General features: G+C 68.8%; 52 protein-coding genes, 1 tRNA gene and 1 pseudogene (2 of these 54 running past the window's edge). 20 read left to right on the forward strand and 34 right to left on the reverse strand.

Going from position 1 to position 57551, the window contains the following annotated elements; translation table 11 throughout:
* The 5 genes from K340_RS36180 to K340_RS0126050 form a co-directional block, all read right to left on the reverse strand.
* Positions 1–331 carry the 5' end (the start) of a hypothetical protein gene (locus K340_RS36180; protein WP_154674494.1) on the reverse strand. It extends 1466 nt beyond the left edge of the window, so the window shows 331 of its 1797 coding nt (coding positions 1–331); it begins with the start codon at positions 329–331; the stop codon falls past the left edge of the window.
* Between the two features lie 119 nt (positions 332–450).
* Complete coding sequence (locus tag K340_RS0126035) at positions 451–1731, reverse strand: PhoH family protein (RefSeq protein WP_029138841.1); 1281 nt, start codon at positions 1729–1731, stop codon at positions 451–453.
* 466 nt (positions 1732–2197) lie between these two features.
* Positions 2198–3802: a sensor histidine kinase gene (locus K340_RS33540; protein WP_051267690.1), complete on the reverse strand. Its 1605-nt coding sequence runs from the start codon at positions 3800–3802 to the stop codon at positions 2198–2200.
* A gap of 10 nt (positions 3803–3812) precedes the next feature.
* The gene (locus K340_RS33545; RefSeq protein WP_051267691.1) at positions 3813–4547 is read right to left on the reverse strand and encodes a response regulator transcription factor; all 735 of its coding nucleotides are present in this window, start codon (positions 4545–4547) and stop codon (positions 3813–3815) included.
* 214 nt (positions 4548–4761) lie between these two features.
* Entirely contained in the window at positions 4762–5529 is a 768-nt protein-coding gene (locus K340_RS0126050; RefSeq protein WP_029138842.1) for an isoprenyl transferase, read from the reverse strand.
* 90 nt (positions 5530–5619) lie between these two features.
* On the opposite strand from K340_RS0126050, the gene trhA reads away from it, so the two are divergent.
* A complete protein-coding gene (trhA, locus tag K340_RS0126055; RefSeq protein ID WP_029138843.1) occupies positions 5620–6294 on the forward strand; it encodes a PAQR family membrane homeostasis protein TrhA in 675 nt (224 codons plus the stop codon).
* Between the two features lie 46 nt (positions 6295–6340).
* On the opposite strand, the pseudogene K340_RS37380 reads toward trhA, so the two are convergent.
* The 3 genes and pseudogenes from K340_RS37380 to mca form a co-directional block, all read right to left on the reverse strand.
* A pseudogene (locus K340_RS37380) lies at positions 6341–6895 on the reverse strand (hypothetical protein); the annotation flags it as partial.
* A 545-nt stretch (positions 6896–7440) separates the two neighbouring features.
* Entirely contained in the window at positions 7441–7833 is a 393-nt protein-coding gene (locus K340_RS33555) for a hypothetical protein (protein WP_051267692.1), read from the reverse strand.
* A complete protein-coding gene (mca, locus tag K340_RS0126070) occupies positions 7830–8759 on the reverse strand; it encodes a mycothiol conjugate amidase Mca (RefSeq protein ID WP_029138844.1) in 930 nt (309 codons plus the stop codon). The genes K340_RS33555 and mca overlap by 4 nt, the downstream gene beginning before the upstream one ends.
* A gap of 438 nt (positions 8760–9197) precedes the next feature.
* Here mca and greA point away from each other — a divergent pair, with 438 nt between their 5' ends.
* A complete protein-coding gene (gene greA, locus K340_RS0126075) occupies positions 9198–9692 on the forward strand; it encodes a transcription elongation factor GreA (protein ID WP_029138845.1) in 495 nt (164 codons plus the stop codon).
* 104 nt (positions 9693–9796) lie between these two features.
* Here greA and ilvA read toward each other — a convergent pair whose 3' ends face one another.
* From ilvA to K340_RS0126095, 4 genes are all read right to left on the reverse strand, one after another.
* Entirely contained in the window at positions 9797–11011 is a 1215-nt protein-coding gene (ilvA, locus tag K340_RS0126080) for a threonine ammonia-lyase (RefSeq protein WP_029138846.1), read from the reverse strand.
* An 80-nt stretch (positions 11012–11091) separates the two neighbouring features.
* Positions 11092–12261, reverse strand: a complete 1170-nt coding sequence (locus tag K340_RS0126085; RefSeq protein ID WP_161632194.1) for an ROK family protein — start codon at positions 12259–12261, stop codon at positions 11092–11094.
* 128 nt (positions 12262–12389) lie between these two features.
* Complete coding sequence (locus K340_RS0126090; RefSeq protein WP_051267694.1) at positions 12390–13565, reverse strand: cystathionine gamma-synthase; 1176 nt, start codon at positions 13563–13565, stop codon at positions 12390–12392.
* A 5-nt stretch (positions 13566–13570) separates the two neighbouring features.
* Positions 13571–14932 (reverse strand): cystathionine beta-synthase, encoded by a 1362-nt coding sequence (locus K340_RS0126095; RefSeq protein WP_029138849.1) that lies wholly within the window; start codon positions 14930–14932, stop codon positions 13571–13573.
* Between the two features lie 201 nt (positions 14933–15133).
* On the opposite strand from K340_RS0126095, the gene K340_RS33560 reads away from it, so the two are divergent.
* The gene (locus tag K340_RS33560) at positions 15134–16069 is read left to right on the forward strand and encodes an SGNH/GDSL hydrolase family protein (RefSeq protein ID WP_051267695.1); all 936 of its coding nucleotides are present in this window, start codon (positions 15134–15136) and stop codon (positions 16067–16069) included.
* Positions 16070–16143: 74 nt separating this feature from the next.
* Here K340_RS33560 and K340_RS0126105 read toward each other — a convergent pair whose 3' ends face one another.
* From K340_RS0126105 to K340_RS0126120, 3 genes are all read right to left on the reverse strand, one after another.
* Positions 16144–16437 (reverse strand): hypothetical protein, encoded by a 294-nt coding sequence (locus K340_RS0126105; RefSeq protein WP_029138850.1) that lies wholly within the window; start codon positions 16435–16437, stop codon positions 16144–16146.
* A gap of 2 nt (positions 16438–16439) precedes the next feature.
* On the reverse strand, positions 16440–17225 hold the full coding sequence (locus K340_RS0126110) for a Bax inhibitor-1/YccA family protein (protein WP_029138851.1): 786 nt from the start codon (positions 17223–17225) through the stop codon (positions 16440–16442).
* 207 nt (positions 17226–17432) lie between these two features.
* Positions 17433–18116, reverse strand: a complete 684-nt coding sequence (locus K340_RS0126120; protein WP_029138852.1) for an alpha/beta fold hydrolase — start codon at positions 18114–18116, stop codon at positions 17433–17435.
* Positions 18117–18239: 123 nt separating this feature from the next.
* Between K340_RS0126120 and K340_RS0126125 the strand changes: the two genes are divergently transcribed.
* The gene (locus K340_RS0126125) at positions 18240–18578 is read left to right on the forward strand and encodes a hypothetical protein (RefSeq protein WP_029138853.1); all 339 of its coding nucleotides are present in this window, start codon (positions 18240–18242) and stop codon (positions 18576–18578) included.
* Positions 18579–18630: 52 nt separating this feature from the next.
* Here the strand turns inward: K340_RS0126125 and K340_RS0126130 are convergent.
* Together K340_RS0126130 and K340_RS0126135 are read right to left on the reverse strand one after the other, a co-directional pair.
* Positions 18631–18707 (reverse strand) — tRNA-Leu (locus tag K340_RS0126130).
* Positions 18708–18761: 54 nt separating this feature from the next.
* Positions 18762–19511, reverse strand: coding sequence for a uracil-DNA glycosylase (locus K340_RS0126135; protein WP_029138854.1), 750 nt, complete (start codon positions 19509–19511; stop codon positions 18762–18764).
* A 293-nt stretch (positions 19512–19804) separates the two neighbouring features.
* On the opposite strand from K340_RS0126135, the gene K340_RS0126140 reads away from it, so the two are divergent.
* Positions 19805–22204: a bifunctional lysylphosphatidylglycerol flippase/synthetase MprF gene (locus K340_RS0126140; protein WP_161632195.1), complete on the forward strand. Its 2400-nt coding sequence runs from the start codon at positions 19805–19807 to the stop codon at positions 22202–22204.
* An 89-nt stretch (positions 22205–22293) separates the two neighbouring features.
* Here the strand turns inward: K340_RS0126140 and K340_RS0126145 are convergent, their stop codons facing one another.
* Both K340_RS0126145 and K340_RS0126150 read right to left on the reverse strand, forming a co-directional pair.
* Positions 22294–23271, reverse strand: coding sequence for a Ppx/GppA phosphatase family protein (locus K340_RS0126145; RefSeq protein WP_029138856.1), 978 nt, complete (start codon positions 23269–23271; stop codon positions 22294–22296).
* Positions 23271–23960, reverse strand: coding sequence for a FadR/GntR family transcriptional regulator (locus tag K340_RS0126150; RefSeq protein WP_029138857.1), 690 nt, complete (start codon positions 23958–23960; stop codon positions 23271–23273). The genes K340_RS0126145 and K340_RS0126150 overlap by 1 nt, the downstream gene beginning before the upstream one ends.
* Before the next feature lie 82 nt (positions 23961–24042).
* On the opposite strand from K340_RS0126150, the gene K340_RS0126155 reads away from it, so the two are divergent.
* The 4 genes from K340_RS0126155 (at position 24043) to K340_RS0126170 (ending at position 28949) form a co-directional block, all read left to right on the forward strand.
* Complete coding sequence (locus K340_RS0126155) at positions 24043–24714, forward strand: GOLPH3/VPS74 family protein (protein WP_029138858.1); 672 nt, start codon at positions 24043–24045, stop codon at positions 24712–24714.
* 47 nt (positions 24715–24761) lie between these two features.
* Complete coding sequence (locus K340_RS33565; protein WP_051267696.1) at positions 24762–25544, forward strand: (Fe-S)-binding protein; 783 nt, start codon at positions 24762–24764, stop codon at positions 25542–25544.
* Positions 25541–27814 (forward strand): LutB/LldF family L-lactate oxidation iron-sulfur protein, encoded by a 2274-nt coding sequence (locus K340_RS37200; RefSeq protein WP_084615047.1) that lies wholly within the window; start codon positions 25541–25543, stop codon positions 27812–27814. The genes K340_RS33565 and K340_RS37200 overlap by 4 nt, the downstream gene beginning before the upstream one ends.
* A 145-nt stretch (positions 27815–27959) precedes the next feature.
* Complete coding sequence (locus K340_RS0126170; RefSeq protein WP_029138859.1) at positions 27960–28949, forward strand: zinc-dependent alcohol dehydrogenase; 990 nt, start codon at positions 27960–27962, stop codon at positions 28947–28949.
* A 21-nt stretch (positions 28950–28970) separates the two neighbouring features.
* Here the strand turns inward: K340_RS0126170 and K340_RS0126175 are convergent, their stop codons facing one another.
* Positions 28971–29405, reverse strand: a complete 435-nt coding sequence (locus tag K340_RS0126175) for a MarR family winged helix-turn-helix transcriptional regulator (protein WP_029138860.1) — start codon at positions 29403–29405, stop codon at positions 28971–28973.
* Between the two features lie 64 nt (positions 29406–29469).
* Between K340_RS0126175 and K340_RS34880 the strand changes: the two genes are divergently transcribed.
* Entirely contained in the window at positions 29470–30102 is a 633-nt protein-coding gene (locus K340_RS34880) for a TIGR03086 family metal-binding protein (protein ID WP_051267697.1), read from the forward strand.
* Between the two features lie 153 nt (positions 30103–30255).
* Here the strand turns inward: K340_RS34880 and K340_RS0126185 are convergent, their stop codons facing one another.
* The 3 genes from K340_RS0126185 to K340_RS0126195 form a co-directional block, all read right to left on the reverse strand.
* Positions 30256–32070 (reverse strand): sialidase family protein, encoded by a 1815-nt coding sequence (locus tag K340_RS0126185; protein ID WP_084615050.1) that lies wholly within the window; start codon positions 32068–32070, stop codon positions 30256–30258.
* 117 nt (positions 32071–32187) lie between these two features.
* Positions 32188–33957 (reverse strand): sialidase family protein, encoded by a 1770-nt coding sequence (locus tag K340_RS0126190; RefSeq protein WP_029138862.1) that lies wholly within the window; start codon positions 33955–33957, stop codon positions 32188–32190.
* Positions 33958–34117: 160 nt separating this feature from the next.
* On the reverse strand, positions 34118–34588 hold the full coding sequence (locus K340_RS0126195) for a MarR family winged helix-turn-helix transcriptional regulator (protein ID WP_029138863.1): 471 nt from the start codon (positions 34586–34588) through the stop codon (positions 34118–34120).
* 99 nt (positions 34589–34687) lie between these two features.
* Here K340_RS0126195 and K340_RS0126200 point away from each other — a divergent pair, with 99 nt between their 5' ends.
* Genes K340_RS0126200 through K340_RS0126210 form a run of 3 tightly spaced genes read left to right on the forward strand, consistent with a single transcriptional unit; the run spans position 34688 to position 38058 of the window.
* On the forward strand, positions 34688–35215 hold the full coding sequence (locus tag K340_RS0126200) for a carboxymuconolactone decarboxylase family protein (RefSeq protein ID WP_029138864.1): 528 nt from the start codon (positions 34688–34690) through the stop codon (positions 35213–35215).
* Positions 35216–35251: 36 nt separating this feature from the next.
* A complete protein-coding gene (locus K340_RS0126205; protein ID WP_211229646.1) occupies positions 35252–36595 on the forward strand; it encodes a M20/M25/M40 family metallo-hydrolase in 1344 nt (447 codons plus the stop codon).
* Positions 36592–38058, forward strand: coding sequence for an MFS transporter (locus K340_RS0126210; RefSeq protein WP_029138866.1), 1467 nt, complete (start codon positions 36592–36594; stop codon positions 38056–38058). Before K340_RS0126205 ends, K340_RS0126210 begins: the two co-directional genes overlap by 4 nt.
* A gap of 85 nt (positions 38059–38143) precedes the next feature.
* Here the strand turns inward: K340_RS0126210 and K340_RS0126215 are convergent, their stop codons facing one another.
* The 3 genes from K340_RS0126215 to eno all read right to left on the reverse strand — a co-directional run bounded on the left by K340_RS0126215 (position 38144) and on the right by eno (position 40591).
* The gene (locus K340_RS0126215; RefSeq protein WP_037367037.1) at positions 38144–38626 is read right to left on the reverse strand and encodes a DUF501 domain-containing protein; all 483 of its coding nucleotides are present in this window, start codon (positions 38624–38626) and stop codon (positions 38144–38146) included.
* Between the two features lie 71 nt (positions 38627–38697).
* Entirely contained in the window at positions 38698–39306 is a 609-nt protein-coding gene (locus K340_RS33580) for an FtsB family cell division protein (RefSeq protein ID WP_051267698.1), read from the reverse strand.
* Position 39307: 1 nt separating this feature from the next.
* On the reverse strand, positions 39308–40591 hold the full coding sequence (eno, locus tag K340_RS0126225) for a phosphopyruvate hydratase (protein WP_029138868.1): 1284 nt from the start codon (positions 40589–40591) through the stop codon (positions 39308–39310).
* A 232-nt stretch (positions 40592–40823) separates the two neighbouring features.
* Here eno and K340_RS0126230 point away from each other — a divergent pair, with 232 nt between their 5' ends.
* Positions 40824–41543 carry a hypothetical protein gene (locus K340_RS0126230; RefSeq protein ID WP_029138869.1) on the forward strand — a complete coding sequence of 240 codons (720 nt, stop codon included), beginning with the start codon at positions 40824–40826 and terminating at the stop codon, positions 41541–41543.
* A 25-nt stretch (positions 41544–41568) separates the two neighbouring features.
* On the opposite strand, the gene K340_RS0126235 is transcribed toward K340_RS0126230, so the two are convergent.
* Positions 41569–42297 carry a phosphotransferase family protein gene (locus K340_RS0126235; protein ID WP_029138870.1) on the reverse strand — a complete coding sequence of 243 codons (729 nt, stop codon included), beginning with the start codon at positions 42295–42297 and terminating at the stop codon, positions 41569–41571.
* Positions 42298–42384: 87 nt separating this feature from the next.
* Between K340_RS0126235 and K340_RS33585 the strand changes: the two genes are divergently transcribed.
* The gene (locus tag K340_RS33585) at positions 42385–44508 is read left to right on the forward strand and encodes a TerD family protein (RefSeq protein ID WP_161632196.1); all 2124 of its coding nucleotides are present in this window, start codon (positions 42385–42387) and stop codon (positions 44506–44508) included.
* Between the two features lie 24 nt (positions 44509–44532).
* On the opposite strand, the gene K340_RS0126245 is transcribed toward K340_RS33585, so the two are convergent.
* Entirely contained in the window at positions 44533–45114 is a 582-nt protein-coding gene (locus tag K340_RS0126245; protein WP_029138871.1) for a dihydrofolate reductase family protein, read from the reverse strand.
* A gap of 229 nt (positions 45115–45343) precedes the next feature.
* Between K340_RS0126245 and K340_RS0126250 the strand changes: the two genes are divergently transcribed.
* Both K340_RS0126250 and K340_RS33590 read left to right on the forward strand, forming a co-directional pair.
* Complete coding sequence (locus tag K340_RS0126250; protein ID WP_029138872.1) at positions 45344–48559, forward strand: family 20 glycosylhydrolase; 3216 nt, start codon at positions 45344–45346, stop codon at positions 48557–48559.
* A 66-nt stretch (positions 48560–48625) separates the two neighbouring features.
* Positions 48626–49909, forward strand: a complete 1284-nt coding sequence (locus tag K340_RS33590) for an MFS transporter (RefSeq protein WP_084615054.1) — start codon at positions 48626–48628, stop codon at positions 49907–49909.
* 27 nt (positions 49910–49936) lie between these two features.
* Here K340_RS33590 and K340_RS0126260 read toward each other — a convergent pair whose 3' ends face one another.
* From K340_RS0126260 to fgd, 3 genes are all read right to left on the reverse strand, one after another.
* On the reverse strand, positions 49937–51139 hold the full coding sequence (locus K340_RS0126260; RefSeq protein WP_051267700.1) for a low temperature requirement protein A: 1203 nt from the start codon (positions 51137–51139) through the stop codon (positions 49937–49939).
* A gap of 88 nt (positions 51140–51227) precedes the next feature.
* Positions 51228–51686: a RidA family protein gene (locus tag K340_RS0126265; RefSeq protein ID WP_029138874.1), complete on the reverse strand. Its 459-nt coding sequence runs from the start codon at positions 51684–51686 to the stop codon at positions 51228–51230.
* Positions 51683–52699 (reverse strand): glucose-6-phosphate dehydrogenase (coenzyme-F420), encoded by a 1017-nt coding sequence (gene fgd / locus K340_RS0126270; protein ID WP_029138875.1) that lies wholly within the window; start codon positions 52697–52699, stop codon positions 51683–51685. Before fgd ends, K340_RS0126265 begins: the two co-directional genes overlap by 4 nt.
* A gap of 485 nt (positions 52700–53184) precedes the next feature.
* Here fgd and K340_RS35540 point away from each other — a divergent pair, with 485 nt between their 5' ends.
* Together K340_RS35540 and K340_RS0126280 are read left to right on the forward strand one after the other, a co-directional pair.
* Positions 53185–53736, forward strand: a complete 552-nt coding sequence (locus K340_RS35540; RefSeq protein ID WP_161632197.1) for an RNA polymerase sigma factor — start codon at positions 53185–53187, stop codon at positions 53734–53736.
* Positions 53733–54560, forward strand: a complete 828-nt coding sequence (locus K340_RS0126280) for a hypothetical protein (protein ID WP_029138876.1) — start codon at positions 53733–53735, stop codon at positions 54558–54560. The genes K340_RS35540 and K340_RS0126280 overlap by 4 nt, the downstream gene beginning before the upstream one ends.
* Positions 54561–54662: 102 nt before the next feature.
* Here the strand turns inward: K340_RS0126280 and K340_RS0126285 are convergent, their stop codons facing one another.
* Positions 54663–55355, reverse strand: coding sequence for an NADPH-dependent F420 reductase (locus tag K340_RS0126285; RefSeq protein WP_084615058.1), 693 nt, complete (start codon positions 55353–55355; stop codon positions 54663–54665).
* Positions 55356–55414: 59 nt separating this feature from the next.
* Here K340_RS0126285 and K340_RS0126290 point away from each other — a divergent pair, with 59 nt between their 5' ends.
* Positions 55415–55762, forward strand: coding sequence for a winged helix-turn-helix transcriptional regulator (locus K340_RS0126290; RefSeq protein ID WP_029138878.1), 348 nt, complete (start codon positions 55415–55417; stop codon positions 55760–55762).
* 14 nt (positions 55763–55776) lie between these two features.
* On the opposite strand, the gene K340_RS34885 is transcribed toward K340_RS0126290, so the two are convergent.
* Both K340_RS34885 and K340_RS0126300 read right to left on the reverse strand, forming a co-directional pair.
* Positions 55777–57003: a S1 family peptidase gene (locus K340_RS34885; RefSeq protein ID WP_154674496.1), complete on the reverse strand. Its 1227-nt coding sequence runs from the start codon at positions 57001–57003 to the stop codon at positions 55777–55779.
* A gap of 252 nt (positions 57004–57255) precedes the next feature.
* Positions 57256–57551, reverse strand: the end of a protein-coding gene (locus tag K340_RS0126300) for an Ig-like domain-containing alpha-2-macroglobulin family protein (protein ID WP_029138880.1). Its footprint extends 6025 nt past the window's final position; 296 of the gene's 6321 nt are visible here — the last part of the coding sequence; its start codon lies off the right edge, out of view — the gene reads right to left on this strand; its stop codon occupies positions 57256–57258.

Here is a 57551-nt window from a genome sequence, read left to right on the forward strand (position 1 = left end):
TGCCGTCGGCCTGGCAGATCGCCACCCACAGGTCCTCGGCGGTGTCGAAACCCTTACCGCTGACGTTGACTGCGGCCTCCGTCGCACCGATCGCCGTTGCCGGGTCGACGGTGACCGTCAGCTTCCCCTTCTGCACTGTGGTGGGCGCCAGCAGCAACGCCGCCGGCGCGGCCTCGGGCACGTACGCCGCCTGCGCCGCTGCCGCAGGTCGGGCGGCAGCCTCCGGCGCGTCGGCGCCGAAGGTGAGAGCACCGATCACCAGCCCGGTGAGCAGCAACGGAACACCGGCCACCGCCCATCGTCGCGGCATTCCGTGCTGGCGCGCGGGCATGGTGCCCCTCTCGGTCGAACTGTCGGTGGCCGGTGATCGCGGAACTCCCGGAGGGTTCCGCTACCGCCGGTGGCTCCGATCATTGTCCATGGCCGGGCCCGCCGGTCCCGGGAAGCCGCTCAGGTCATGTCCGGCAACTCCAGCATCTCGGTGACCAGCGCGGCGATCGGCGACCGCTCCGAGCGGGTCAGCGTGACGTGGGCGAACAGCGGGTGGCCCTTGAGCGCCTCGATCACCGCCGCCACCCCGTCGTGCCGGCCGACCCGCAGGTTGTCCCGCTGGGCCACGTCGTGGGTCAGCACTACCCGCGAATTGGTACCGAGCCGGGACAGCACGGTGAGCAGCACGTTGCGCTCCAGCGACTGCGCCTCGTCGACGATCACGAACGAGTCGTGCAGCGATCGGCCCCGGATGTGGGTCAGCGGTAGCACTTCGAGCATGCCGCGGGCGATCACCTCCTCGATCACCGGCGGCGAGGCGATCGCCGACAGCGTGTCGAACACGGCTTGCGCCCAGGGGCCCATCTTCTCCCCCTCGCTGCCCGGCAGGTAGCCGAGTTCCTGGCCGCCGACGGCATACAGCGGCCGGAACACCACCACCTTGCGGTGCGCGCGGCGCTCCATCACCAACTCGAGTCCGGCACACAGCGCCAGCGCGGACTTGCCGGTGCCGGCCCGGCCGCCGAGCGAGACGATGCCGACCTCGTCGTCCATCAGCAGGTCGAGCGCGATCCGCTGCTCGGCCGACCGGCCGCGCAGCCCGAACGCCTCTTTCTCGCCGCGGACCAGCCGCAACTGCTTGCCGGGCGTCACCCGTCCGAGGGCAGAACCGGTGGGCCCCACCAGCTTCACCCCGGTGTTGCACGGCAGCTCGCGGGCCGCGTCGAGATCGACCAGGCCGGCCGCATAGAGCGCGTCGACGTGCTCGCTGGTGGACTCCTCGATCGTCTCCATGCCGGTCCAGCCGGACGGCAGGATGTCCTGCGCCCGGTACTCGTCAGCGGCCAGTCCGACCGCGGATGCCTTGACCCGCAACGGCATGTCCTTGGAGACGAGGGTGACGTCGGCCCCCTCGGCCCGCAGGTTCAGCGAGCAGGCCAGGATCCGGGAATCGTTGGTGTCGTTGCGGAATCCCGCCGGCAGCACCGTCGGATCCGTGTGGTTCAGCTCGACATGAAGGGTGCCGCCGTGCTCGCCGACCGGCACCGGACTGTCCAGCCGTCCGTGCTCGATCCGCAGGTCATCCAGCAGCCGAAGTGCCTGCCGGGCAAAGTATCCGAGCTCGGGATGGTGCCTCTTCGCCTCCAGCTCACCGATCACCACGAGTGGAAGGACGACATCGTGTTCGGCGAACTTGCCGACCGCCCACGGGTCCGAGAGCAGTACCGAGGTGTCGATCACGTAGGTCTTGTGCCGAACGGCGTCCGGCTGGTCGGCGCCGGTGCCGGTGGTGCTACGGGTGGAGCGGCGGCGGGTGGTCGATGGATCCGAAGTGCCGCGGGTGCTGGGACGACGCGGGGTCTTGGTCGAGCTGTCGGTAGCGGCGAGGGCGGAGGTGTCGGCGGACGTGCGGCGTGTTGCCACGGTGGCTCCCTGGTGGGCGTGGGTACCGCACGCCCACATTCGGTGCTCGAGTCGGCCGGCGGACCAGGCGGACGGCTGCTCCGTGAACTACCGGCGCAACCGCCCGTGGGGGTCCGGAACCGGCCCCCTTCCGAACACAGCGCAGCGCGGCAGTTCCGCCGCCACGTTCCGCTCTGTCATCTCAAGGGCCTCCGCGCGGTCCGCTTCCCCACGTCCCGCGATTCGGACGGTACCGCCGGTCGGGGGTCGCGACGATGACGACACGCACCCCGAAAGGTGAAGATCAGGGGTTCCGGTCCAGGGCGGTGGCGTCAGCCCGGTCGGAGCCGTCCCCGCCGTTCTTGCCGGCGGACAGCTGACCGACCGGTGGCGTCTTGGTCAGCGAAGGGATCGGCCCGGTGGTCGGCGGTAGCGGCGTCGGCCCGGTCTTCGGGGCTGACGTGTCGACCACGCTGATCGTCGGTTGCGGCAACCACCTGGGCAGCACGATGACGGTGGTCAGCCCGCCACCGGGGGTGTGCGATGCCATGATCCGGCCGCGGTGACTGCGGACGATGGCCGCCACGATGGACAACCCGAGCCCGGTGCCGCCCTTCTCCCTGCTGCGCGAGGCGTCGACCCGGTAGAACCGGTCGAAGAGCTTCGGCAGGTCGGCATCGCTGACCCCGGGCCCGTTGTCGCTCACCGCGATCGCTACCTCGGACGCCGACAGCGAGAGCGAGACGGTGGCGACGGTCCCCGGTTCGGTGTGGGTACGGATGTTGGCCAGCAGATTGGCGAACAGCTGATGCAGCCGGAGCCGGTCGCCGTAGACCAGCGCCGTCACCCCGTCGGTCCCGACCAGCCGCCACTGCCGGGTCCGGTCGATCACCGCGGCGTCGTCCACCACCCCGGCCAGCAGCTCGGCCACGTTCACCGGCTCGTGCCGCTCGCCCTTCTCGGCGTCCGCCTGGATCAGCGTCAGCAGGTCACCGACCAGCGCGCCCATCCGGACCGCCTCGAAGCCCATCCGCTCCATCGCACGGGCGACCGCAGCCTCGTCGGGCAGGGCGCCGGCCTTGTACAGGTCGGTGTAGCCGCGCACCGCGGCGACCGGGGTACGCAGCTCGTGCGACGCGTCGGCCAGGAACTGCCGCAGCCGTTCCTCACTGCGCTCGCGTTCGGCGATCAGCTCGGAGATGCCGTCCAGCATGCCGTTGAAGGCCAGCCCGAGCCGACCGACCTCGGTTCCGGCGTCGCCCGGGTAGACCCGTCGATCCAGGTCACCGCCGGCGATGTCGTCGGCCGCGGTGGCCATCGCCTCCAGCGGTTTGAGTTCGCGCCGGATGATGACGCTGGACGTCGCGCCGAGCAGCAGCAGCAGGCCGGCGGTGATCAGCAGCTCGGTGAAGATCAGCTGGCCCATCGTCGAATCGACATCGGCCAACGGCGTCCACGCCACCAACCGAACACTGTCGCCGTTGAGGTCCTTGTACGGAATCGACGAGGCAAGGATCAGGTAACTGACGGACTCGTTGCTATTGTCCGCGACGGTCGCCGGCTCCGCGCTGGACGGCTTCGCCGGGATCGCCGGATTGGCGTCGGCGTCACTGAGCACCCTGACCACGACCAGGGTCTTGCCCTGGGCGTCGACCGAGGACCAGCCGATGTCGCCGCGCAGGGCACTGGACGCGCTGAGCTGTGAGAGTCCCTCGCTACTGGCGCGCGGACCCATCGAATCGATCGCCCGCTGCAGACCGGCCTTCTTCTCGTCCATCATCGATGAGCGCAGGTTCATCGGCAGCAGCACATCCACCGCGCCCAACGCCAGCGCGGCGACCGCGAGCACCAGGGCGATCAGCCTCGCCCGCAGGCTCCAGCGGCGGCGCTGTGGTTGGTACGTCGTCATTCGCGCCGCCTCAGCCACCCGGCTGATGGGTCGAACTCGCTGCGGCAGAAGACTTCCGGGGCGCCCGCAGCACGTAGCCGAATCCGCGGTGGGTGTGAATCAGCGGCTCGAGCCCGTCGAGGTCGATCTTGCGCCGCAGGTAGGAGATGTAGGTGGCGACCACCGAATCGTCGCCGACGAAGTCGACGCCCCAGACCGCATCCAGCAGCTGACGCCGCGACAGCACCACGCCGGAGTTGATCATCAGGTGGCGCAGCATCTTGTACTCGGTCGGTGCCAGGTCGATGTCCTCGCCGGCCCTGGTCACCTGGTAGGTCTCCGGGTCCAGCGTCAGGTCGGCCACCACCAGCGCATCGGTCACGTCGCCGGCCGGGCGGACCCGGCGCAACACTGCCGACACCCGGGCGGCCAGTTCCTCCAGGCCGAACGGCTTGGTCACGTAGTCGTCGCCGCCGGCGGTCAGGCCGGCGATCTTGTCGGCCGGGGTGTCCCTGGCGGACAGGAAGACGACGCCGGCGTCGACGCCGGCGGCGCGCACCCTGCGCATCACCTCGAGCCCATCGAAATCGGGCAGCATGACGTCCAGCACGATCAGGTCGGGTTGGGTCTCGACGGCCGCCCGGACCGCCTCCCGGCCGGTGGCCGCGACCGCGACCTCGTACCCGAGGAAACGCATCGAGGTGGCCACGATGTCCTGCAGTGACGGCTCGTCGTCGACCACCAATAAACGTCCACCGCTCGACATGATGCGTCCTCCTTCAGGCACGGCCAGATCGCCGCTTCGAGCGGCCAACACCACATGACCACACTAAACGGGCAACAGATTGGTCAGGGTGTGTGAACGACATGAGAACCGGACTCGCCTGCCGGTGCGCCTGGAAACCCGTCGCCAGTTGGCCAGATCCAGCCCGAAACGGCCGAATCTGCTCGACTGGGGACGGGTTTCCAGTTTCACTGACTCATTCGCCGAAGCGTCGGTGTCTGGCCGCGTAGTCGCGCAGTGCGCGCAGGAAGTCGACCCGGCGGAAATCGGGCCAGTAGGCCTCGCAGAACCAGTACTCGGAATGCGCGCTCTGCCACAGCAGGAATCCGGACAGCCGCTGCTCGCCGGAGGTGCGGATGAACAGGTCGGGGTCGGGCTGTCCCGAGGTGTACAGATGCCGACCGATGCCCTCCGTGGTGACGGACTCGATCAGCTCGGGCAGGTCGTCGCCGCGTTCGGCGCCCTCGGCCAGCAACGACCGGACGGCGTCGACGATCTCCTGGCGGCCGCCGTACCCGACGGCGATGTTGATCTGCAGCCCGGTGCGGTCGGCGGTCCGCATCTCGGCGGCCGCCAGCCGGGTGGCCACCGGCTGTGGCAGCACGTCCATCGAACCGACGATCCGCAGCCGCCACGGTTTGTCCGGGGCGGCGAGTTCGTCCGCAACGTCCGGGATGATCGCCAGCAACGCCTCGACCTCGTCATCCGAGCGCCGCAGGTTGTCGGTGGACAGCAACCACAGGGTGACGGTGCCGATGCCCGCCGCGGTGCACCATTCGAGCAGGTCGGCGATATGCCTTGCCCCCACCCGGTGACCGTCGGACACGTTCTCGAAACCGGCCTTGCGGGCCCAACGGCGGTTGCCGTCGAGCATCACGCCGACATGGTGCGGGATCTGGGCACCGACGAGTTCCCGGGTGAGCTTGCGTTCGTACAGTCGGTAGACGACGGCCGGGAGCCTCACGCGTCACACCCTACCCACGGTTGCTGCGGCCGGAGGAGATCACCACCGTTGCCCCTGGTGACTACGCCAATCGTGGGGAACTATGGAGGGATGACCGCCGCCCCCGTTGTTGCCGAGCAGGCGGGCCGTGTTCGCCCGCGGGCCCGCGGCTGGATCCATCTGTACTCCGCCTACATCGCATCGGTGGTCGGCACCGCGCTGGTGGTGATGGCCGCAACCACCGTCGGCATCAGCGCTGCGGTGGCATGCGCGGTCTACACCCTCACGGTGATCGGGCTGTTCACCATCAGTTCCACGTATCACCTGCACACCTGGCAGAACTCGAGGACCAGGACCTGGATGAAGCGCGCCGATCATTCGATGATCTTCGTGTTCATCGCCGGCACCTACACGCCGATCGCGGTGCTGGCCCTGCCGCTGGACAAACGGGTCTGGGTGCTGGCGATCGTCTGGGGCGGTGCGCTGGGCGGGGTGGCACTGAAGATGCTCTGGCCGCATGCACCGCGATGGGTGGGCGTGCCGTTCTACCTCGCGCTCGGCTGGGTCGCCGTCTTCCTGATCCCGGACATCCTGCACAACGGCGGAGTCGCCGCGCTGGTGCTGATCCTGGCCGGCGGGCTGCTGTACTCGGTGGGCGCCGTGTTCTACGCCACCCGCCGGCCGGATCCGTGGCCGAAGACGTTCGGCTACCACGAGTTCTTCCACGCCCTGGTGTCGCTGGCCGCGCTGTGTCACTGCGTGGCCATCTGGCTGCTGCTCTACTGAGCCGCCCGGCGGGCGAGCCGGCCCGGCGAGGATCGAGGTGGTCTTGTCACAGCTCGGGGCCCTCGGCGCGCAGCCGGTCGACCTCTTGCATGGCGTCGCGCAGCTGGCCGAGCCATTCGTCGGCGTGTTCGCCGACCAGCCGGACCGCCCAGGCGAGCGCGTCGGAGCGGGAACGGGCGACGCCGGCCGCGACCAGTGTGTCCAGCACCTGCCGCTCGTCCTGCCGCAGCCGGGTCATCACCGGCGCGGAGAGCGTGGTGAACAGCTCTTCGGTGTCGCCGATCCTTGCACCCCAGGACACCTGCCGGCCGTAGCGGTGTTCGGCCTGCCGGGCGACATCGATCCGCTCGGCCCTGGTTTCCTCCCGGAACCGGGAGATCCGACCGTTCTGGGCAGCGGCCAGCGCCGCCGCGTCGTCGAGTTCCTCGGTGAGCGCCGGCAGTGTGCCGACCACCAGGATCTCGTCGCGGTCGACCGTTACCTCGGGTGCGCCGGTGAACCAGCCCTCCGGCAGCCGTCCGGCGAACCAGCCGGCCGCGTCGGAGGCGTCCGGAGATTCCGGGACGCCGCGACCGCGCGGGCCACGCGGGCCCCATCCGCCGTGCGGGCCGCCCCGGCGTCCGCCACGTTCTCCGCGTCCGCCCCGCTCGCCGCGTTCACCGCGTTCACCGCGTTCGCCGCGTTCGCCGCCGCGGTGACCGCCTTCGCCACGCCCGCCGCCTCGTCCGCCGCGTCCGCGAGGGGTGACGTCATCCGCGTTGTCCGACCCGGCCGCGCTGTCGGCCGGTCCTTCCGGCCCGAAGCGTGCGCGCGGGCCGCGATGTGTGTTGTGGTCCCTCATCGGGAGCCTCCTTCATGTCTGTGGGTCGGTGTCTGTCACCAACCTCCGCAATGTTTGATTACAACATTACACATCTACACAACGCGCGGCTGGCGGATTTGTTCCCGACAGCGTCGGATTCACGGACGCCGGCCGCAGTCGCGCGTGACTATTTCTGGCCTCAACTCTTCCGAACCCGCAGGTCGACCTGCGGGTTTGCCCACGTTGAGGCCAGATCGGATCACCGCCCAGGTTCCGGTGCACAACGCCGAACGGCCCCGCCCGAAGATCCGGGAGGGGCCGTGCGACAGCGCCGAAGCATCAGGTCAGGGGCGATCGTCCGGATCATCGCCGGAGCGTTCCGAGTTGGGTTCGACCGAAGAGTCTGCGATGGCTGGGTCGGTGCTCGAGATCTCGCCGGACGCCCGCGACGTCGCTGCACCCCGACCGGCGGCCGCCATCTTCGCCGCAGCCGCCCGCTCGGCCTCGGCGACGGCGAGTTCCTCCGCCGCGGCGAGCTCCTCCGCCGCGGCGGCCTCCCTGACCTTGCGCAGGTGCTTGCTCATGTTGCGGAAGAGCAGCCACATGGCCACGCACAACAACAGGATCACCAGCAACCCGATCGGCGCCGCCTTCCCCCATTCCGGGCCTTTACCCGGCGGTGGCTCGGCCGGCGCCGCCAGCACGGCCGCTGCTCGCAGGCCATCAAGCAGCTTCACGACTGCACCCGCTCCCGCACACCGGCGAACAGATCGCTCTCCGGTATCGAGGTCTCGACCCGGCTCTGCGCCAGTTCGAAGTCGTCGGTGCCCCAGACCCGCGCCTCGATCTCCCGGGGGACGGCAAACCAGTGCGAGTCCGGATCGATCTGCGTCTCGTGTGCCAGCAGCGCCATGTCCCGCTTCTCGAAGTACTCCGAAACGGGGATCCGGGTGGTGATCCGGTCGGCCGGGTTGGGCCGAGGGTTGTCCGCGAACCGCTTGAGCCATTCGTCGAACGGGCCCTCGCCGGTGGCCTCCCGGACCGCCTCGTTGATCTTCGACATCCGGGTCGGCGAGAAGCCGACGTTGTAGTACAGCTTCAGCGGTTCCCAGGGGTCGCCCGCAGCTGGGTACGCGTCCGGGTCGCCGGCCGCCTCGAAGGCCGCCTTGGAGATCACGTGGCAGCGGATGTGATCCGGGTGCGGATAGCCGCCGTTCTCGTCATAGGTGGTCATCACGTGGGGGCGGAACTGCCGCACCACCCGGACCAACGTCTCCACCTCACCGTCGACGTCCAGATCGCCGAAGCACCCGGGCGGCAGCTCCCAGGTGGCCGGGTCGCCCTCGTGGTACCCCGAGTCCTCGTAGCCGAGCCAGAGGTGTGCGACGCCCAGAATTTCTGCCGCCCTTGCCATCTCACGCTGCCGGACGCTGGGCATGTCGATCTCGCCGACGGTGAACTTCGGGTTCAGGATGTCGCCGCGTTCGCCGCCGGTGCACGACACCACCAGCACGCCGGCGCCCTCGTCTGAGTACTTCGCCAGGGTCGCCGCACCCTTGCTCGACTCGTCGTCGGGATGGGCATGCACCGCCATCAGACGCAGGGGTGCGGCGGCGGCCTGCTCGTTCCGCCGCTGGGCGGCCTCGAGGATGGTCTCGGTCAACGCGTGTCCTTCCGGATGGCCCGCGCCGGTCACGGGCCCACTGCCTATTGTTGCGCTTGCACCGCCGGACCCGGGCATCGACTCCCTCCCACCACCGGCGTCCGGATCGGGCCCGCCACCAGCGCAGACAACCCCCGTCAGGCCCGAAAGCCGCTGTTGGAGCGCGTCCACGTGTTATCCTGGCAACAGAAGATGCGGCTTCCGGCGCTTGCAGACTGTGGCAGATGTCCGGCGGCCGCCTCGCTATATATCGGGCCGGGTGGGTCAGTACCGACACCACGACCCGAGTTCGCAGTTGATCTGTACGACCGTTGTCGCGGGCCGTGCGTCGAGCGAGCCCGCTCGTGTCGGCGCATATCCCGTCCCATCCACACCGGATCCCCGGTGTGCCCTATGGCTACGCCCTCCCCGGCGTGGCCGCCGCAGTGAGGAGTCGCCATGAGCGAGAGCGCAACCAGCACCTGGCTGACCCAGGAGGCCTACGACCGGCTGAAGGGCGAAATGGACGGCCTGATCGCCAACCGGCCCGTGATCGCCGCCGAGATCAATGCCCGGCGCGAAGAAGGCGACCTCAAGGAGAACGGCGGCTACCACGCTGCCCGCGAGGAGCAGGGCAAACAGGAGGCGAGGATCCGGCAGCTCCAGGAGCTGCTGAACCAGGCGCAGGTCGGGATCAGCCCCGCGGACGACGGCACGGTCGAGCCCGGCATGGTCGTCACCATTTCCTACGACGGGGATGACGACGATCGCGAGACCTTCCTGCTCGGCTCCCGTGAGGAGGGCGCGCACGGCGCCATGTCGGTCTACTCGCCGCAGTCCCCGCTCGGCTCCGCCATTCTCGGTGCCACCCCGGGCGAGGCCCGCGAGTACGAGCTGCCGAACGGCAAGACCCAGAAGGTCACCATCGTGGAGGCCAAGCCGTTCTCCGGCTGACCTCTCTTCGTGGTTCCGGCGGCCGCGTCACCCTCGGGTGTCGCGGCCGCTGTCTGCTGTCGACGCGCCTCCTGGACCGGGCCCGCCTCCTGGGTCGGGCCGGATCAGCTGTGGTCGAGAACCCGGTAGCCGGCGTCGGTCAGCGCCGTCAGTACTAGATCGTGATGGTCACTGCCGCGGCACTCGAGCCGGATCGCCGCCTCCACGTTGCCGAGCTCGATCCCACTGCCCAACCTGGACTGCTCCAGATCGACGACGCTGGCACCGAGCCGGCCGAACTCGGCCAACAGCTGGGCCAATGATCCCGGCCGGTCGCTGATCTCCACCCGCAACGACAGGAACCGGCCGGCGGCCACCAGGCCGTGCTCGACGACATGATTCATCAACAGCGGATCGATATTGCCACCCGACAGCACCACCACCGCCGGCGCCCGGAACCGCTCCGGCTGGTCCAGCACCGCAGCCACACCGGCGACGCCGGCCGCCTCGACCACCAGCTTGGCCCGTTCCAGGCAGAGCAGCATCGCGCGCGAGAGCTGGTCCTCCGAGACGGTGACGATCTCGTCCACCAGTTCCGACACGTGCGCGAAGGTGAGGGCCGTCGGCTCTCCCACCGCTATCCCATCGGCCAGCGTGGCCATCTGCCCGAGCCGGACCGGATGCCCCGCCCCCAGCGAATCCGGCCAGGCCGCCGCCTGTTCGGCCTGGACGCCGACGATCCGGACATCCGGCCGCTGGGCCTTGATCGCGACGGCGATCCCGGAGATCAGGCCGCCGCCGCCGAGTGCGACGATCACCGTCTTCACCTCGGGTACCTGCTCCAGGATCTCCAGGCCGGTGGTGCCCTGGCCGCGCAGGATGTCCGGGTGGTCGAACGGGTGCACCAACACCGCACCGGTCTCCTCGGCGTATTTGCGGGCCTCGATCAGCGAGTCGTCCAAGGTGGTGCCGAACAGGTGCACGTCGGCGCCGTAGGCCTTGGTGGCCTGCAGCTTGGCGATCGACGCCCCGACCGGCATATACACGGTGGAGCGGATGCCCAGCAGCGACGCGGCCAGTGCGACCCCCTGGGCGTGGTTGCCGGCACTGGCCGCCACCACCCCGGCGGCCTTCTCGTCATCGGACAGCCGGGCGATCCTGGTGTAGGCGCCGCGGATCTTGAAAGACCCTGTGCGCTGGAGATTCTCGCACTTGAGGTGGACGGCGCCGCCGAGCCGTTCGGACAGTGGCCGGGACGATTCCATCGGCGTTTCCCGGATGATCGGGCGGAGCAGTTCGCGCGCGGCACGGATTTCGTCGAGGGTCACCAGCGAGGTCATGTCGCGATCTTGCCATGTGGGTCGCGGCCTGCCGGCTCAGTGCGCCGAGAGTGCGCTCGATGCGCACTCCTGGTGCCATTTCAGGCGGACAACCCGGTCGGGTAGGCGTGCGCCTCAAGGACTGCGGCGGCGGCGCCGACCTGGGCACCCTCCCGGCCCAGCAATGCCGGCACCACCCGTGCCGGGGAGGCGTAGTTGAGTGCCGCGAACCGGGCGTAGCCGTCGGCGATCGGGTCGAACAGCACGCTGCCGGCGCCGGCCAGCGGCCCGCCGAGTACCACCACGTCCAGATCCAGCAGGGTGACGGCGCCGGCCACCGCCTGGCCGATCGCCTCGCCGGCGCGGCGCAGGGTGGCCAGCGCCACCGGATCCCCGCGCCGGGCCGCCTCCGTCACCGCCCGCGCATCGGCGGCCGGGTCGCTCCCGCCGTGCGTGCGGGCCCACTCGGCGATCGCCGCCCCGCCGGCCACCGCCTGCAGACAACCTCGCCCACCGCAGGCGCAGGGTGGGCCGTACGGGTCGACGCAGACGTGGCCGATGTGCCCGGCATTGCCGGTGGTGCCGACCATCATCCGGCCGTCGATCACCAGGGCGCCGTCGATACCGTGTCCGAGCACCACGCCCAGCATGTTCCGGCGGCCGCGGCCGGCGCCGCGCCAGTGTTCGCCGGCCGTCATGGCAGCGGCCGGTGACTGCAGGGTGACCGACAGCCCGTAGCGGTCGGAAAGTCGTTCGCGCAACGGGAACGATCGCCACCCGCTGCCGCGATAGGCCGTGGCCGGTGCAGCCACGTCCGTGCCGGCGGCCACCACCCCGATCCCGGCCAGCGTGTCCGCGTCCTCTGGCTCGATGCCGGCAGCGTGCAGCACGGCGGTCACCGATTCGGTGAGGGTGTCGAACGCCCTTTCCGGCTGCATGTCCGCGCCGACCGCCGGGATCCGTTGCGCGGAAACCAGTTCACCGCGCCGGGCGACCAGGGACACATCGATCCGGCCCGGCTCGACGGAGATGGTCAGCGCACAGTGCGCGGGGTCAAGTACCGGCTCGGAGACGTCCGGCCCGAGCGCATCCTCCGGATCGAAATCGGCGGCCGTCATCCGCGCCGTCGCTTCCGGATCCCCGGCCCGCAGCAACAGCGGATCGACTCCGCCCGACTCGTCCTCACCCCTGGCCGCGGCAGCCAACACCGCCGCCGACACCACCTGCGCATGCTCGGCGCCGCCGGACCCGCCACTCAGTTCCTCCCGCATGATCGCCATTCTTTCAATTCCACCCCGCTGACGGGGCAGGTTCGGACGAATCGGCAACCGCCGGCGCCGGCGGCGCGCAGGGTGACGGTCCCGTCACCCGGAGCGCCGCCGGTGCCACGACCCAACCACTAAGCCAGTGCGTCAGCCAGATCGGCGAGCAGGTCCTCGATGTCCTCGATGCCGACCGACAGCCGGATCAGGTCGTCGGGCACCTCGAGGCTGGAGCCGGCGACGCTCGCGTGCGTCATCAGGCCGGGGTGTTCGATCAGCGACTCGATGCCGCCGAGCGACTCGGCCAAGGTGAACAGCCTGGTCCGAGAGCAGATCTTCACCGCCTCCTCTTGGCCGCCGACCACCCGGAAGCTGACCATGCCACCGAACCGCAGCATCTGCCCGGCGGCAATGTCGTGTCCGGGATGCTCAGGGATGCCCGGGTAGTAGACCTTGCGCACCTTCTTCTGCGACAGCAGCATGTCGGCGACCGCTTCGGCGTTGTCGCAGTGCCGATCCATCCGCACCGCAAGGGTTTTCACTCCGCGCAGGGTCAGCCAGGAGTCGAACGGCCCGGCCACTCCGCCCATCGACTTGAGGTGGAACCCGAAGGCCTCGCCCAGCTCCTGGTCGGAGGTGATCAGCGCGCCGCCGATCACGTCCGAGTGCCCGCCGAGGTACTTGGTGGTCGAATGCAGTGCGACATCGGCGCCCAGTGCCAGCGGCTGCTGCAGGTACGGGCTGGCGAAAGTGTTGTCCACCACCAGCTTCGCGCCGCTCTGGTGGGCAATCTCGGCCAGACCGGCGATATCGGCGATGTTCAGCAGCGGGTTGGTCGGGGTCTCGGCCCAGATCAGCTTGGTCGCCGGGGTCATCGCGGCCTGAACCGCATCAAGGTCGGACAGCGGCACCGCGGTGTAGCTGATCCCCCACGGCACCAGGACCTTGTCGATCAGCCGGAAGGTACCGCCGTACGCGTCGTTCGGTATCACCAGATGCTCGCCAGGCTTGAGCATCGCCCGCAGCGCGGTGTCGGCGGCCGCCATCCCGGAGGAGAAAGCGTGGCCGAACCGGCCGCCCTCCAGCGCCGCCAGCGCGGTTTCCAGCGCGGTCCTGGTCGGGTTGCCGGCCCGCGAATAGTCGTAGCCGGCGCGCAGCACCCCGACCTGGTCCTGCGCGTAGGTGGAGGTCTGGTAGATCGGCACCGCCACCGATCCGGTCAGCGCCTCCGGGTCCTGGCCGGCGTGGATCGCCATGGTCGCGAAACCGTCATCGGCGTTCGAATCATTCTGGGCCGCAGGCACAGTCGTCATCGACGTCACCGGGCCGCGAACGCGAGCAGGTCTGCCCGGGTGACCACACCGGACGGCTTGCCGTCCTCCACCACCATCAATGCGTCGGACGATTCCAGCGCGTTCCGCGCATCCTCCACCGACTCGCCGCCGCCGATCAGCGGCAACGGTGCGTCCATGTGCGCCGACACCTGATCGGCCATCGCCGCTCTCCCGGTGAAAAGCGCATCCAGCAAGGCCTTCTCGGACACCGAGCCGACCACCTCGCCGGCCACCACCGGCGGCTCGGCGTTCACCACCGGCATCTGCGAGACCCCGTACTCGTGCAGGATCTCCACCGCGTCCCGCACCGTCTCGGCAGGGTGGGTGTGCACCAGGGCCGGAATGGATCCGCTCTTGGCGTGCAACAGGTCTCCGACGGTCGCGGCGTCGTCGCGGGTCAGGAAACCGTAGGAGGCCATCCAACTGTCGGAGAAGATCTTCGAGAGATAACCGCGGCCGCTGTCCGGCAGCAGCACCACCAGAACGTCGTCCTTGGTCAGGCCCTTCGCCACCTTGAGCGCCGCGGCCACCGCCATGCCGCACGAACCTCCGACCAGCAACCCTTCCTCCCGGGCCAGCCGGCGGGTCATCTCGAACGACTCGGCATCGCTCACCGCGACGATGTCGTCAGTCACCGTCTTGTCGTAGGCGGTCGGCCAGAAGTCCTCACCCACCCCCTCGACCAGGTACGGCCGGCCCGAACCGCCGGAGTACACGCTGCCCTCCGGGTCGGCGCCGATCACCTTGACCGCCGGCGACTGGTCCTTGAGGTAGCGGCCGGTGCCGGAGATGGTGCCGCCGGTGCCGACGCCGGCCACGAAGTGGGTGATCTTGCCGTCGGTGTCGGCCCAGATCTCCGGGCCGGTGGTCTCGTAGTGGCTGGCCGGGTTGTTCGGGTTCGAGTACTGGTCCGGCTTCCAGGCGTTGGGGGTCTCCCTGGCCAGCCGGTCGGAGACGTTGTAGTAGGAACCCGGATCCTCCGGCGGTACCGAGGTCGGGCAGACCACCACCTGTGCGCCGTACGCCCGCAACACGTTCCGCTTGTCCTCACTGACCTTGTCCGGGCAGACGAAGATGCACTGGTAGCCGCGCTGCTGCGCCACCAGGGCCAGGCCGACCCCGGTGTTGCCGCTGGTCGGTTCGACGATCGTGCCGCCGGGCTTGAGCGCACCGGACTCCTCCGCCGCGGTCACCATCTTCAGTGCGATCCGGTCCTTGACGCTGCCGCCCGGATTGACGTACTCCACCTTGGCCAGTACCAGCGCCTCGATGCCTTCGGTGACGGCGTTCAGTTTGACCAGCGGGGTGCCGCCGACCAGATCGATCACCGAATTCGCGTATCGCACGATGTCTCCTCTTTTGACGATCGGGGCGCGGCCGGGCCGGAACCGGCGCGCTGATGCTGCTGAGGTCAGGCTAGCGGCCCCCGGAGGGTTCGCCGCGCGCGGCAGATCTCACCGCGTCGGTGCGCCGGCGGGCGCCGGACCGGATCCGCCGGCCGCGGAATCCACCTGCGGTCGCCACCGGCCCTCGGGCAGAATGCGGGCGTGGCCCGCAGCGACGATCATCCCCACAACGGCCTCGGAGCGACCGCGGTCACCGCCGCCGCTACCGTCGGCGTCGCGCTGGTCGGATTGGGCGGGATCGGCTGGGCGGCGATGTCGGGTCAGGCCAGGGATGCGGCCCGCCGGATCGAGGACGCGGCGATCGACGCCGCTGTCGCCTCCGGCGCCATCCCGCCTGGCCGCACCCTCGCCGCCGGGGACATCAGGCCGCCGGACGGCGACGGGCTGTATCCGCCGGCCCGCACCGCGATGCCGCGGGCCGAGAATCCTGGTCCGGCTCCCGCCGGCGATGCCACTGCCGGTCTGACGCTCACCATGCTGGGTGATTCCACCTCGGTCGGGTTCGGCACCGATCGTGCCGACCAACTTCCCGGAGTGCTGCTGGCCCGCCGGTTGGCCACCGAGTTCGCGGTGCCGGTGCGGCTGTCCACCCACGGCCGGGTCGGTGCGGCATCCGCGGAGTTGGCCGACCAGGTCACCGCCGCGCTGGCCGAGCGACCCGACCTGGCGGTGATCGTCATCGGCGCCAACGACATCACCGAGCGGGTGCCACCGGGTCGGGCCGCCCGGCTGTTGGGTGCCGCGGTGGCCGGATTGCGCGCCGAGCGGGTGCAGGTGGTGGTGGCGACCTGTCCGGACTTCGGGGTGATCGCGCCGATCCCGCAGCCGCTGCGGACGCTCGTCACCCGCTGGTCGCAGCGGCTGGCGGCGCTGCAGGACCGGGCGGTCCGGGCCGCCGACGGCGTGCCGATCGCGATCGGCCGGTTGGTGTCGCCGGAGTTCCGCGGCCGGCCGGATCTGTTCTACGCCGATGGTTTCCATCCGTCGGCATCCGGCTACGCCAGGGCGGTGGACGTGATGACGCCCGAGGTGATCGAGGCCGCCCGGCGGGCCCTGGACGCCCGCGCCACCGGCTGACGGCCTTCACCCTGGGCAAGGGCGGTGATCCTCCGCGTCCACTTTCGGTGCACCCGGGACGGGTTGGCGAACCGTCAGCGGATTCCCAGGTCCGCAGCGAGCCGACCGAGGATGACGGCGACCTCGTCAGCCCCGCCTGCCTCGGCGGCGAGCACCGCGAGTTGATCGGCCAACGACATCGGGGACAGCTCCGGCACCGGCAGCGACGGACGCTGCTGCGCGGCGGCGGCCAGGTCGGCCAACTGCTGCAGGGCGATCCGGGTGCGCTCGATCCGGTCGCCGTGCTGCCACGACGACAACGGCCGGACCCGCAGCCGATGAACGAGGTCGTCGAGCTGCGGGTCCGGCCGGTGAAGCGGGTCGGTCACGGTCAGTCGGAACGCATGTAGCCGAGCAGCCGCAGGATCTCCAGGTACAGCCAGACCAGGGTCACCATCAAGCCGAAGGAGAAGTACCAGGCGGTCTTCGCCGGGGCGTTCTGCTTGATCGCCTGGTCGATGGCCTCGAAGTCCAGCATGAAGCTGAATGCGGCGATCGCGATGCAGACGATGGAGAAGATGATGGCCGTGGTGCTGCCGTCCCGCAGCCCCATGTTGATGCCGAACAGCCCGCCCAGCACCAGGTTGCCCACCATCAGGATGAGGACGCCGACCATGCCGCCGATCAGCATCTTGGTGAACTTCGGGGTCACCCGGATCACGCCGGTCTTGTAGACCACCAGCATGCCGACGAAGACACCGACGGTGGCCAGGATGGCCTGGATGGCGATGCCCGCCCACTGGTCCTCGAAGACCGCGGTGATCGCACCCAGCAGCACCCCCTCGACGATCGCGTAGGGCACGATCAACGCGGGGCTGGTGGACCGCTTGAAGATGACGATCATGGCCAGCACGAAACCCACGATGGCCGCCGGGATGGCCAGCGCATACGCCTGGAAGTAGGCGGTGATCGCGCCCGCGACGATTGCCGTGCCTAGCAGGGTGGCAGTCTTCGTGACCACGTCGTCCAACGTCAGCAGGCGCTCGGTCTGCACCGGCGGCTTCTGATACGCGGGCTGGTGGTACAGCTGGTCAAGGTACTCGGCGCTCGGCGCGGCCTGTTGCCCGTTGATCACCGCCTCCATGTTGCGGAAGGCAGGATTGCTGCTCGGCACGATGTCCTCCGAAAGAGATGTCGGGTCTTTCCTGTGACGCTACCGATCCCGGCACCCGGGCCGGGTGCGTCGCGGTGGCTCATCTGGATCAACGCTTCGACGACCCGGAGAGTTCCGCGCCGCCACCGGGGCGCCGCCCGACCACCTCGGCGGACTCGTCCGGCGACCGGATCCGACCCGCCGAATACAGCACCGGGAGGTCGACACTGGTCAGCCGGCTGCGGCCACGGTCAGCCGGTCGAGGATGTCGGCGAGCTCGCTCGGCCGCGACACGTGCGGGCAGTGTCCCGCGTCGATCTCGATGACCTCGGCGCCGAGGCGCTGCTCGGCGGCCCGCCGGCACCAGGTGGGTCGCAGTGTTCGATCTTGCGTGGCCAGGACGTAACTGGACGGGATGCTCGGAAGAAGGGTCACCGGGTCGGCGTAGAGCGCGGCCGGCGCGAACAACCGCAACGTGGTGAGCGCCCACTGCAGCGTCTCGAGATCGCAGTCGTGGAACAGGAAGTGGCCGGCCAGAACGGGATCTGCGGTCGGGTCCTTGCCCGGCCACTCGGGGTTGAAGATCTCGGTGGGCGCGGATCGGATCTCCTGGAGAAGTGGGCGTCGGCCATCCGGGACGATCGCGGCCAGCCAGACCTGTCGCTGCGCGCCGAGCAGCCCGGCCGCGGCCGGCAGCACGGGCCCGGTGCCCGAGTGTGCGACGACGATGGGCGCGTGCAGCTCAGCGGGCGCCTGCCGGCGGATCTCCTCGGCGTACCCGGTGATCGAGCGTTCGTCGCTACCGGCCAGGTCAACGGCCACCGCCCGATGGCCTCGCGAACGCAGCGCTTCCGTCAGCCGATCCCATCCCCGCGGCGTCTGCGTCGTCCCGTGGATCAGCACGAAATCCGCCATTGCCAGAAACTACGCCGGCCCGCACTCGATCAGCCGTCCGGTGCCGCCGCGGGCGGTCACTGCTCTGGGTGGCAGGCTCGTCCGGGCGGCACGACGGCAAGCGGACGGAGCAGAACCATGGCAATGGCCGACGCGATCATCAAGAACGCGCGCGAACACCTCGCCCCGGGCGAGGAGGTCCAGGGTGCGTTCGCCGGTCAGCAGACGATCCGCAATCGCCTCGGAGAGGGCGGTTATCGCGTTGTCGTCGCCACCGATCGCCGGTTCCTGGTGTTCCGGTCCGGGACGTTCTCGCAGACCGCGGTCAAGCGGCTGATCGAGGAATCGGCTCGTGGCCAGCGTCTCGGCGAGCCGACGGGCCTGTTCTATGACCTCACGGTCGGCGGCGAGAAGATGAAGGTCAATCGGCGCTACTTCGGCCAGATCCGAGCGATCGACGACGCACTCCCGAAAGACCGCTGAGCCGGAGCGTCCGGAGTTCCAGCTGACGGCCGGTCAGCACCGAGTGCTCCGGTGGTGCCCCCGGTGGGACTCGAACCCACACTGTGACCATTTTAAGTGGCCTGCCTCTGCCGATTGGGCTACGGGGGCGGATCGCGGCGCTCGAAAACCGGAATGACGGTTCGCGGACCGCGGTCTCGCGCATCAGGGTAAGCCGACCAGCGCCTTCGCCCGCCCGATCACCGCGTCCAGCATGTCCGGGGTGAGGGTTCCGGTGAAGGTGTTCTGCTGGCTGACGTGGTAGCAGCCGAGCAGGATCAGCTCGCTGCGTCCGCCGGTGTCCGGATCAACTCGGCTGACGACGGCCTCGGCGCCGTGGCCGAATTTCGGTCGCGGACGCGGAATGCTCCAGCCGGACGCGGCCAGTGACGCCAACAGTGCCTGCCAGCCGAAGGCACCCAGCACCATCGCCACCTGAGGGTGGACCAGTTCGAGTTCGCGCTGCAGGAACGGGGCGCAGGTGTCGCGCTCCCCCGGCGTCGGCTTGTTCGCCGGTGGCGCGCAGTGCACCGGCGCGGTGATCCTGATGCCGGACAGCGTCAGTCCGTCGTCAGCGGAGACGGCGTGCGGCTGGGAAGCCAGCCCGGCGCGGTGCAGGGCCGCGAACAACACATCACCGGAGCGGTCGCCGGTGAACATCCGGCCGGTGCGATTCGCGCCGTGCGCGGCCGGGGCCAGGCCCACCACCAGGATCCGGGCATCGGCCGGGCCGAAGCCGGGAACCGCTCTGCCCCAATAGGTCTGGCCGGCGAACGACGCACGTGGGTTCGCCGCAACCTCCTCCCGCCAGGCCACCAGCCGGGGGCAGGCCCGACAGCTGCCGACCAGCGCGTCCAGGTCACCGAGCGTGCCGGCGGACCGGGCGGCACTCGGCGCGCGGGTCGGGTCGGTCATCGATGCATCGTCCCATGACCGTGCCAGCGCCTTTGATGCCGTCAACTCCACCCCGGACGGTCGGCCTAGCCCCACCCCGAATCGGCCCCCTGAGGGGCTGGGGGCGCCGGATGAATCCTCATAGCGTTCCGAAGCATCAGATGGAGGCCGAACCGAGAGCAGGGTCGGCCCCGACCGAGGAGAAGTCAGGCATGGCCGTGAGCGCCGGAACCGATGAACGCCACCTGCGTCCCAAAGACGTGCCCACCGAACCTTCGTCCCGGCGACCCGCCGCAATCGGCAGCCTCGCCCGGATGACGACCGCCATCGGTTCCCGTTCGGTGGCTGCCCTGCGCGCGGTCCCCGGCCTGGTCCGCACCCTGCCGTTCACCACCGCCATGGTGCTGGCCATGCTGCTGGTGGGTGGCCTGATCCACGTCGTCATCGGCGGCAGCCCGGACGAACTGGGTGCGCGGATCGGGTACGGCCTGTCGGCCCTGCAGGACGGCCAGTTCTGGAAGTTCGGGGTCGGGGCCGTCGTGCTGCCGGACGCCACCATGTATCTGGTGATGTGTCCGCTGGTCGCCGTTGCGGTCGGCTACTACGAGCGGCAGGTCGGCGCCGCGCGGTCCGCCGTGGCACTGCTCGGTACCCATCTGATCGGCACGGTCGGAGTGGCGTTCGCGCTCGCCGGCGCCGGCCAGCTGAGCTGGCCGTGGGCACAACTGGTCGCCGGACAGACGGATCTGGGAATGTCCGCCGGAACAATCGGCCTGCTGGGTGCCGCCACCTGCCTGATGAGCGCCCCGATCCGACGCCGGGTGCGTTGGGTGGTGTCGGCCTATCTGCTGGTGATGGTGCTGCGCTCCGGGCTGCTCTGGGATGCCGAACATCTGGTGGGCTGGACGGCCGGACTGCTCGCCGGACCGGTGCTGGCCGGCCGCCGGTCGGCGGACGTCAGCGCCGGGAGGATCCCGCGGATCAAGCGGGTGCGGACCGCAATCGCCTGGGCGATGGTCGTTCTGGCCGTCTCCCGGCTGGTCACCGCGATCTATCCCGGCAACGGCGGCATCTTCGGCAACGGACTGACGGCCGACACCGGCCATCTGGGCGCGCTCGCTCCGGCGCTGATCTTCGTCGGCGTGGTACTGGTGGTGGCGAATGCACTGCGCCGCGGCCTACCGCTGGCCTGGTGGGCGGCGCTGGCCGTCGCCGCGCTGGCGGTGACCAGGGCAGCCGTCGCCCACCCCGGGCACGCCTCGGCGGACCTGCTGCTCTGGGGGCTGCTGCTGGCGGCACTGGTTGCCACCCGCGGCTACTGGCCGTGGCGACTGCCGACCGGCGCCCTGCGCCGGGCACTACCAAGGCTGCTGATCGCAGTCGGCGTGTTCATCGCCGGATCGAGCATGGTGCTGTGGGTGCTGCGCAGCCAGCTGGCCGGCGCCGACGAAGGCGTCCGGGCGCATCAGGTGGTCGCCCGCGCACTGTTCCAGGACGGCGGGTTCGCCGCGCATACCCGTACCGCCCACACCATTCTGCTGCTCACCACGTGGGCCTGGGCGATCGCGCTGATCTTCCTACTGGTGCCGCTGCTCTACGCGGCGGACGTACCCGGCCGGCTGGACCGGGGTCGTCGGGACGGCCGGCTCCCGGCGCGCGACCGGATGATCGCGATGATCCGCCGCAACGGCGGCGGCAATCTGGGCTGGCAGCGCAGCTGGCCGGCCTTCCGCGGCTGGTTCTGCGCCGCCGGTGACGTCGCAGTCGGGTACCGGGTGGTGTCCGGGGTCGCCATCGCCATCGGTGACCCGGTCGGACCGCGGCACCGGTGGAAGGCGGCGGCCGCCGAGTTCCAGCGGTTCTGCCTGCGCTCGGGCTGGACACCGGCCTGGTACTCGGTGACCGACAAGTTCCTGGCCGCCACCGGAAATGCCTGGCAGCACACCCAGATCGGTGAGGACGCGGTGATCGAACTGACCGAGCTGGCCTTCACCGGCAAGTCCTGGCAGGACGTGCGGACCGCGCGCAACCGCGCCGAGCGGGAGGGCATTCGCTTCCAGGTGGTCGATCAGGCCACCGCCGATCCGAATGTGCTGGCCGGCATCGACGAGGTGTCGCGGGCCTGGGCTGACGGAAAACCGTTGCCGGAGATGGGCTTCACCCTCGGCACGGTGGAACTGGCCCGGGACGGTGTGATGCGGACCCATGTCGCGGTCGGCGATGACGGGGTGGTGCACGGCGTCACCACCTGGATGCCGGTGCACGACGGCGGCCGGGTGGTGGGCTGGACGCTGGACGTGATGCGTCGTCGCACCGACGGGTTCCGCCCGGTGATGGAATTCCTGATCGCCGAGAGCGCCTTGGCCTTCCAACGCGAGGGCTATGACTTCGTCAGCCTGTCGGTGGCACCACTGGCCCGGCCGGTCGGCGATTCCGGTTCGGTGCCGATGGACCGGTTGGCCCGCGGGCTGGACCGGATGGGCGAGATGCTCGAGCCTGCCTACGGTTTCCGGTCGTTGCTCGCCTACAAGACCAAGTTCCACCCGCGGTTCGAGCCGGTGCACCTGGCCTACGGGTTCCAGGCCGATCTGGCCGAGATCGCCGTCGCGATCGGCCGCGCCTACCTGCCGAACCTCTCGGCGGGCCAGGCGCTGGCGGTGGCCAAGGTGCTGCGGCCGGGCCGGCGGGAACCGCTGGCAGCGGCCGCTGCCTGAGCCGTCCCCCGGGTTCGCAGGTCAAGCGGTCGTGATGACCGGACAAGTCGGGCGGATAACCACAGTACGACCCGCGAAGGCGGGCGGGTTCAGCCGAGCTGCGGCACCAGCGAGAGCGCCAGCCCGTCCAGGATGTCGTGCTGCGACACGGTGATGCTGTCGATGCCGATCCGCTCGGCGAGCTGTTCGGTGATGGTGCGCAGGATCAGCGCGCCGCCACCGATCACATCCACCCGGCCGGCCGGCACGTAGCGCAGGGCCGCCCGATGCGCCCGGTTGGCGCCGAGCAGAAGCTTTGTCGCCCGGTCGATCTCGGCAATCGGGACGGTCGCCAGGTGCAGCGCGGCCGGGTCGAGGTCGACATGCCGGAGCGCGGCGGCCGCCACCGTCAACGCCGTGCCGGCCACCGCCACCACCTGCCGGACACCGCGCAGCGGCAGCCGGTCGAGGGCCGGCCCGGTCAGCCGGCTCACCCACCCGGTCGCCTCGGCGAGCTGCGGCGCCGACGGCGGATCGCCGCGCAGGATGCGCTCGGTGATCCGTACCGCGCCGACATCGATGCTCACCGACGCATCCGGCGCCGCCCCATCGGCGCCGGCCGGCCGGCCGACCACCAACTCGGTCGATCCCCCACCGATGTCCACCACCAACACCTTGCCGCCCAACGGGTCCAGCTCGCGGGTGGTGCCGACGAAACCGATCTCCGCTTCCTGACTGCCGGTCAGCACCTCCGGCTCGCGGTGAATGGTCGAGCGGACCACCTCGACGAACTCGGCGGCGTTGCCGGCATCCCTGGCCGCCGAGGTGGCTGCCATCCTGATGTCCAGTACCCCGGCGGCCCGGATCAACGCCGCGTAGTCGGCCAGCGCCCGCCAGGCCCGGTCGATCGCCTGCGATGCCAGCATTCCGGTCCCGTCGACCCCCTCACCCAGGCGGACAAGGCGCTCCTCCCGGTGCACGTCGACCAGCCGCGGCCGGCCGCCGTCGGAGATCACATCGGCGATCAGCAGCCGGATGGCGTTGGTACCGCAGTCGATCGCGGCCACCCGCAACGGCGGGCCGGTCATCAGCCGACCCCGGTGTCGGCATAGAACCCGTTGATGTGCGCGGTCACCGCGCGCCCGGCGGCCGGCCCGTCGCCGTCGACGACGGCGGCCAGCACCTGGGCATGCTCGGCGCGCAGCCGCTCGGCCATCGCCGGCCAGTCGGTCAGTGCGGACACCGCCTCGGTGACGTAGGCCTGGATGCCGTGCCGCATGGCCTGCATGATCGCGGTGATCACCCCGTTGCCTGCCGCCTCGGCCAGCGCCACGTGGAACTGGGTGTCGAGCTCCAGGAATTGCTCGGCCGTCAGCCCAGGGTTCTCCATGGCCCGCAACAATTCCGTCGCTCCCGCCAGCTGCTCGGCGCCGGCGTTCCCGGCGGCGGCCTGCACCGCCCACGACTCGATCAGCACCCGGGTGCCGACCAGGTCGGCGACCGGCAGGTGACGGCTGGCCAGGTGCCAGCGCAGCGCGGATCCGATCGGCGCCGCGGGATCGGCGATGACCACCGCACCGGCGCCCGGACCCGATCCGACGTTGGTCCGGATCACCCCCATCGCCTCCAGCACCTTGATCGCCTCCCGGACGCTGGCCCGGGACACGCCGTAACGCAGCGCCAACTCGCGTTCGGGCGGCAGCCGTCCCCCGACGTCGATCCGGCCGGTGAGCAGGTCCTGCTCGATCCTGGCCAGCACTTCCTGGTAGGCGCGCACACCTGAAGTCTAGGGAAGCGCCCCGGTGCAACCCCGCGGCGAACCTCTGCCTCGACCCGGCCACGTGAGTACCGTTGCCGCTATGGACCTACTCGCCGAGGACATGCTGCTGCTCCTGTTGGAGGAGAGGTCCGGCCGGCCGCTGGTCGATGCCACCCAGTTGAACGCTGCACTGGCCGGCGCCCTGGTCCTGGAATTGGCGATGGCCGGTGCGATCGTCCCCGACGGGCCGGCCCGCTCCGGGGGCCCGAAGATCAGTGCGGTGGGTGGGCGCCCCACCGATCCGACGCTGGCGGTGGCCTGGGACGCCTGCGCCGACCGGCCGCGCCGGGCCGGTGAGGTGATCAAGAAGATCGCCGGCAAGGTGCGCCAGCCGCTGCTCGAACGGATCGCCGACAAGGGCTGGGTGTCCAAGGAGCAGACCAAGGTGCTCGGCGTGTTCACCAGGACCAGCTGGCCGGAGATCGACGGTCGGCATGAGGCCGATCTGCGCAACCGGCTGCAGTTCGCCCTGCTGCAGAACGCCCGGCCCGATTCGCCGCACACCGCGGCGCTGATCTCCCTGCTGGCGGCCTGCCAGGCGCTGCCGAAGCTCTTCCCCGACGCGGACAAGAAGAGCCTGAAGGCGCGCGCCGCCGAACTGAGCGAGGGCGAGTGGGCCGGCGCCGCGGTCAAGAAGGCGATCGCCGATGTCCAGGCGGCGGTGATGGTCGCGGTGATGGTGCCGACCATCGTCACCTCCAGCGGCACCTGAGGTGCGTTAGTGTGGTCAGACCACACGATGTCTAGCCGAGGAGTGCCATGCGGATCGCGCTGATGGCCACCTGCCTGGCCGACGCGATGTTCCCGAACGTCGCCAAGGCCACCGTCGCGTTGCTGGAGCGGCTCGGGCACGAGGTGGTATTCCCGGCCGGGCAGACCTGCTGCGGCCAGATGCACGTCAACACCGGGTATCTGGACGAGGCACTGCCGATCGTTCGCAACTACGTCGAGGTGTTCTCCGCCGAACAGTGGGACGTCGCCGTCGCGCCGTCCGGCTCGTGCGTGGGCTCGGTGCGACACCAACACGCGATGGTGGCCAACCGCGGGGGTGACGCCGCCCTCGCGCAGCGGGCCACCGAGCTGGCCGGTCGCACTTACGAACTCAGCGAGTTGCTGGTCGACGTACTCGGGCTGACGGACGTCGGCGCATACTTCCCGCACCGGGTCACCTATCACCCGACCTGTCACTCGCTGCGCATGCTGCGGGTCGGCGAGAAGCCACTGCAGTTGCTGCGCGCGGTACAGGGCATCGACCTGGTCGACCTGCCGGATGCTGACGTCTGCTGCGGCTTCGGCGGCACCTTCGCGCTGAAGAATCCGGACGTGTCGACCGCGATGCTGGCCGACAAGATGGCCAACGTGCAGGCCACCAAGGCCGAGGTGTGCAGCGCCGGCGACTCGTCGTGTCTGATGCACATCGGCGGGGGCCTCAGCCGGTTGCGGACCGGCGTCCGCACCGTGCACCTGGCCGAGATCCTGGCCTCCACCAAGGATTCCCCGGTCGCGGTGGAGTTCGTCGATGCGATCGGAGACTCCCGGTGACCACCTTCCTCGGCATCCCCCGGCGGGCCGCGCCTGACGAATCCCCGTTACGCGGTACCGAGTCGTTCCCGCAGGCCGCCAAACACGAGGTGGCCAACACCCAGCTACGCCGCAACCTCGGCAACGCCACCGCCACCATCAGGGCCAAGCGGGCTGCCGTGGTCGGCGAGCTGCCCGACTGGGAGGCGTTGCGGGACGCCGGATCCGCCGTCAAACAGCAGGTGATGAAGGATCTGCCCGCGCTGCTGGAGCAGCTGGAGGCGGCGGTCACCGCCCGCGGCGGCGTTGTGCACTGGGCGACCGACGCCGAGGAGGCGAACCGGATCGTCACCGAACTCGTCAAGGCCAAGGGGGCCGACGAGGTGGTCAAGGTGAAATCCATGGCCACCCAGGAGATCGGGCTCAACGAGTACCTCGAGGAACAGGGCATCGCTGCCTTCGAGACCGACCTGGCCGAACTGATCGTCCAACTCGGCCACGACAAGCCATCGCACATCCTGGTGCCGGCCATCCACCGCAACCGCAGCGAGATCCGGGAGATCTTCCTGCGCGAGATGCCCGATGCCCCAGCGGATCTCACCGACGAGCCGCGCCGGCTGGCGATGGCCGCCCGCGAGCACCTGCGGAAGAAGTTCCTTTCCGCCAAGGTGGCCATTTCCGGGGCGAACTTCGCCATCGCCGACACCGGAACGCTGGCCGTCGTCGAATCCGAGGGCAACGGGCGGATGTGCTTGACCCTGCCGGAAACGCTGATCACCGTGATGGGCATCGAGAAGCTGCTGCCGACCTTCTCCGATCTGGAGGTGTTCCTGCAGCTGCTCCCCCGCTCGTCCACCGGCGAGCGGATGAATCCCTACACGTCGCTGTGGACGGGCGTCAGCCCCGGCGACGGACCACAGGAGTTCCATCTCGTACTGCTGGACAACGGTCGCACCAACGCCCTGGCCGACGAGGTCGGACGCGCTGCGCTGCACTGCATCCGCTGCTCGGCCTGCCTGAACGTCTGCCCGGTGTACGAACGGGCCGGCGGGCACGCCTACGGCTCGGTGTACCCCGGTCCGATCGGCGCCATCCTCACCCCGCAGCTCACCGGGATCAGCGGCCACGACGACCCCAGCGCGTCGCTGCCGTTCGCCTCGTCGCTCTGCGGCGCCTGCTTCGACGCCTGCCCGGTCAAGATCGACATCCCGACCATCCTGGTCGAACTCCGCGGCCGTGCCGTCGACGCCGATCGCGACCGGAAGATCCCCGGCGGCTGGGACGCCGCAATGAAGACCGCATCCTGGGTGATGAGCAGCGAGAAGCGTTTCGCCACAGCGGAGAAGGGCCTCAAGGTCGGTCGGTTGCTGGCCGGCAAGAAGGGCAGGATCAGCTCGCTGCCCTGGCCGCTCAGCGCCTGGACCGGCTCCCGCGACCTGCCCGATCCGCCGAAGCAGACGTTCCGCGATTGGTGGGCCTCCGAACACCAGGCGCCACCGCCCCCTCGTTCGCAGGAACAGCAAAGTGAAGACACGAAGCCGGAGACGAAGCAGCCACCCTCGTCCGCCGGCACAGCGACGCGAGGACACCGAAACGGCGACGAAGGGGCCGGATCTGTGCCCGCAGCCGAGCGCGGCCGGCGAACCGGACGACACAGCACCCGCGACGTCATCCTCGACCGGATCCTGTCGGCCATCGCCGATGCTCCGACTCCCGAGCCGGTTCCGCGGGAGTACCGGACGTCCGGCACCATGGCACCGGGTTCGACCGAGGCGATCGAGCTGCTGGTGGACCGCCTCGAGGACTATAAGGCAGGCGTCCGGGTGATCGCCGAGAACGAATTGGCCGACGCGGTGTCCCGGGCACTGGATCCGGTGCGCTCGTTGGTGATCGGTCCCGGGCTGGAGCAGCGGGTGGTCGACGCCGCGCGCGGCAACGGCCGCGCGGTGACGGTCGACGGTGAGCCGAACACGTTGTCGTCAGCGGAGTTGGACGGCATCGACGCGGTGGTCACCCAGGCGAGGGTGGCGATCGCGGTGACCGGCACCATCATCCTGGACGCCGGACCCGGCCAGGGCCGGCGGGCGATCAGCCTGGTGCCGGACCGGCACCTGGTGGTGCTGTGGGCCGACCAGATCGTCGAGTCGGTGCCCGAGGGCATCGCCCGGCTGACGCCGACCGCTCCGCTGACGATGATCTCCGGCCCGTCGGCCACCAGCGATATCGAATTGTCCCGGGTCGAGGGTGTGCACGGACCGCGCACCCTGGACGTGCTGATCATCCGGCCGTAGCGGGTTGTCCCGCGCCACGCGCGGCAGGGTCGGCCCGCTCGGAGCCGGCGCCGGGCGGTCGACCGACGACTCACCGACAGCCGTTGACGGCAGCTGCGGCGGTGGATACGGTTCCTAAAACGTCATTCCATTTCTAGGAGCCGATGTGCCCGCCTTCCGCCTCACCGGTCCACGAGCAACCGAGCTGGTCGAACAACCCGTTCCCCCGATCGGCGCCGGCCAGTTGCTGGTCAGGGCGAGGTACACCGCGGTGAGCGCAGGAACCGAGGTCCGGATGTACCGGGGCGAGGAGCACGTCCCGCAGAATCCGCAGGAGTATCCGATGGCCAGCGGCTACAGCATGGTCGGCACTGTTGAGCAGGTCGGCCGGGACGTCGTCGGATTCGATCCCGGCGATCGCGTGTTCGTCCTCGAACCGCACCAGTCCTGGGCCGTGGTCGATGCGGGTAACGCCTTCCGGCTACCGACCGGGGCCGACGACCAACGGTTCGCCTACGCATTGGTGGCCGAGATAGCCCTGCATGCGCTGCGGCGCTGCAGCCCGACGTTCGGCGAGAGCGCCGCGGTCTTCGGGCAGGGCGTGGTCGGACTGGCCGGCATCGCGGTGGCTCGCGCCTGGGGGTTGCGGACGATCGCGCTGGACCTCGCTGCAGACCGGCTCGAGCTGTCCACCAGGATCGGTGCAGACCTGGCCGTCCTGGCCGACTCCGCTGACGTCGCTGCCGCGGTGAACGATTTCGCCGGGCCGGCCGGTGTCGACCTCGCGCTGGAGAGCGCGTCATCCTGGCAGGCGGTCCGGCAGGCCTACCAACTCCTGCGACGCGGCGGCCGGCTGTGCGTGGTGTCCCGACACACGTCGGTTGCCGGTATCAACCTGTTGGAGGGTGACCTGATGACCAAGGAGATCACCCTCACCTCCGGGTACGCCCATCCGGTGACCGACGTGCCGCTGGACCTGGCTCGATGGACCCGACCCCGCAATCTCGCCCTGATCATCGACCGGATCGCCGCCGGCCGACTGTCCCTCGATGAGATGGTCACCCACCGGATCCGGCCGGATCAACTGCCCGACATCTACGCCAGGCTCGACCGTGGCGATACCTCGATCTCCGGCGTCATCGTCGATTGGACCTGACCGGCCGGGTCGGGCCGGAGGTCAGCGACGCACCAGTTCACCGATCAGCCGGACCGTCCGGTCGAAGTCCCGGCGGTCGTCCGGGGTCAGGTCGGCCAACAGCTCGTCCTCCCGGCGATGGATCTCGGCCCGCACCTGCTGCATCACCGCGACCCCACGGCGCGTCGCCTCCAGCACATTCGCCCGGCGGTCGGAGCCGGGTCGGCGGATCAGCAGCCCCTCCTTCTCCAGATGGTCGAGGTCAGCGATGATCCGGTTCCGGCTGTAGTCCATCCGGTCGGCGGCCTCGCGTTGGCTCAACCCCGGAACCTTGGCCACCAGGGCGAGAGCCGCGTATTGCCACATGCTCACCCCGTGCCCGGCAGCGGCGGCGTCCTCGATCTTGCGCAGCGCCCTGGCGATCGGCAGTAACGAAGCGAGTAGGTCGCGACGTTCATCCAGCAGCCGTTGTTCCATCGACACAGTCTAGAGGTCGTCACCCACTAGCGATCGTCACAATATTGTGATGAAATGGGGAGTCATGAGCACAGTTGACCAGCGGGTTCTGCATCGCAAGGCGATCTCCATCGCCAACACTTACGTCGATCCGATCGTGGTCGCCGAGCGGGAACTACCGACGCCGTGCGCCGAATGGAACCTCGGCGAGCTGCTGGCCCACATGGTCGGGCAGCACTTCGGCTTCGCCCAGGCGGTCCGTGAGGGCAATGCCCCGAAGTCCGCCTACCGACCGGTGCCGTTCAGCCCGCGGGTCTGGCGGCAATCGACCCAGGAGTTGCTGGATGCCTTCGCCGGCGCCGACCTGGAGGACTCGGCACTGGAGGTGGAGCTGCATCCCACCCAGCCGTTGCCGTTGCCGATGATCATCGGTGCGCAACTGTTGGACACGGTCGTGCACACCTGGGACGTGGCGCGCTCGCTGGGCCAGCCATTCGAGCCGGGCGAGGATCTGGCGGCGGCGGTGTTCGCGATCGCCCAGCCGATCCCGGACGACGAACGCCGGGACCAGCCGGGCGCCGCGTTCGGCCACGCGCTGCCGGCCACCGGGTCGCCGTGGCAGCAGACGCTTCGCCTGCTCGGCCGCGACCCGCTGGTCTTCCCGATCCGCCGCCCCGCGCCGGTGCTCACGCCTCCGGCGATCGAGCACACGGCGTAAACCCTCGGGGCTGACGGACCGCGCTGCTGACGGCCCGCGCGGCCGACGGACCGCGCGGCCGACGGACCGCCCGGCCGACGGGCTGACAACCGCTGCCGCTCTGCCCCGGCTGCCGGGGCAGAGCGGCAGCGCCGCACACCGCGGGTCAGTGGATCATCGTCCGGGCCGGCGCGGCCCGCCGATCGCCGTCACCGTGCGATTCCATACGCCGAACTCGACCGGGCTCTGCCAAGGTGCCCCGCCGAGCTCGCCGGCCGCGCCGCGGTCCCCGAACACCATCACCGATGTGCCACCCATCGCCAACAGGTAGCCATTGGCCGAGTTGGTGTAGTCGACCCAGGTCGGGTCACTCCAGGTCTCGCCGTTGTCGAAAGATCGCAGCAGGGACAGACCCGGACGACCGACCATCAGCAGCAGGGACCCGTCACCGAGCCGTTCCAGTGAAGGGAAGACACTGGACACCGGTTGTCCGGTCACCGTTTTCATCTTCTGTGGCGTCGTCCAGGTTCTCCCGTCGTCATCGGATCTGACGCTGTACATCGGCTGGTACGAACCGGTTCGCATCACGGCCAGGAAGCTGTGTGGCCCGGTCCGGACGAATACTCCCTCGCATGGTCCCGCATACGCGGGATCGCTCGACAGCGTCGGGTCGAACGCGACCGTCGCCCGCACGGACCAGTCCAGCCCACCGTCGTGGCTGATCAGCATCAACTGGCGGTACTTGGTGTCGCCGTCGTACTTGCCGTACGCGGACTGATACAGGGTGCCATCGGGATCCTCGATCACGTTGTGCACCTGGACGAACGCGGTACAGCCGGACGGCCGCTCGCAGTCGTAAGGGGCAAGATCGGCCGGCGCCGTCAGCAGACCCTCACGGTTGGTCCAACTGGCTCCGTTGTCCGTCGAGACCGCGCTTTCGATCACCGACTGCCTCGAGTTCCCGTTCGCGTAACCGTGATAGTTGATCGCATACAGACTGCCGTCGTGCAGCCTGGTGAGATAGAACGATGGCGCATCCGGGAGCGGGTTGTGCGTCTGGTAGTCGGTCCAGGTCTTGCCTCCGTCGTCGGAGTAGACGAATTGGTTGCCCGCAGTGTCGCCGACGTCGGTGTGTGCCGGGTAGCTGGCCAGGATGCGCTCGCGGCCATGCCCCAGAGGTACCCTGGCGGCGGTGTTGGGCATCTGCGTCGTCGTCGTGGTCGAGGCAACGATCGTCGTCGGATCGCCGATCTGATACTGCCGTTTCACTGCTGCGGGACGGGATCTCAACGCCGAGCCGTAGCTCACGTCATCGAAGAAAACCCGATCCCCGCTGCCCGGCGTGCCGAAACCGGCGAGCTGGAACCCGGTCACCGACGTCACCGGGTTCACCCCCCACGGCCCAGCGGACCCGACCGCGCGACCGTTGATCCAGACATAGGCCATGTCCTGGTCGCCGGTCGTTCCGACGGCGACCGTACTCCAGGTCTGCTGCGGCATGGTGCCGGCCGGGGCGACCGGCAGCCAACGGCTGCCGTCGGTCCAACCGACGCTGCCGTCGGCCCGGAACTGCAGCTCGAACACCACCCCGCTACCGATCGCGGTGCTACCGGTGAGGTCGACGACGAATCCATTCGCGGCGCCGGCCGGGTTCGCCCGAAAGCTCAGGGCAGCGCCCTGCTGCGCGGGTTCGGCGCAGCCGATCATCGGCAGTGACGACGCGGAACTATCGTTGAGCTCCAGGGATTTCCGGCTCCGGTAGGCCCGCTCGTCGGTGACGGCGAACGGCGTCGTGCCGGCCGGAGTCGTGCAGCCGGTCGGTAGCTCGCCGACCCGGTCCCGCTCGAAGGTCCACTGCACCGGCGCCTTCGGATGCCCGCTGGTCACCGCCGCCGCCGGTCCGGCGAGCGGCACGGCCAGCGCCGCGGCGACGGCTAGCGGTACAACGCAGCGCAATACCTTGCGGTGCAGCGTCTTTCTGGGTCGCATTCATGTCCTCCGTCATTAGATGAGATAGCCGTACACACTCAGCCGAGATTGCGGCACCGGGCACCGATCACTCCGTCGGAGGACCGGTGCCCGGCTGCCAGGTAGGGTCAGCGGCACTCAGTGCCGGCCCACCGCCGTCACCGACCGGTTCCACACCCCGTACTGCAACGGGCGCTGCCAGTTCGCACCGCGGTCGCCGAACAGCATCACCGACTGCCCACCCATCGCCAACATGTAGCCGTTGGCCGAGTTCGTGTAGTCGGCCCAGGTCGGGTCGGACCAGCTGGCGCCGTCGTCGAACGAACGCAGCAGGGCAAGGCCCGGGCGACCGACCATCAACAGCAGCGAGCCGTCGCCGAGTCGTTCCATCGCCGGGAACACGCTCGAAACCGGTTGTCCGGACACAGTTCTCAGCTGCTGCAGCGCCGTCCAGGTCTTGCCGTCATCGTTCGAGCGGGCGGAGTGCATCGGCAGGTACGAACCGGTGCGCATCACGGCCAGCAGGCTGTGCGGCCCGGTCCGGACAAACACACCCTCGCACGGGCCCTCGTACGCCCCGCTGCTGGACAGGGTCGGATCCACCGCGACGGTCGCCTGCACGTCCCAGTTGAGCCCGCCGTCATGACTGACCAGCAGCAGCTGACGGTACTTCGGATCACCGGCGTACTTGCCATAGGCGGACTGGTACAGGGTGCCGTCCGGATCCTCGATCACGTTGTGTACCTGGACGATCGCCGTACAGCCGGACGGCCGCTCACACCCGTACGGGGCCAGGTCGGCCGGCGCGTTCAGCACGCCCTCCCGGTTCGTCCAGCTGACGCCGTTGTCGGTGGAGACCGCACTCTCGATGACCGACTGCCGGACGTTCCCGTTCGCGTAGCCGTGGTAGTTGATCGCGTACAGGCTGCCGTCGTTCAGCCGGGTGATGAAGAACGACGGGGCATCCGGCATCGGGTTGTGCGCCTGGTAGTCGACCCAGGTATGCCCGCCGTCGTCGGAATAGACCATCTTGTTGCCGGCCGTCTGCGCGGCATCGGTGTGCGCCGGGTAGGTGGCGATGATCCGCTCACGGTGATGGCCCAACGGAACCCGCACCGCGGTGTTCGGCATCTGGGTCGGGGTGTCCGAGGCGGTGATGGTGTGCAGATCGCCGATCCTGAACTGCCGCTTGACCTCTGCCGGCCTCGATGGCAGCGCGGAGCCGAAGCTCACGTCGTCGAAGTAGACCGTGTCGCCGACGCTCGCAGTGCCGTAGCCGGCGAACTGGAATCCGCTGATCGAGGTCACCGGATTGACGCCCAACGGCCCGCCGGACCCGACGGTATGTCCGTTGACCGACACGTAGACCATGTCCTGGTCGGCGGTGGAGCCGATGCCGACCGTGCTCCAGACCCGCTGCGGCAGCGTGCCGGCCGGTGCGACCGGAAGCCAGCGAGCTCCGTCGTACCAGTTGACGGCGCCGTCAGCCTTGAACAACAGGTGAAAGGCCGGGCCGCTACCGGCAGTGGTGGTGCCGGTGAGGTCGATCATGAAACCGTTCGCGACGTCGGCCGGGTCCACCTGCAACGTCAGTTCCGCGCCCTGCTGCGCCGGCCGGGCGCAGGCGATGGTCGGTAGTGAGGTCGCCGAGTCGTCGTCCAGCTCCAGCGACCGGTCGCTGTGGTACCCGAGCCGGTCGGTAACCGTCACCGCCGCCTTGCCCGCTGGGGTGCTGCACCCGGCGGGGACCGACCCGACCGGGTCGGTTTCGTATGTCCAGGTCGTCGGATGGCCGGGGCGGGTGCCGGCGCTGGCCGGGGAAACCAGCGGCAACGCCAGCGCGACGGCAGCGGCTGCCGCGATAGCGCATCGCAACGCGGATCGTCCGAGCTTGGTTCGGTTCTGCATGCATTCCTCCGTCTGGAGTCTTCTGAAACGCTATTCCACAACGGCTCATGCAACGCCGCTCGGCGGGTCTGGTCAATCCCTGTCCACCCCGTGCGCCCGGATTCACCCGACCGGCATCGATCGACTACTCAGCGCAGGCATCGCCCCGTCCGCGTCGAACTCAGGGCGTTCCGAACCACCCGGCACTGTCCAATCGAAGTGCGGCCGGCCCAACGACTTCCCGCAGAGATCGCTCCAACTCGGGCAACCGCGTCCCGCCGAGCTGCCGCTGCCAGCGCGACCGGAGGTCGTCGAAGACCTCGGCGGAGCGACGCAACATGTCCCACCCGGCGTCGGTGAGCACCGCCGTCCGGCGTCGGGCATCGGCGTCGTCCGCGGTTCTGCTGAGGTAACCGATCGACTCCAGCCGCTCGATCGTCTTACCGGCGGCCTGTTTGGACACTCCCATGGCGCGACCCAGTTCGGCGGCGGTCGAGGCGCCGGCGGCGACCGCCTGCAGGGCGAAGCCGTGTACCGGTCGGGCCTCCGGATGACCCTGCCGGGCGAGTTCGGCGTGCAGATCGTCGATCAGCGAACGGAACCCGGCCAGCAGCAGAATCGGCAGCTCGAAGCCGGCAGTCGGCTGGTTCATCTGACACTCCGTTGTCCTCGTCGGAAAACTAGTAGACAACCCGGTTGTCGGTATGGTCAACTTGGTTGTCCACTTCCGATGATCCCACGAGGAGCGACGATGACCACCACGACGCACCCGCACTTCCCCGAACTCACCCCCGACACCGCACCCGAGTCGATCCGGCCGACCCTGCAGCAACTGCAAGGCCAGTTCGGCGGCACCGTGCCGCCTGCCGCGGCCCGACTGGCCAACTCCCCCGAGCTACTCAGCACCTTCCTGGCCGCGAGCGCGGCATTCGAGGGGTGCTCGCTGGCCCCGCTGGCGCGCGAAACCCTGATCATGACGGTGGCCGTCCGCAACGGCTGCCGGGTCTGCATCCAGCTGCACACCGGGATCCTGCGCACGCTGCAGGCCGACCCGCAGCTGATTGAGTCACTTCGGGCCGGCAGTGCCCTCGCCGATCCAGAACTCGCTGCGCTGCAACGCTTCACCCATCAAGTGATGGACAATGCCGGCGCCGTCACCGACGAGCAGCTGGTCGAGTTCGCCGCTCACGGATTCGGGTCGGTACAGGCTCTCGAGGTAGTGCTCGGAGTCGGTGCGTACACCTTGTCCACGTTCGGCAACCGGATGGTCGGAGCCTGATCCGGAGCTGACCAATAACCCGCCTAAGCTCTGCAGATGATGTCCATCGACCAGCTGTCGTCCGATGACCAGCGAGCCGTCGAAGCCCTGCAGTCCGCGATCCGCATCCGGACCGTCTCGCACCGCGACCCGGTCCAGGTCGACCGGGAGGCGTTCGACGACTTCATCGAGCTGCTCCAGGGCCGGTTTCCGCTGCTGCACCAGGCCTGCACGGTGACCAGGCTGGCCGGTGACGCCCTGTTGCTGCGCTGGGCAGGCACCGGTGATGCCGACCCGGTGGTGCTGATGGCGCACATCGATGTGGTACCGATCAATCCGGACGACCACTGGACGCACCCGCCTTTCGACGCGGTGATCGACGACGGAATGATCTGGGGCCGTGGCACCCTGGACTGCAAGGGCTCGCTGATCGCGCTGTGTGTCGCCGCGGAGCGCCTGCTGGCCAAGGGATTCACCCCGTCCCGGGACATCTGGTTCTCCTTCGGGTGTGACGAAGAGGTGGCCGGCCCGGCCGCCACCGCCGCGGTCGAGGAACTCGCCGGGCTGGGCGTCAGCCCCTGGTTCGTGCTGGACGAGGGCGGCGCGGTCGCGCTCGGCGGCTTCCCGGGAGTGAAGCGTCCGCTGGCCGTGATCGGCATCGCCGAGAAGGGTTTGGTCGACGTCCAGCTCCGCACCACCGACGAGGGCGGGCACGCGTCGACGCCGGCCCGGGGCGGGGCCACCGCTCGGCTGGCCAGGGCGATCGTCCGACTCGACCGCGACCCGTTCCCGATCAACCTGCCCGATGCCACCGTGCAGATGCTGCGGACCGCCGCCGCCCACGCTCCGGCACCGATCCGCCTGGCCGTCACCACCGCTGCCCGTTCGCCGAAGCTGCTGGCCCGGCTCCTGCAGAAGCTGGGTCCGGAGACTGCGGCGATGACCAGGACCACCGACGTGGTGACCCAGTTGTCCGGCGCGCCGGGCGCCAACGTGATCGCCGCCAACGCCACCGCCGTGGTCAACGTTCGGGTGATGGTCGGCGAAACCGTTGCGGCGGCAGTGGAACGAATCCGCCGGACGGTGAAGGACAGGTCCGTCGAGATCTCGGTGATATCGGCCAGCGAGCCGAGCCCGGTATCGCCGACCGACGAGGCGTTCGAACTACTCACCGAGGTGATCCGGCAGACCATCCCGGACGCCGTGCCGGTGCCATACATCGTGATGGCGGCGACCGACGGCCGGTACTTCCACCGCCGCTGGCCGCGGGTCTACCGGTTCAACCCGTTCCGGATGACCAGGCAGCAGCGCGGCACCCTGCACAACGTCGACGAGCGGATCGGCGTGTCCGACTTCCTGGAGGGCGTCGGCTGGTACACCCGGCTGATGGAGTCCGTATGACGCCGTCAGCCCCGTCGTCCCGGCCGCCCGCCGCGCGCGCCGGTGCCACGTCCGCGCTCACTCCGATCGCGGCCGTCGTCGGCTTCCTGGTCTGCGTCGAACTGGCCAGCGGGGTGCTGCAGGGCTACTACACACCGATCTACACCGACATCGCCAGGCACCTGTCGATCCATGACGCCGACGTCAACTGGTTCGAGGCGGCGCAGTTGCTGGTCTCCGCGCTGGTGGTGCCGGTGCTCGCCCGCTTGGGCGATCAGATCGGCCACCGGCGGGTGCTGCTGCTGTCCACCGCCGTCACCGCGGTGGCGTCCTGGGCGCTGGCCTTCGCCCCGAACTTTCCGACCTTCCTGATCGCCTGGGCGCTGCAAGGTTTCTATGTCGTCTGGCTACCACTGGAGGTGGCCATCATCCACCGCCGCACCACCGCTGACGAACGCCGGACCCGCAGCGCCGCAGGGGTTCTGGTCGGGGCGCTGGAGTTGGGCGTGATCGTCGCGGCGCTGGCCAGCGGCGCGCTGGTGGACTCCATCCCGATGACGGTGTTGCTGGCCATTCCGGCGGTCGCGGTGACCGGCGCGTTGATCGCGATCTGGTTCGGCGTGAAAGAGACCGCGACGCCGGCCGGCGGCCGGATCGATGGGGCCGGCTTCGGCCTGATCAGCGTGGCACTGGGCCTGCTGATGGCCGGGCTGGTGATCCTGCGGCTCACCGGGCCGGCCGATCCACGTCCGTGGCTGGTGATCATCGCCGGCCTGGCGGCATTCATCCCGTTCGCCCGGGTGGAGCTACGGGCGCCGACACCGTTGGTCGACCTGCGCATTCTGCGCGGCCGCGGACAATGGCCGATCCAGCTCACCGCCCTGCTGTTCGGCGCCTCGGTGCTCGGCGCCCAGATCCCGCTGTCCACCTTCGTCCGCACCGATCCGGCCGTCACCGGCTACGGTCTGGGCGCGGACGCGTCGACGCTGTCGTTGCTGATCGGCGTCTACGTGCTGTCGCTGGCCGGTGGTGCCCTGACATATCCGTTGCTGGCCAGGCGAATCGGCACCCGGCCGGCGATGGTGATCGGCGGCGGCGCGGTAGCGCTGGGCTACCTGCTGTTTCTGCCGCTGCACGATTCGATGCTGCAACTCACCGTCAACATGGTGATCGCCGGCCTCGGTTCGGGGGCGTTGGTGGCGGCCCTCCCGGCGGCCGCGGCGGCGCAGGCGCCGCCCACCGACACCGGATTCGTCACCGGGATGACGAACACCACCAAGACCATCGGCGGTGCGATCGCCAGCAGCGTGTTCGCCATCGCGCTGTCGGCGACCGGATCGCTGGACACCGAGGGCGCGGCCGAGTCGGCTCATCCCTCGCTCGGCGGCTACCTGGTGGTCTGGACGGTCTGTGGCGTCACCGCATTGATCGCCGCAATCGTCCTTGCCGTCCACACCCCCGGTAGCGGAAAGTTGGCCAGCTAGCGCGTGTCTCGCAGCGTGTCCTGGCAAGTTTGCGCTACCTGCCGGCTGGGCGCAGCACTCCCAACCACCACCGAGCGCAGGGCGATCAGACGAGCCGGGCGCAGGGCCGATCGCCACGGAAGTACTCGCCGAGCGCCTCGACCGCTTCGTCACCCAGCGGATTCACCCCACGGCCGACGGCCAGCGAATGGGCGACCAGCACGTGCAGGCACTTCACCCGGTCCGGCATCCCGCCGGCGGTCACGCCGATTCCCAGATCCCCCAACGCATTCCGGGTCGCCAGGTAGCTCTCGTGGGCACGTCGGTAGCCGGCGGCCAGCTCTTCGTCCTCGGCCAGCCGCTGCGTCATCACGGCCATCACGCCGTCGGACTCCATCCGGCTCACGGCCGAATTCAGCACCGAGCAGCACAGGTAGTACATGGTGGGGAACGGCGTGCCGTCCTCCAGCCTCGGCGCGGTCTGCACCACGGCGGGGACGCCGTGGTCGCAGCGGTAGGCGACGCCGATCACCCCGCGCGGCGGCCGGCCGATCTCCCGGGTGAACAGTTCCCGATCCGTATCGCTCATCGCGACGATCTGCAGCGGTGCCCCGAAGGTGGCCGGTGAGGTGTTCGCTGGGGAGTCCGGTGAATCAGCGTTCACTTCTTCGGCACGTCCTCGGTCAACGTGTCCCACATCTGCCCGTACCAGGGCTCGGCCGCGCCGGCCGGCGCATCGGTCGCGGCAGCAGCCGGATCCGTCGGCTCGGCCGCCGGCGGTGCCACGATCCGGTACACCGTCTCGCCCGGCGAGACGTACTGCAGCCGTCGGCGGGCCTCCGCCTTGATGTAGTTCGGGTCCTGCAATGCGGCCTTGCGTTCCTTCAGATCGGCTACCTGTTGCTCCAGCGACTGCTGTTCGGCCAGTGCCTTCGCCAGCTCGTCCCGCTGATGCAGGTAGCCGCGTAACGGCACCGCGATGGCCAGCGCGACCGCAACCAGCACCACGCCGAGCACCGCGAACTGTCGCCAGATGCCGGGACGTCGTTCCCGCTGACCGGCCGGTGCCGCATGCTTGGCCCGCGGCCGGCCGCCGGGAGCAGCAGCGGTGCCGGTCGCCGGGCCGGTCGAGGCATCGGGCCGACTGCCGGGACGATCGCTGCGGGCGGCCGGCCCGCGCCGCTTGGCCCCGGCAGCGCGCGCGGCGCCGCCCGGTCCGGTCGACCGGGCGCTGCGGGTCCGGCGGGGACCGGAGGCTGACGAACTCATCTCACCCAGCAGTGAATCGCGGGAACGCGAATTCGCCGTGGTAACGCGCCGCGTCGCCCAGATTCTCCTCGATCCGCAGCAGCTGGTTGTACTTCGCGACCCGCTCGGAGCGTGCCGGCGCACCGGTCTTGATCTGGCCGCAGCCGGTCGCCACCGCCAGGTCCGCAATGGTGGTGTCCTCGGTCTCACCGGACCGGTGACTCATCATGCAGCGGTAGCCGGAGGAATGCGCCAACGACACCGCGTCCAGCGTCTCCGACAGGGTGCCGATCTGATTCACCTTGACCAGCAGGGCATTTGCCGCGCCGCGGGTGATGCCATCCTCCAGCCGGTCGGGATTGGTGACGAACAGGTCGTCACCGACGATCTGCACCTTGTCGCCGAGCTGACCGGTCATCGCGACCCAGCCGTCCCAGTCGTCCTCGCTCAGCGGGTCCTCGATAGAGACGATCGGGTAGGCGGCGGCCAGCTCGCTGTAGTAGGCGATCAGTTCGTCCGACGACTTCCTCTTGCCCTCGAAGGTGTAGGCGCCCTCGGAGTAGAACTCGGTGGCGGCAACGTCCATCGCCAGGGCGATGTCGGTGCCCAGTTTGAAGCCGGTGGTGGCGACCGCCTCGGCGATCAGGTCCAGCGCCGCCCGATTGGAATCCAACGAGGGCGCGAACCCGCCCTCGTCGCCGAGCCCGGTGGACAGGCCCCTCTTCTTCAGCACCGCCTTGAGGGCGTGGTAGGTCTCGGCGCCCCAGCGCAGGGCCTCCTTGAAGGTCGGCGCCCCGATCGGCGCAATCATGAACTCCTGCACGTCCACGGCGGTGTCGGCGTGCGCGCCACCGTTGAGGATGTTCATCATCGGCACCGGCAGGATGTGCGCGTTCGGACCGCCCAGGTAGCGGAACAGCTCCAGGTCCGAGGAATCCGCGGCCGCCTTCGCCACCGCGAGCGAGACGCCGAGGATGGCGTTCGCGCCGATCCGGGACTTGTCCGGGGTGCCGTCCAGATCGATGAGCATCTGGTCGATCACCCGCTGCTCGGTCGCGTCGTACCCGATCAACTCGGGGCCGATCTCGTCGAGCACGGCCTCGACGGCCTTCTGCACGCCCTTGCCGTTGTAGCGATCGGAGTCGCCATCGCGCAGCTCAACGGCCTCGTGTTCGCCGGTCGAGGCACCGGACGGGACCGCGGCGCGGGCCAGCGACCCGTCGTCAAGGGCGACCTCCACCTCCACCGTGGGGTTACCCCGGGAGTCGAGGATCTCGCGTGCTCCGATGAGTTCGATGGCCGCCATGGGCACATCCCTTCTGAATCGATTCGGTGCGTGGGTCAGGTGTCATTGTCGATGATGAGCTGCGCTGCCGCATCCGACCGCGTCAGCCTATCTGTCCGATCGATCCGGCTCGCCGGGACGTCGCGTCACCCCGGCCACCCGCCCGAGACCCGACCCGCCCGCACCGTTTGTCGGGAACAGGCGCAAACTCCTGTTCGTCGGACTACCATCCGGAACAGAGGAACCACTGGTCATGGGAGCTGCGATGAACCCGGGCAACAATCCGTTGGACGGGCTCCTGGGCACTGCACGAAACCTCGGCCGGCACGCGCATGTGCCGATCCCGCAGGTGGCCGTGCCGCACTCGCCGCAACAAGCGGCGAGGCTGGCAGGTTCTTTCCTCCAACCACAGGCACCCGAGGCCGGCGCCGGCCAGCCGCCGACCCAGCAACTCCCGCCGACCCAGCAAGCACCGCAGTTCTGGCAAGAGTCGCAGCCCCAACAACCTCACGTCTGGGTCGAGCCGCCCGCCGCGATGAGGCAGCAGAAGATCCGGCTGTTGGTCACCGGCCTGTTGCAGGTTCTCGCCGGGCTGATCATCGTGGGATCGGCATTCCTGCCGTGGATCACGGTGACGGTTGGGCCGGCGGCAACCATCACCGTGCACGGAACGTCCGCTGGTCTCCGCTGGTACTTCTCCGGGTGGCCCACCTTCGGCGCCGGCATCGCCATGGCAATTCTCGGTGCGATCGCCGCCTCGGTGAGTCGGGCGAGCTGGGCCTTCATCGTCGGACTGGCTGCGGCCATCGTCGCAGGCGGCTTCGCCATCTCCGACATGATCCAGCAGAAGGACGCTTTCGGCCAGATGGCCACCGGCCACATCGGAGTCGGGCCCTGGCTCACCCTGTTCGGGGCGGGCCTGGGCATCATCGCCGGCATCGCCGGCCTGGTCGCCGGATCTCGCCGCAGCTGACCGACCCCGACCGGACGCCGCGGTCTCACAGTTGGGAGCTGAGCACACCGATCTCCGGGGACGGGTCGAAGCCGTGCTCGATCAGCCACCTGATCCCCCGCAGGCTCCGCAACGACCACCACCCGCGGATCACCTCGAGGTCGACGTCGGTGCCATAGCCGGCCACGAGGTCGCAGAGGTGCTGCTGATGTCCGAGTGTCAGGGTGGCGAGGTCGTACAGGGCATCGCCCGGCCCCGCCTCCGACCAGTCGACAACGCCGATGACCTGGTCACCCTCGACGAACACGTGGTCGACCTGCAGGTCGCCGTGCGTGAACACCGGCGTCCAGGCTCGCAGCGCCGTCTCGGCGACCAGGCGGTTTCGGTTGATCACGTCGGCGGGAACCACGCTGTTCGCGACGAGCCACCCACATTCGGCGTCCAGGTGCGCAGCCACCTCTTCCTGGCTCTTGCCGGGCCATGGCGGCAGTGACGTCTCGTGCAGCCTCCGGACGGCGGCACCCGCCGCGGCCCACGCCGCGGGCGGCGCGACCGATGGCTCGCCGAGGCGCCCGAGCGGCGTCCCTGGGAGTGCGGCAAGCGCCAGCACGGGTGGCTGCCGCCACAGGATCTCGGGAGTGGGGATCGGCACCATCGCCATCGCCGCTACCTCGACGTCGGTGCGCGCCTGATCGGCGTCGATCTTCAGGAACACATCACCGACGCGCACGGTCGCGCGCTCGCGATGGGCAACAACGACCTCGACCTCGTTCATCTCAGCCATTGTGGTTGGGCTGTCCAGCAACATCGCCGGTCCCGCCACCGGCGCGCGCGAATGGGACACTCCGTGCAATCCTCAAGCATGACGATCAACGGGGATGCGTTGCCGATCGAGCTCGCCAAGGGGAACAATGTCGCATTGCGCGACCTCGACGAAGAACTTGGCTCAGTCACTGCGGTACTTGAGACGACCGGAACTGACGGGCAGCCGATCGACGCGGACGTCAGTGTCTTGCTGCTCAACGCGGAGGGCAAAGTCAGATCCAACGACGACTTCGTTTTTTACAATCAGCCCGTTGCGCTGTCCGGTGCCATCCATCTCCGCGACAAGATCCGCTCCGATGACGACGACCAACCCGTCTCGACCGACATGGTCACCGTCGAGCTCGACGGTGTTCCGGATGACATCCAGCGGATCGTTCTCTGCGCCAGTCTCGACCAGTCGCTGAGTCAAACCTTCGGCGACGCCGCGGCGGTGCGGTTGAAGATCCGAAAGTCCGATGATGCTACTGAACTGTTGGTATTCACTGCCAGCGACGCATCTTCGGAGACAGGATGGATCTTCGGTGAGTTCTACCGCCGACAGGAGGAATGGAAGTTCAGAGCGGTAGGCCAAGGATTCGACGACGGGCTCGCCCAGTTGGCACTCGAATTCGGCGTCGAAATCGATCAACCCGATGGGGCGTTGACGGCGGATGACGCCCAGGGTCCAACTGTGGAAACCTCCGGACCTGGCGAATTCATCGACGAGCAAGTTGATGACTCGACCTCCCCCGCCCCGGCGGGGCGAGGATCGCAGCCGGCCGGAACGACCATGAGCAGCACCGACTCGCCTGCCACGAATCCCGGGTTTGATTCAACGGACGAAAGCACCACAACGGTCTCCGTACGCCGACCGGTACGCCCGCCAAAGCTCCCGTCCGACTGGAACAGCACAGTCCCTACGGACTCGGATACCGATTGGCAAACTGCTCGGCTCTTCCCCGTCGCCGGCATCGGTGGAGCCGAGGAACAAGAGCGGCGAGCAACCTCGGCACTGTTGGCAGTCATGCGACTGGTCAAGGAATTCGGCCGATCCATCATGAAGAAGTTCGGAGCCCCCTCGGGAGCCGTCGAGACGTTCATCGAAGTGCCGTTCGGGCTGGACGACCAGGCCTACCGGCCTGACGGTGTCGTTCGTGTGACTCGCGGAAAGCGCGTGTGGACCACCCTGGTCGAGGTGAAGACGTCCGACGCGAAGCTGACCGACGCGCAAGTCGACAAGTACGTCGACATCGCCCGCGACAAGGGGATCGATGCGGTTTTGACCATCAGCAATCAACTGACCGGCTCCTCCGATGATCACCCCGTCACCATCGACAAGCGCAAGCTCAGGAAGGTATCGCTGCACCACCTGTCGTGGGACGAGATTCGGACAGAAGCCACCCTGTTGGCGAAATACGAACGAGTCAGTGATCCGACTCAGCAGCGAGTTCTTGAAGAGTTCCTGCGCTACATGACCCACGCGCGATCTGGACTGCACGGCTTCACGAACATGGGGCCGCAATGGGTCAAGGTCCGCGATGCTGTACGCGCCCAAACACTCCGGAGCACCGACAAGGGCTGCGCAGACGTAACCAGCCAATTCGACCAGCTGATCCAGCGCGTCAGCCTGGACATGTCAGGTCTGCTCGGCGTCGAAACAGCGGCCATGGCGCCTCGCAATCGTTCCGACAGCGCTACCAGACAGCAACAACTGGCCGACTCCGGCCTTCTGTTCGGCTCGATCAAGATCCCGGGCGCGGTCGATCGAATCGTCGTCGAGGCTGATCTCCGCACCGAGCACGTAACGTGTTCGGTGCGGATCGATGCACCACGGGAAGGGCGGGCTCAGACCCGGGTGAACTGGCTGCTCCGGCAGATACCTGAGGCTCGCGACGGTCTACGGATCGAGGCCGTTCTCACCGGCGGCCGTGGCCAAACGACGGTCGGCCTTCTCGGAGCAATCCGGAAGCGGCCGGACCTGTTGATCCCTACCGATACTCGCGAGATCCGAGCCTTCAAGATCAGCTTCGAGACGAACATGGGGTCCAAGCGGTCCGGGAGCAAGGACGGCCTCATCACATCCGTGGAAACCTCCGTGATCAGGTTCTACGGCGAGGTGGTCCAGAACCTTCGCAGCTGGAACTCGCGTGCGCCCCAACTCGGCTCGTCGGGCGGCAATTGACGACCAGGTAGTCGCGCAACTCGGTCAATGGCGCACCCGATACCGAAGGTGAAGAACCCGGTTGCCCTGAATCACCACGTCCGGACCGTCCAAGAGGTGCTGCGCGTCGACCGACCCGAAGTAGCGCTTACCGGACCCGAACACGACAGGCGCGATGTCCATGCGCACCTCGTCGACCACGCCCGCAGCGAGCATCTGGCCACCGACGTCGCCAGCGGCGACCTCGACGATGCGGTCACCCGCAAGCTCCCGGGCCTTGGCCACGGCGGCCTCGACGCCGTCGACGAAGTGGAACGGCGCCTCGGGATCCCAGCCCTCGGGCGCCGGCCGGTGCGTCACGACGACGACGTGGTCGATTCCGCTCGGCGGCTTCCCGTCCCAGCCATCCGTGATGTCGAAGACGTGGCGGCCGGCGATCGTCACCCCGATCTGGTCCCAATAAGGCCGGATGTGGTCGTGGGACGCCTGCGACACCTTCAGCACACCGCTGTCGTCCAACGGCACATCACCGTTGACCAACCAATCGAACAGTGGACCGGGATCGTCGTTCTCAGCCGCAATGAAGCCATCCACTGAGACCGACGCATTCATGACCACTTTCCCCATCGGGTTCCTCCTCGGTTTGGAGTCCCAAGTGTTGCGTACAGGTAGTGGTCGTTCTGGCAAGGAATCAACCGGCCGGCAATCAGCGTGACCATGCGTCACTGCCGGGCGGCAGACGGATGATCTGCGCGATTCTGATTGAAAATCAGCCTGAGTATGCGTGATCGCACTTGTCGGCCGGCATATCGCTGCCTACCCTGATCGAACGTCGATCGAGGAGGAAGTGCATCCCATGTCGCTGTCTGTGCGCCGGCTGCTTGCCACCGCCGCGGTGGCCACGCTCGCCGCCGGTGCTGTTCTCGTCCCGCCCGGATCCGCCGGGGCTGCCCCCGCAACGCCCGACCCGGCAGCGGCCGGGCCGGGCGCGGTCGAATCGCAGGTGGCCGACATCAGCCAGTTGGTGCCGGGCGTGCAACAGTGGCAAGCGGCGGACGGCACCTTCACCCTCGACGCCGGGGCACGGATCGTCCGCGGTGCCGAAGTGCCCAAGATCTACACCGACACCTTCGCCGACGACCTCGGGTCGATCACCGGCCAGAAACTGCCGGTCGCCGTCGGCTCCGATCACCCCGGCGACATCGTCCTGAGGGTCGACCCGACACTGCAGCCCGGCCCCGTCACCGCCGGCGACGCGGCCCAGGAGACGTACCGGATCGTCATCGACGAGCGGATCACCGTCACCGGGATCAGCCCGGCGGCAGTCGCCCGCGGCATGCAGACCCTTGAGCAGTTGTTCACCCTGTCGCCGGGCCGACGCACCCTGGCTACTGGGACGATCGACGACTGGCCGAAGGCCGGCGATCGGGGTGTGATGCTCGATGCTGGTCGGCATTTCTATCAGATCGCGTACATCAAGCAGCTCATCCGAGAAATGGCCTGGCTCAAGCTCAATACGCTGCACCTTCATCTCACCGAGTGGAACGGCTTCCGGCTCAACAGCCCCAAGTTCCCCGGACTGGCCGCCGACCAGTCGTACTCGAGGGCAGACATCGCCGGCATCGAGGCCGAGGCGGCCAAGTACGGCATCGAGATCCTGCCCGAGATCGACCTGCCGGCGCACTCCACCGCCATTACCACGATCTGGCCTGAGCTCAACTGGTCGTGCACGTCGATGGGCACGATGTTCGGCACCCCGAACTACACCCTGGACGTCACCAAACCCGAAACGCTGTCCCGCACCAAGGAACTGCTCGACGAGTTCATCCCCTGGTTCTCCGGTCCCCGGTTCCACATCGGCACCGACGAGTACCCCACCGACGGTGCGCAGAAGGCCTGCCCGGAGCTGGTGAACTATGCCAAGGCGAAAGGCTACGGCGACACCGCCGACGTCTTCGTGCACTACATCGACGACGTCAACGAGATCGTCCGCGCCCACGGCAAGACCACCGTTGCCTGGGACTGGTGGCGCCACGACCAGCACCCAACCGTCGACATCAACAAGAACATCACCGTCGAGTCCTGGACCAACGACGGTGACGAGTTCATCCGCGACGGCTACCAGGTGCTGGTGTCGTGGAGTTCGCATTTCTACGTCACCCCCGGGCCACCGCCCGGGGGTAGTTTGCAGCCGAATACGTCGTGGTTCGCCGATGAGTTTCAGCCACGCACCGAGCCGAACATCGTGGGCTACACCATCTCTCGATGGTCCGACAACGCGGAGTCGCAGACCGACTCCTATTTCGATTGGTTCGCCGAACGCCCGCAGCAGGTGCTGGCCGACCGGTCGTGGGGCGCACCGAGCACCGCAACCGCGTTCGACATCGAGGACCGGATCGACCGGCTCGGGCCGCCACCGGGCCAACCGTGGCGCAGCCAACCCGACGCGAAGGTCCTGACCGGCACGGTTTTCGCCTCCGGGCCGCCCTGGGACGCCGCGGGCGACCCGGCGCACGGCTTCGACGGAGATCCGGCCAGCTACGTCGATCTCAACGAGGATGCCGGATACGTCGGCATCGACCTCGGCGCCGGCAATGCCAGTTCGGTGACGGCGGTGCGCCTACTGCCCCGGCCGGGATCCGGCTTGGGCCGGATGGTCGGCGGCACGTTCCAGGGCTGCACGGATGGACCGGACAGCGGTTGCCACGACCTGGCCACCATCGGCTACCGGACGCCGAACGACTGGTTGCAGGTGCCCGTTACCGACGACACCGGCTATCGCTGGCTGCGCTACCGTTCGCCGGCCGGCGGTCACACCAACGTCGCAGAGATCCAGTTCCTGGCCCCGCCGACCGACGCTGTGCTGCGCGCATCGATCACCACACCGACGCTGACCGCGTTGGGCCGCAACGAGTTCAGCGTCACGGTCCGGAACGCCACGGCGGCGACGGTGACCCACCCGAAGATCACCGTGCTTGCGGTCGGTCTGGACAGCTCGGCGCGCCGAACGGTGAAGGTCACCGGGCCGGCCGGCCCGATCCGGCCGGGCGCCACCCTGACGGTGCGCGGCACCGTCGCGCTCCCGCTCGGCACCCCAGGCGAACTGATCCGGTTACAGGCCACCGTCACAGCCGAGGCGGGCACCGGGCTGATGGTCGCCCGGGCGAGTGCGAATCCGGTCGTTCCGGCGCCGCTGGCGGCAGCCGTCAGCCCCGATCTGGCGCCGGCGACGGCCGGCACCGCGACTGCGGCGGTCACCGTGACCAACCGGTCGGCCTCCCCGGTGGTCGCCACCATCGCACCCCAGCCCGCGGACGGCGCCGCCGTCATCCCGAAGACGGCGATCGCCGTCGTACCGGCGGGTCGGTCCGTCGAACGATCGTTCCGGATCACGGTTCCTACCGAACCCGGAATCGTCGCGATCCCGGTCTCGGTCACCGCCAGGGCCCAGGGGCAGCGGGTCACCATCGACCCGAAGCCCCTGTTCCGGGTATCGACGCCCTATCCGGACCTGGCGTCCGCCCGGAACACCCACGGGATGACGGACGACGCCGATCCGGCACCGGCCGACCTGGCCGGCGGCATCGACGGTGACGGTTCCAGCTATTCCTGGCAGGCACTGGCCGACGCCGGAGTACTGCCCGGCAGCGACCTGGCGTACGGCGGTTACCGGTTCGCCTGGCCCGAGCGCTCCGCCGTCGACAGCGTCATCGCCGACCGGCAGGTGATCACGGTGGGAGACAACGCATCCGGCGTCGGCTTCCTCACCACCGGCGCCTGGGGAACCGTGAGCGGCACCGGGACGATCCGCTACACGGACGGCAGCTCAACGGACTTCCGGGTCAGCGATCCCGACTGGCAGACCCCGAACCTGCCGGCCGGCACCGCCGTCGCGCTCGCCCTCCCGTACCACAACCTGGCCGGTACCGGGCGGATCACCCGGACCACCTACGTCTACTTCCACGATGTCCCGGCGGATCCGTCGAAGACCATCGCCGACGTCACCCTTCCCGGTTCGGATCAGGGCGGTCGCTACCACGTAGCGGTGTTCGCCATGGCGCTCAAGCAGTAACGGCGGACCCGATCCAGCGACGCCGGCGGTGAGCTGCCGGACGCCGGACAGACCCGGTGTGATCGGATGCCGGACAGGGCCGCCGACGTCGAGGTAGCGCCCGCGCACACGAACGGATCCGAAGGGCGGCCCGACATCAGAGATACTGCGCGCCCGAAACCACCCTCGCTGTGGGGCCTGCCGGGAGTCCGCCCGCTGCTGATCTTCACGGTGCTCGGGTTCCTGGGCTTCTTCCTGACCCTGGCGTCGCTGCCGGCCGCGGTAGCCATGGCTGGCACCAGCGACGACGTCGCCGGCCTGGTCACCACCACCTTTCTGATCTGCACCATCGGCACCCAGCTCGTCGTGCCTCGGCTGACGCGCCGGTTCGGTCTGGGGCGGGTGCTCATCGCCGGCAGCGTGCTGCTCGGCGGGCCGGCACCGCTGCTGGCCGTCAGCGCCGACCTGCGCTGGGTGCTGGTGATCTCCGCCGTTCGCGGCTGCGGTTTCGGCATTCTCACCGTGCTGGGCGCCTCGCTGAGCGCCACTCTGGTGCCACCGGAGCGTCGCGGCGAGGCGATCGGCATCTACGGGTTGGCGATCGCGGTGCCCAATCTTGCCGCCGTTCCGGCCGGCGTCGCCCTGGCGTCCGCCGGCCACTTTCCCTGGGTGGCGTTCCTGGCTGCCGCGCCGCTGCTGGCGATCCCGGCCGCCGCCGCCCTCGGCCGCGCGGCACCGCCCGCCGATCCTGCACCGCCCGGCGACCCGGCACCATCTGCCGCCCCAGCACCGCAGCACGCACCTGAGTCGGCCAGGTCAGCGATCATGGCGACCCTGTCGCCGGCCACCGTGTTGCTGGTGGTGACGCTCACCGGCGGCGCGTTGCTCACCTACCTGCCGATCGTGCGCCCCACCGGCCCGACCGCGACGATGGCGGTGCTCGCGTTCGGGTTGACCGGCGCGCTGACCCGCTGGCTGGTGGGTTCGCTCGCCGACCGGATCGGGATGCGCCTGCTGTTACCGGCCGGGTCGGTCACCGCGGTCGCCGGGCTGCTGGTGCTCGCCGGCGGGCTGGACGGTGACACCGGCACGGCCCTGATCCTGCTCGGCGCCGCTGTCCTCGGATGCGGCTACGGCGCGGTCCAGAACCTCACCCTGGTCGCGTCGTTCAACCGGGTGGAGCGGGCCAACACCACGACGGCGAGCGCCATCTGGAACGCCGGGTTCGACGGCGGCACCGCCCTGGGCGCGGCAGTCGTCGGAGTCGGTGCCGCAGCGATCGGGACGCCGGCCACCTTTCTGTCGTTCGCGGGGCTGGTGGCGATCACCGTCCCGCTGGCGATCTCCTCAACGCGCATGCATCGACGCTGACGTCGACCGGCTCCGACGGTCGTCAGCTCAGCCTTCCGCGGTGTCCGTCGCCGCACCGTCGGCGCGGTGCGCGGCCAACTCGTCGGCCGTGACGACGACCAGCAAGACCGCATTGACGATCCAACTGAGCGTCAACGAGGTGACCAGCGGATGCAGCGCGAATGCGGCCATCAGCATGACGATGGCCACTAGGTGCCCCGGCAACCAGCGGCCGCCCGTCGCGCGTTTGAACAGCGCGTTCCCCAGCAGGTAGGCCGCCGTTCCCGCGCAGAGCAACCCGGCGGTCCATCCACTCGAGCGATCGAGCGGCGCGTTCAGCACGAGTTCATCGGCCACTGCCGTCAACACAATCCCGATCACCAGGACGACCGGCACATAGCTGTAGGCGATCTGCGCAATCAGCCCGCGCTCACGAGCCGTCGCGAAGTACTCGCTGCCACGGCGCTGATTGTGATTGAAGTACAGCAGCCACATCAGCACCGTGCCCAGGAACGCGGCCAGGAACGCAAATCCGTTCAGCCAGGTCTGCGGGCGCTGGCTGAACGCGGTGCCGGTGACGATGATCGTCTCGCCGAAAACGATGATGACGAACAGGCTCACCCGCTCGGCCATGTGCTCGCCGGACACGTCCCAGGTCCGGATGTCCGAACTGCCGAGCCCGGGCATCCAGAACCGGAACCGGGGGCCGGCGTAGTCCAGAACCAGTGCGAGCAACCAGATCCCCAACCGCAGGTCCGCAGGCAGCAGCGCCCCACCGACCCAGAACACGCCGGCGAGCACGTGCCACAGTGAGATCCGCAGGAAGTTGACGGCATGCGCGGGTTGGGACCGGGCGAACGCGAAGACCATGAACACACTGCACGCCAATTGCATCGCGATCATGGCGCAGGCGAACAACACGGCCCTGGTGGTGAACGCCTCCGGGATCGCACTGGCCATCAGCAATCCGAGCAGCATCAACGCGATGAGCAGCACTCGCACCGCGGCCCGATCGGGGTAGAGCCAGTTGATCGACCACGTCGAATCGACCCAGACCCACCAGACGAGCAGGGTCAGCACCAGGGTGTGCACCAGGAGCACCGCGCTCTGCTGGTGGATCAGGATGTGCGAGATCTGGGTGACCGCGAAGACGAAAACGAGGTCGAAGAACAGTTCGCCGTAGGTGACCCGGTTGACCTCCGCTCCAGCGGCCGGTCGCAGCAGGTCCCGTTTGAAGCCGATTGCCCGCACCCGGTCAGTATCCTGCGGCCGGCGGCCGAAGGCCCGCCCGACCCTCGGGCGCGCCGGTTCCGGTGCGGCCGGGCGCTGCGAGCAGGCGTCAGCGCAGCGCGATGACCGCGTCTAGTTCGACGGAAGCGTTGCCAGGCAACGAGCTGACGCCGACGACGGTACGGGCATGTGTTCCGATTTCCGGACCGAAGGTGTCCAACAGCAGGTTCGAAGCCGCGTCCAGCACGGCCGGATGGTCGGCGAAATCGTCCGCAGCGCGGACGAATCCGCGCACCTGCACCACCGCAGCCACCGCGTCCAGGCCGACACCGTGCTCCAGCGCGGCGAGTAGGTTGATGGCTGCCCGCTCGGCTTCCTGACGGGCCGCCTCGACATCGAGTGTGGCACCGACAACCCCCGCCAGCGGCCCGTGTTCACGGGACCGACCTGTACATCCGGAGACCCACGCGGTCCCCTGGAAGATCCGCACCGGCACGTAGGACCCCTTGGGTCGCAACGGCTCCGGCAGCACGATGGAGCGGAGCGCGAGCCGCTCGATCGGCCTCACGCGTCGCCGGCGATGCCGAGCGCGCGCAACCGCGGCAGCACTTCCTCGCCGTACAGCGTCAGGAAACGGGCCTGATCGGTGCCGGGTGCGTGGAACACCAGGTGCTTGAACCCCAGATCGACGTACGTCTTGATCTTCTCGACGTGCTCTTCCGGATCGGTCGAGACGATCCACCGGGACGCCGCCCGCTCCACCGGCAGCGCATCGGCCAGCCGCTGCATCTCGATCGGGTCGTGGACCTGGGTCTTCTCCTCCGGCGAGAGCGCCAGCGCGGCCCAGTTCTTCGTGTCCGCCAGCGCCCGGTCTGCGTCGTGGTCGAAGGACACCTTCATCTCGATCAGCAGGTCCAGGTCGTCCAGCGTCCGACCCACCTTGCCGGCCCCCTCGTCCAGCGCCGGCAACAGGGTCTGCGAGTACAGCTCGGGAGCTTTGCCGGAGGTGGTGATGAAACCGTCGGCCACCCGCCCGGCCAGCCGGGTGGCCGCCGGGCCCGAAGCACCGACGTACAGCGGGACGGGCTGCTCCGGCTTGTCGTAGATGGTCGCCTTGTCCGTCGAGTAGTAGGTGCCCTCGAAGGTCACCCGGTCCTCGACCCACAGCTTCTTGATCAGCGTGATCGCTTCCTTGAGCCGGGCGAACCGCTCCTTGCCGTCCGGCCACTGCAGGCCCAATGCCACCTCGTTGAGCGACTCCCCCGATCCGACGCCGAGAATCACCCGGCCCGGGTACAGCAGGCCCAGGGTTGCGAAGGCCTGCGCGATCACCGCCGGGTGGTACCGGAAGGTCGGCGTCAGCACCGAGGTGCCCATCACGATCTTCTCGGTCCTTGCCCCCACCGCACCCAGCCACGGCAACGCCGCCGGGGCGTGTCCGCCGTCATGTCGCCAGGGCTGGAAGTGATCCGACACGAACACCGAATCAAACCCGGCCTGCTCCGCCAACACCGCGAAGTCCGCCAGTTCCACCGGCCCGAACTGCTCAGCAGATGCCTTGTAACCCAACCGAAGCGCCATATACCCGTCCTTTCGTGATCTGCTCACGGTAGACGACGCTCCCGCGCGCCCTTCGGCCGGCCAGCGAGCGGCCGGCAACGCCGCCAGGCCCAATGGTGACCAGTAACCGGAGCACCGCGGGATGATCAGCCACGACGATTTCGTGAACGCGGGAACGCACCGACCACGATCGCCGATTCCAGCCCGGCGCCCGTTGAGAGCAGTGCCGCCACGGTGCACCTCATCGGCGGCCGTGAATCGCTCTGCCACTGCCGTCGTGACCTCGGGGAATCCAACTCCTTCACCATCTGTAGAACCGTCATCGGGTCACAACCGGGAAGGGTTTGGGAAGAAGAGACCAGCGGCGATATCGACTTCGCCGCAGCAACATCCGACCGTATGCGTCCTCGAAGGGACACCCTCGCCGGAAGCTAGCGTTGGACGACGTGAAACGAACAGTGCCGGCCGAACGCTCACCTCATAGGTCGTGCTTCCAGTGGAGGGTGGTGACCAGCTTGCAGCATCAGCCGGTGTCGGGACCGCGAGTACCGTCCGAAAGCTTCGAGGACTTTTGCCGTGCCGAACAGGCTGGCCTGCTGCGCTTCGCTCGCGTAGTGACCGGGAATCGCGAGGACGCCCTGGACGCGACCGCGGACGTCTTGTTCTATGCGTACCGGCACTGGCCAAGGATACGTGCCATGGAAGCGCCGGTCGCCTACCTCCGCAGGGCCATCACCAACTCGCATCTCAGCACGCGCCGAGCCAAGGATCGTCACACCCGCGTTACCCCACTGCTGGCGCGGTCCGAAACCGACCCCGCAAACATCGCCGCAACGTATGCAGATTCGGCCGCGGTCGCCGACGCACTTCACCACCTCAGCCCCAGAGACCGAACCGCGCTTGTCCTGCGCTACGTCCTCGACCTGGACGACGCAACGATCGCGACCGAGATCGGCGTGCAACAGCAGACCGTGCGCGTCGTGCTGTTCCGCGCCCGGCGAGAGCTCCGCACTGCACTGAATCACCAGCACAACGATCAACAGGAGCAGCAACGATGACGAACGATCATGACAACCCGGACGATCAGGCCCTGCGTACCGCCCTGAGCATGATCGCCGACGACACCGATCCGGCCGCGCTGACCCCCCGCATCGATTCGCGGATCACCCGCCACCGGCGGCGACGGGCCATCGCCGCGAGCCTCGGCGTGGCAGCAATCGTCGCACTCGCTGTCATCGTGCCGGTCACCGTCCACCACGCGAAGGATGCACCGCCGGCGAGTACCGCGCCACCCGCACACCGCACGACGACACCACCCGTAGGCACGCCGATCCCAACAGGTCCCGGGGCAACAGCCTCCGGACCGCCTGTCCCCAAGTCGGATCACAACCGCGACACCAAGGTTGCCGGCCTCACCGCCAACGCCACGATCTCATTGGCGGGGTGCAATGCACCCTTGCCGCAGATCCCCGCAGCCGACCCCGACCTGACCCTGACGATGACCTCTGCGGACGGCCCGAACTGGACTGTCTCCGGAACCAACGCCGCAGACACGCAGGTCATCTGGACCGAAGGCGGCGGCAACGTCGTCCTCATCGACGATCAGGACCACCTGGCCTTGGCCTATCCGAACTCTCTCGGCCTCCTCACTGCCGAGCGACCGCTACAACCCGGGGCATCCTGGCTGGAGAAATTCCCTAGCAACCATCACCAACTCGCCTTCTGCACAGGGAACTCGACGATGGATCCGCCTGGATCAAAACCACGCCTGAACCCCGGAAGGTACCGCGCGATCGGCGTCTCCAGCATCAACGGCAACGATCGGGTGACCGAACCCATGGCACTGATCGTCGATAGCGCCGGACGAATCCGGCGCGGCTGAGAGGACGCGATCGGGCGGAGCCTGCAGCGCTCTACGAGTCGCCTGCGTGCCTCCAATGAAAAGCGGCGAGTTCGGGTGAATCATCGGCTTCGATGAATATGGTCACGGGTTCGCGGTCCCCAGGCCAATAAGGGCCGGGTCCACGTCCGGGACCGCGAAGCGCGGGTTTGCGCCAGCAGCGACCACACGCATCACAAAGCCAGCGGCTTCCTCGGCCTGCCTGGCAGCGCTCAACCCGCCCAATACCGCGGCCCGCGCCCCGAGATCACCGATCAGCGCCGCCGTTCGATTCAGAGCGCCTGCGTCGTCACCACAGATCGCGACAACCGGCGAGGCGCCTACCTCGCCGGCGAATGGCCAGGATGCGCCGGCGAAGAGATGCAGTGCCTTGACCACGTGGGCGCCGACCGCGAGATTGGCGACTAACTCGGCGGCCGATCCGGTCTCCGGAAGCAAACGCCCGGTCGCGAAGTCCACAGCGTTGGTGCAATCGATGACGGTCGTCCCCGACAGCATCCCGTCCGGGCCACCGACGAGTCTCAGCGCTTCCTCCAGCCCGCCCCAGGCGATCGCAACCACGATGACCTCGGCCTGGTCTGCGAGCTGGCCCGGGTCGATTGGCGTCGCTGCGTCACCGATCCACTCCGCGGCGGCCTTCGCGCGATCGGGGCTACGGCCCGTGACCACGATGGAGTGCCCAGCGGTGGCCCACGCTTTCCCAAGTGCCACCGAAAGGTTTCCGGTCCCCAACAGTCCGATATTCACCATGATCTCCTTCGTCTCCTGAGGTGTCATGAAGACGCTAAGGGGCCGGCTCCTACCAATCGGTAGGAGCGGGATGGGAGACTGGGCTGGTGAACGAACAGGGCTGCGAGACCTTCATCTCGGACTGCCTCGTGCGATCTGCGGTTGAACTCCTCAACCACACGTGGGACCCGGTCGTCGTCTCTGCTCTGCGCATGGGCCCGACCCGCCGAAGTGTCCTCTTGGACCGCATCGCCGGGGTGAGCGACAAGATGCTGACCGAGTCCCTCCGACGTTTGACCGCGCGCGGCCTGGTCGAAAGAACCCCACGCGGATCGGGGCGCGACGCTGCCGTCTACGACCTCACCCCGTTGGGAGTGTCCTTCGCCAACGGTCCTTTGGCCAACCTCGCCGAGTGGGCAGCGGAGAACCAGGTCGACCTGTCAGCAACGTTATGATCCGCCCGCAACGGCTAGTCGGTGACCACCTTGACGTTGAGGGCCGCCACCGCAGACTTCACCGGTTGGTAGAACGTGGTGCACGATCCGGCCGCACCGGACAGCACACCGTAGGCGACATGCCCGCTGTACACCGCTCCGCCGCTGTCTCCGCCGCCGGCGCACATATTCGTCTGCACGAGATTCCGGACCACGGTGCCGTTGTAGCTCACCGCGACGCCCACCGCTGTGACCTTGCCGCAGGTGGTCTTGGTGGTCCGGCCGCTCTTGCAGGTGCGCATTCCCTGCACGCTGTCGCCGACCTTGGTGATCTGGTAGGCCTCGTTCCGGGTGGTGGCCGCACCGGCCTGCACATAGACCAGTCCGCGGGGCAGCTTCCATCCCGATGGACTGTCGATCCTGATGATGGCCATGTCGCCGCCGGCACCGAACACCTTGTTGTACATGGCACCGATCCGGTGCTTGCTCTTGTTCGCGAAGTTGGTGTTCCACACCCCGCCCTTGGCGCCGCAGTGCCCGGCCGTCAGCAGGTAGTAGGCGGTCCCGGTGAGGTTCACCGTCACGAATCCGGACGAACACAGGGTGACGTAGCCCGCGGCGGCCGGCCCCTGGATCTCCACCCCGCCGCGTAACGGGGCATCACAGAAGTTGCCGGAACAGGCGAGTGGATCCGGTTCCGCGGCCAGTCGTCCGAGGGTGACGGCCGACCGCAGTGCGGCCGGCATCTTCGCCAGCGCACTGCGCTGCCGGGCATCGGGGGCGCCGGAAATGTTGAACCGCACCGTGTTCGCCGCAAAGTCGATGCCGACGCTGGCCCGGTCCGCCGGCACCCGTCGCTCGATCCAGTCCGCGGCAGCGGCCAGTTGAGCTGCCGAATGCCGCACGGTGACCACCCGCACCGAGGCGATGCCACAGCGGGCAGCGGTATCGGCGATCACCGCCGACGCGCTGCCCGAGGTCGTTCCGGTCACGACGGCGTCGGAACCGTCCCCGGCGATCCAGATCCCGCCGAACTTCTCCGGTAGACCGCTGCGCAGCCGTTGGCCGACCACTGCCGCCGACTGCTGCGCCGCGATCCGCCGTTGCGCCTCCGGCACCGACACCCGCCGTTCGGCGGCCAACGCGCCGACGGCCGGGTCCGCCACCGATGGCCTGGCGGCACACGAGGGATCGATGATCAGCGGGTGTGCGGCCGCGGCCGGCGCAGAGAGGACCCCGCCGACACCTACCGCTCCTGCCACTACCAATCCGGCAACAACCAGGGCGAACCGACGGGACAGGGCAACCACGAAGCCTCCACGAATTTCTGCTCCGCCCCGACTGCGGATAGGTATTCGTCGAGCCTGTCGTCGTTACGCACCGTTACCGCGCCGACTGGCAACTTCCTGCCAGAGCCGTCACCCAGCGTCGATGAAAGCTCTTGCCCTCTCACTCTTTTGCCGTCGAAGCGCCCCATTCTCGGCACTCTCAGTGATATTCCGGAGTCGGGTGCCTCAGTTGGAGATGACCACCCGGTCGGTTCCGGCCCGGCCGAACGTCTCCGGCGCGTAGACCTGTTCCGCCCTGGTCGGCGGGGCGACGAAGGTGCCGGCCGTGGTCGCCCTGGCCAGGTAGCTGTAGGAATACACGCCGCCCTGCAGCCAACCGGCGAACGCCTCCGCCCGGTCGGTCCGCAGGTTCTGGTGGTCGTACCAGGTCGGGGACCAGCCCCAGCGTTGTGCGTTCTTGGCCGCGGCCGACTTCGGGTCCAGATCCTTCGGCGTGGTCGCCAGTTCCGGATTGAGAATCT

Origin of the sequence: Nakamurella lactea DSM 19367, assembly GCF_000426645.1 — a bacterium.
GTDB lineage: Bacteria > Actinomycetota > Actinomycetes > Mycobacteriales > Nakamurellaceae > Nakamurella > Nakamurella lactea.

Bases quoted from the DNA above. Each gene is read 5' to 3' on its own strand.
- K340_RS33540 (WP_051267690.1), bottom strand. From the start codon at position 3,802: ATGACGACGTACCAACCACAGCGCCGCCGCTGGAGCCTGCGGGCGAGG.
- K340_RS33545 (WP_051267691.1), bottom strand. From the start codon at position 4,547: ATGTCGAGCGGTGGACGTTTATTGGTGGTCGACGACGAGCCGTCACTG.
- trhA (WP_029138843.1), top strand. From the start codon at position 5,620: ATGACCGCCGCCCCCGTTGTTGCCGAGCAGGCGGGCCGTGTTCGCCCG.
- greA (WP_029138845.1), top strand. From the start codon at position 9,198: ATGAGCGAGAGCGCAACCAGCACCTGGCTGACCCAGGAGGCCTACGAC.
- ilvA (WP_029138846.1), bottom strand. From the start codon at position 11,011: ATGACCTCGCTGGTGACCCTCGACGAAATCCGTGCCGCGCGCGAACTG.
- K340_RS0126085 (WP_161632194.1), bottom strand. From the start codon at position 12,261: ATGCGGGAGGAACTGAGTGGCGGGTCCGGCGGCGCCGAGCATGCGCAG.
- K340_RS0126090 (WP_051267694.1), bottom strand. From the start codon at position 13,565: ATGACGACTGTGCCTGCGGCCCAGAATGATTCGAACGCCGATGACGGT.
- K340_RS0126120 (WP_029138852.1), bottom strand. From the start codon at position 18,116: ATGGCGGATTTCGTGCTGATCCACGGGACGACGCAGACGCCGCGGGGA.
- K340_RS0126125 (WP_029138853.1), top strand. From the start codon at position 18,240: ATGGCCGACGCGATCATCAAGAACGCGCGCGAACACCTCGCCCCGGGC.
- K340_RS0126135 (WP_029138854.1), bottom strand. From the start codon at position 19,511: ATGACCGACCCGACCCGCGCGCCGAGTGCCGCCCGGTCCGCCGGCACG.
- K340_RS0126140 (WP_161632195.1), top strand. From the start codon at position 19,805: ATGACGACCGCCATCGGTTCCCGTTCGGTGGCTGCCCTGCGCGCGGTC.
- K340_RS0126145 (WP_029138856.1), bottom strand. From the start codon at position 23,271: ATGACCGGCCCGCCGTTGCGGGTGGCCGCGATCGACTGCGGTACCAAC.
- K340_RS0126155 (WP_029138858.1), top strand. From the start codon at position 24,043: ATGGACCTACTCGCCGAGGACATGCTGCTGCTCCTGTTGGAGGAGAGG.
- K340_RS33565 (WP_051267696.1), top strand. From the start codon at position 24,762: ATGCGGATCGCGCTGATGGCCACCTGCCTGGCCGACGCGATGTTCCCG.
- K340_RS0126175 (WP_029138860.1), bottom strand. From the start codon at position 29,405: ATGGAACAACGGCTGCTGGATGAACGTCGCGACCTACTCGCTTCGTTA.
- K340_RS34880 (WP_051267697.1), top strand. From the start codon at position 29,470: ATGAGCACAGTTGACCAGCGGGTTCTGCATCGCAAGGCGATCTCCATC.
- K340_RS0126185 (WP_084615050.1), bottom strand. From the start codon at position 32,070: ATGCGACCCAGAAAGACGCTGCACCGCAAGGTATTGCGCTGCGTTGTA.
- K340_RS0126190 (WP_029138862.1), bottom strand. From the start codon at position 33,957: ATGCAGAACCGAACCAAGCTCGGACGATCCGCGTTGCGATGCGCTATC.
- K340_RS0126195 (WP_029138863.1), bottom strand. From the start codon at position 34,588: ATGAACCAGCCGACTGCCGGCTTCGAGCTGCCGATTCTGCTGCTGGCC.
- K340_RS0126200 (WP_029138864.1), top strand. From the start codon at position 34,688: ATGACCACCACGACGCACCCGCACTTCCCCGAACTCACCCCCGACACC.
- K340_RS0126205 (WP_211229646.1), top strand. From the start codon at position 35,252: ATGATGTCCATCGACCAGCTGTCGTCCGATGACCAGCGAGCCGTCGAA.
- K340_RS0126210 (WP_029138866.1), top strand. From the start codon at position 36,592: ATGACGCCGTCAGCCCCGTCGTCCCGGCCGCCCGCCGCGCGCGCCGGT.
- K340_RS0126215 (WP_037367037.1), bottom strand. From the start codon at position 38,626: ATGAGCGATACGGATCGGGAACTGTTCACCCGGGAGATCGGCCGGCCG.
- K340_RS33580 (WP_051267698.1), bottom strand. From the start codon at position 39,306: ATGAGTTCGTCAGCCTCCGGTCCCCGCCGGACCCGCAGCGCCCGGTCG.
- eno (WP_029138868.1), bottom strand. From the start codon at position 40,591: ATGGCGGCCATCGAACTCATCGGAGCACGCGAGATCCTCGACTCCCGG.
- K340_RS0126230 (WP_029138869.1), top strand. From the start codon at position 40,824: ATGGGAGCTGCGATGAACCCGGGCAACAATCCGTTGGACGGGCTCCTG.
- K340_RS0126235 (WP_029138870.1), bottom strand. From the start codon at position 42,297: ATGAACGAGGTCGAGGTCGTTGTTGCCCATCGCGAGCGCGCGACCGTG.
- K340_RS33585 (WP_161632196.1), top strand. From the start codon at position 42,385: ATGACGATCAACGGGGATGCGTTGCCGATCGAGCTCGCCAAGGGGAAC.
- K340_RS0126245 (WP_029138871.1), bottom strand. From the start codon at position 45,114: ATGGGGAAAGTGGTCATGAATGCGTCGGTCTCAGTGGATGGCTTCATT.
- K340_RS0126250 (WP_029138872.1), top strand. From the start codon at position 45,344: ATGTCGCTGTCTGTGCGCCGGCTGCTTGCCACCGCCGCGGTGGCCACG.
- K340_RS33590 (WP_084615054.1), top strand. From the start codon at position 48,626: ATGCCGGACAGGGCCGCCGACGTCGAGGTAGCGCCCGCGCACACGAAC.
- fgd (WP_029138875.1), bottom strand. From the start codon at position 52,699: ATGGCGCTTCGGTTGGGTTACAAGGCATCTGCTGAGCAGTTCGGGCCG.
- K340_RS0126280 (WP_029138876.1), top strand. From the start codon at position 53,733: ATGACGAACGATCATGACAACCCGGACGATCAGGCCCTGCGTACCGCC.
- K340_RS0126285 (WP_084615058.1), bottom strand. From the start codon at position 55,355: ATGACACCTCAGGAGACGAAGGAGATCATGGTGAATATCGGACTGTTG.